Consider the following 55172-nt stretch of genomic DNA (forward strand, 5'->3'; position numbering starts at 1 on the left):
GGCTGCGCGCTTGCGGTCGAGGTCGGCCTTCGAGACGAAGCCGCGGGCGACCAGCGCCTGGGCGCGGTCAAGCTCGTTCTGGGCGAGCGCGGCGTCGGCACGCGCGACCTGGATCTGGGCGGCAAGCTGGGCGGCTTCCTGGCTCTGCACCGAGCGGTCGACGGACGCGAGCACCTGGCCCTGCCGGACCCACGCTCCGGCATCGACCGCGACTCGAGTCACCAGGCCGCCCTCGCCGGCAATGCCGACCGGCTGGTCGCGGCGGGCAGCGAGAGCGCCGCTCGCGGTGATCGTCCGGGCGACCTCGCTGCGGCCGGGAACGACGACGGTGACCGTTGGAATCTGACCGCGGCCGCCTTTGGCTGCCCCGGGCGCCGACTTTTCCTCGCCGCCGCTGAACAGCATGTAGGCGAGGGCCAGGGCAACCAGTGCAATGACCGCGCCGATGATCACCCAGCGCTTGCGGCGCGAGCGGTCGACGACAACCAAGGTGTCCGAAGAACGAAGTGTCGTTTCGCGATTCATGTCCAAATCTCTGCCCTACCCCGCGAGTCCACGGCCCTTTGTGCCTCAGCTGTGTTATCGCAATAACTCACCGACCGCAATAAGGCCCTGCATCGATACCTGCGCGCCCCTGATTGCCCACTGTCATCGCCGCGCGGCATTGCCACGCTTTTTCGACCAACGGCGGCACTTGCTCCGCAAAGGCGCGTTGGCGCATGTGTTGACTCGGCGGTGCCTGTGTGGCCCGGCGGTCAAGAAAGGGGAAGCGGCATGATGGAAAGTTACGGCATTATCGGCTGGATCGTCATCGGACTGTTGGCGGGCGGCGTCGCCAAGCTGTTGATGCCTGGGCGCGACCCGGGCGGCTGCATCGTCACGATCCTGCTCGGAATTGCCGGCGCATTGCTGGCTGGCTTCCTGGGACAGGCGATCGGCTGGTACGGGCCGGGCGAGGGCGCCGGCTTCATCGCCGCGGTCGTCGGAGCGTTCATCATCCTGTTCATCTACCGCTTGGTGCTGCGCCGCCGGGCGCCCTGACTCGAAGCGCTTTGAGCGCCGTTCAGCGACCAGCCATGGCGCTCGGGCGAATTTCCGCGCCTTGTCCGTGCAGATGAGGATGATTGAGATGAAACACGCCTTTTTGGCAGCCGCTGCGCTCGTCGCCTTTGCCGCGCCGGCGGTCGGCCAGTCGCCGTCGCCGGTGCCGCCGTTCGTCCAGACCATTTCCGGAACCCGGCTCGACGTCAGCGCCACCGGAGAGGTCAGCCGGATCCCTGACATCGCGATCATCTCGGCGGGCGTCATGACCCGATCGGCCAGCGCCACCGCGGCGATTTCGGAAAATGCCGCGCGGATGGAGCGGGTGCGCGAGGCGCTGAAGCGCGCTGGCATACCCGACCGCGACATCCAGACCTCGAACATCAGCCTCAACCCCGAATACCGCTACCAGGAGAACCAGCCGCCCCAGCTCGTCGGCTACACCGCGTCAAACACCGTCAACGTCCGTTTTCGCGACATCCGCAACACGGGGCGGATCCTCGATGCGCTGGTTGCGCAAGGCGCCAACCAGATCAACGGTCCGAACCTCACCATCGACAAGCCCGAGACGGCGCTCGACGAGGCTCGCACAAAGGCGGTCGCGGCCGGTCGCGCCCGGGCCGAGCTCTATGCGCGCGCCCTGGGCATGCGGGTCGTTCGGCTGCTATCGGTCAGCGAGGGCGGCGGCTATTCGGTCCCGCCGCCGATGCCGATGATGCGCGCCGAAGCGCGGGGCATGGCCGCCGACACCAAGATCGATCCCGGCGAGCAGCAGCTCCAGGTCACGATCGCCATGAGCTTCGAGCTGCAATAGGCAAAGAAAAAGGCCGCGCGGCAGGTGCCGCGCGGCCTTCAATTCATGTTAACGCGTCGCGACTAGCGGACCGAGCCCCTGCGAACCAGGTTGACGATCGCCAGCAGGATGATTGCACCCAGCAGCGAATACAAGATGTTGGTGAGATCGAGCGGGTCGGAAGAGTTGATGTTGCCGCCGCCGAAGATCAGGCCGGCAATAACCGCGCCGACGATACCGACGACGATGTTCAAGATGATGCCTTGTTGACCGTCAGTGCGCATGACCAGACTTGCCAGCCAGCCGACAATACCCCCGACGATCAGCCAAACGATGAAACCCATGAGCGTTCCCTCCTGTTCGTGGCCACCTAATGGGTACACGGCGGCCTTCCGGCATCAAGACGCGTGATGCTCGCGTCTTGTTCCGGATTTGGCGGGCTATGTCCAGTGCGCAGGTTCAGCGGGAGCGCTGAAAACAGTGGAAAACTGCTGCTCGGTTTATCCCCGTAACGGGAGCAGCGTCAGTAACGCTGCTGGCGCTCGTAAACGTCCCGATAATGCTTGATTCGGGTGACTCGCAGGCCCGGCATGCCGCTTCGGTCCACGGCGCGCTGCCAGCTGGTGAATTCCTCGAGGCTCAGCGAATAACGCTTGCACGCCTCGTCGACCGTCAGCAGCCCGCCCGAGACCGCAGCCACGACCTCCGCCTTGCGGCGAACCACCCAGCGGCTGGTCTGCGGCGGCGGCAGGCTATCGAGGGTCAGCGGCTCGCCGAGCGGACCGATGACCTGGGCTGGCCGGAATTTCTGGTTCTCGAGCATCGAGGTCAAACCTGCTTAATCATTGTCGGTCCCAGCAGGCTTAAGAGCTTGCCATTGAAGATATTCTGAAGCGCGCTGGTTAACATCGTGCTTATCCCGATTAGCAGCGCTTAACCGTACCGCCTGGGCGGCATCGGTCGCGAACGCGCCGCGCAGCGCTTTCATCGCCTCGTCCCAGCCCTCGCTGGCCGAAAGATAGCAGGCGATCGCCTCCTGGCGCTCCCGGCCCTGCAGCGCGGAAAAGGCCGCCAGCAGGTCGGCCAGCTCGCTATTGCTCAGCGGATTGCCGCCGGCGGCAGCGAATTCGCCCTCGAAACGTGACAATGGCAGTCCCTCTCCCGGTCACTCTTCTCGGCGTCTAGCCGCGATGGGTGAACTTCGGGTAAAGAGCGCGCGCTCATGCCGACCAGTTTCGATCTTGGCCGCCCCGCTGCGGATGACGAGACCGCGCCGTCTGCGAACGGCGCTGGGTCCCGTCATCGCGTCGTCGTCGCCATGTCCGGCGGAGTCGACAGTTCGGTCGTGGCCGCGCTCGCCGCGCGAAGCGGCGCCGAGGTGATCGGGGTCACGCTCCAGCTCTACGACCATGGCGAGGCGGTTCGGCGCTCGGGCTCGTGCTGCGCCGGGCAGGACATCTATGACGCCAAGACCGTCACCGACCGGCTCGGGATCGCTCATTATGTGCTCGATTACGAGAGCCGCTTCCGGACCGGCGTGATCGACCGCTTCGCCGACGCGTACGCCCAGGGCCGGACCCCGGTCCCGTGCAGCCTGTGCAACCAGGGGGTCAAGTTCACCGATCTGATCGCCTTCGCCCGCGAGCTCGGCGCCGATTGCCTGGCAACCGGCCATTACGTCCGGCGGATCGTCGAGCGCGGTCGCTCCGAACTCCACCGAGGCGCCGACCTCACCCGCGACCAGAGCTATTTCCTCTCCGGCACGACCCGCGACCAGCTCGATTTCCTGCGCTTCCCGCTCGGCGACCTCGCCAAGAGCGAGGTCCGAGCGCTCGCCGAACAAGCGGGCCTCACGGTCGCCGCGAAGCCCGACAGCCAGGACATCTGCTTCGTGCCCGACGGCGACTATGCCGGACTGGTCAAGCGGCTGCGCCCGGAAACCGCGGCCCCCGGCGAGATCGTCGGCCTGGACGGACGAGTCCTCGGCGAGCACCGCGGCGTCGTCCATTTCACCGTCGGCCAGCGCCGCGGCATCGAGGTCGGCGGCCAGTCCGAGCCGCTTTACGTGGTGCGCATCGAGCCCGGCCAGCGGCGGCTGGTCGTTGGCCCGCGCCGGGCGCTCGCGGTTGAGGCGATGCGCGTCGAGGACTGGAACTGGATCGGCGAGCAGCAGACGTCCGTCAGCGTCAAGGTGCGCTCGCTCGCGCCTCCGGTGCCGGCAAAGATCGACGGCGGCTGGGTTCGCTTCGAGCACTCGGAATATGGAGTCGCGCCCGGTCAGGCAGCGGTGATCTACGACGGATCGCGGCTGCTCGGCGGCGGCTGGATCGCCGAGACTGCTTCGCCCTCGCTCGAAGCGGCGCCCCTTCTGGCGATCGCATAGAGCGCCGCTCCGGCGAGCGCGAGCAGTCCGAGCGTCTGCCACGCCTCCCACTCGACCCGGCTCGACGCCCAGAGGCACAGAGCAATTCCGGCCGCACCCATCGCATACAGCCAGGCCGGCACCGCCCCGCGCTCGGGCGCCCGCGGCAAGGCGGCGATGGTCACCGCGTAGATGATCAGCCGGGCCAGCACGCTGATCACCGCCAGCCAGACATAGGTTCCGACCAGCGCCAGCGCGGCCGCGAAAAATGCGAGGAAGGCGATTGAATTGTGCGGCGTCAGGAAGCGCGGGTGGACCCTCGCGAACCAGCGCGGCAGGTCGCCGCGCTCGCCCAGAGCGCTGGTCACCCGCGAGGTCGAGGTCATGATCCCGTGCAGATTGCCGCTCAGCGAGGCGATCGCGGCCACAGTCAGGATCACCGCCCCGGTCGGTCCGGCGAGCCAGCGTCCGAGGTCGATCAACGGCGCCTTGTCGTCGGACGTCCCGCCCGGAAGCGCGCTGATGAAGGCCAGCTGGACGAGGAAATAGAGCAAGGTGGTCAGCGCGATCGTGGTGAAGATCGCGCGCGGCAGGACGGTTCGGGGACGCTTGGTCTCGCCGGCGGGGACGACGACATTCTCGAAGCCCACGAACGCGTAGAACACCAGCAGCACTCCGGCCTCGAGCTCGCTCAGCGGCGGCATCGGGCCCGGCGTCGGCCACGGGACGGTGAGCGCGAGCACCGCCAGAGCGGCGCCCAGCAGCGGCAGCGCCTTCAACAGCGTCAGCCCGCCCAGCAATGCCAACGCTTTCTTGACCCCGGCGATGTTGACCGCGGCGAGGATCGCGCAGACCGACAGCATCAGCACGGCTCGACCGACGCCCTGGTCGGCACCGGTCCACCAGCGCGCGACATAGGCCGTCAGCACGTTGGCGTTGGCGGCGAAGGCGGCGGTCCGGGCGATGTAATAGATCCAGCCGAGCTCGAACCCGACGAAGCGCCCGAACACGGCGCCGTACGCCGCCGGGCCGCCGCTTTGCGGAAAGGCCCCGGCGCTCCTTGCGAACGGGACGATGATCAGCAGCGACGCAAACGCGACCAGCGGGAACAGCCACGGCGAGAAGCTGCCGAAATCGGCTGCGAGGATCGCGGGCATTGCGAAGATCCCGCCGCCGAGCACACCGTTGAACGACAGCAGGATTGCTCCGCCGAGCCCGATCCGCCGTTCCAGGCGTGCTGCGTTTGGTGGCTCGCTCATAGCTGGAAACTCCCGTTGATCACGGTCGCGCAGTCGCCGCCAAGCACGACCCGGTCCCCGGCCAGTTTGCAGTGCAGCACTCCGCCGCGCCTGCTCGCCTGGAGCGCGACGAAGCTGTCCCGGCCCAGCCGCTCGGCCCACAGGGGCACCAATGCGGCGTGCGCGGCGCCGGTCACCGGGTCCTCATCGATTCCATGGTAGGCGGCGAAGACACGGCTGGCCACGTCGTGCTCGTCGCCCGGAGCGGTAACCATCACCAGCCTGTCGATCCGGCGAAGTTTCGAAAAGTCCGGCCGAACGGCGCGCACCGCCGCTTCGTCGGCGAGCAGCACGGTGGCGCTGCCGTTGCCGCCGCGGGCGAGGAAAGTCTCTCCATCCGTCCCGAGCGCCTCGTGCAGGCCGAGCAGATCGCCGGGCTGCGGCTCGAACGCCGGGAGATCGAGCTCGAACCAATCACCCGCCCGGGAAACCGTCAGGATTCCGGAGCGGGTGGCGAACCGGACTCGCTCTCCGCTCATCAGGACGAACCGGCGGCAAGCGTCGCGTGGCCGCACAGCTCGACTTCGACGGTCGGAGTGAACCAGCGCAGCGCGTATTCCGCGTCGTCGCCGTCGGACCGCACGGCGAAGGCGGTTTCGCTCAGATTGTTCTCGGCCGCGATCGCCTGCATCAGCGAATCGTCCAGCCAGCGGTCGAGCGGCATCACCGCGGCCGGGTTGCCGGTCAGCGGCCGCCCGGCGAGGAAGGCATTGACCTGGAAGAAGGGGATCGTCGTCACGTCGCCCGCTCGGTGAGGTCGGACGAAAGCATCGTCTCGCGGTCGGTGTGGCCCTCCGGGTCGAGGTGAATCAGGATCTCGGTTCCAGGGAAGCGGCGCTGGAGGTCCTCCTCGACCTTGTCCATCCGGTCGTGCGCCTCGCGCACCGTCCAGTCGGCCGGCACCCAGACATGGAACTGGGCGAATTGATGGGTGCCGCTGGTCCGGGTGCGCAAATCGTGAAGCCCGGCGAGCTCGGGATATTCGGCCGCCGCTGCGAGGAAGCGCGCGCGCTCCTCCTCCGGCCATTCGCGATCCATCAGCTGGTTGACCGCCTGGCTCGACGCACGCAGCCCGCCCCACAGCAGCCACGCGGCGATCGCGATCCCGAAGACCGCGTCGGCGCCGCGAATCCGAAGCCACTGGTCGAGCAGGAGCGCGGCGATCACCGCCAAATTCAGCAGCAGGTCCGACTGGTAGTGGACATTGTCCGTCCGGATCGCGACCGAACCGGTGCGCGCGATCACTCGCCGCTGGTACCACAGCAGCAGCAGCGTCGCGGCGATCGCGAACAGCGACACGCCGATTCCCAGCTCCATCTGGGTGGTCGATCCGCCGTTGATCAGCCGGTCGGCGCCGCGCCACGCGATCCACACGGCCGACACGCCGATCAGCGCGACCTGGCCCAGGGCGGCCAGGGCTTCGGCCTTGCCGTGCCCGAAGCGATGCTCGCGGTCGGCGGGCTGGGCCGCGATGCGCACCCCCGCCAGTGTCGCCAGGCTGGCGACGAAGTCGAGCGCCGTGTCGGCGAGCGAGCCGAGCATCGCCGTTGAATTGGTTTCGAACGCTCCCCAGCCCTTGGCGACCAGCAGCAGCACGGCCAGCCCGACGCTGGCCAATGCCGCGCGGGAGGCTAGCGAATTGCGCTCGGCTCCGACCGCCGGTTTGATTGCCGCGGTCATGGGTAAAGCAGCCCTTCGCTCCAGCCGTCGCCGTCCCGGGTGAACAAACGCCGCTCATGCATCCGGTGCGGCCGGTCGAGCCAGAATTCGATGCAGCTGGGAATGACCCGGTAGCCCTCCCAGTGCGGCGGCCGCGGCACCGGCGCACCGTCGAACCGGCTCGCGACTTCGGCGCAGCGGTTCTCGAACCTTGCCCGGCTGTCGAGCGGTCGCGACTGCTCAGACGCCCACGCCCCGATCTGCGAATCGCGCGAGCGCGTCGCGAAATAAGCGTCGGCTTCCTCGGCCGGGACATCCCCGACCTCGCCTTCGACCCGGACCTGGCGCCGCAGCGACTTCCAGTGGAACAGCAGGGCGACGCTGGGATTGGCGGCGAGCTCGGCGCCCTTGCGGCTGCCGAGGTTGGTGTAGAAGGTGAAACCGTCGCGCCCGTGCGCCTTCAGAAGCACCATTCGAAGCGACGGCCGGCCGCTTGAGTCGGCGGTCGCCAGCGCCATCGCTTCGGGATCGTTGGGCTCGGCGGCGCGAGCCTCCGCGAACCATTGATCGAACAGCTCGAAAGGGTCGCTGGTCATGCTGGGCCCGGCTTAGGCTTGGACCGAGCCGCGCCGCAACCCATCTGGAAACATGCGTATCGATACGGCATGGGGCGCAAATGGACCTGTACCAGAGGCTCGGGATCAAGCGCGGCGCGAGCGATGAGGAGGTCAAGAAGGCCTATCGCAGCCTCGCCAAGCAGCTTCATCCCGACCGCAACAAGGACAATCCCAACGCCGCCAAGCGCTTCGGGGAGATCACCCAGGCGTACGATTTGCTATCCGACAAGGACAAGCGCGCCCGCTACGACCGCGGCGAGATCGACGAAGAGGGCAACCCGAAGATGCCGTTCGGCGCCGGCTTCGGCGGCTATTCGCCCCGCCCGGGCGCGGGCGCACGGCCCGGGCAGCCCGGCTTCGAGGGCTTCCCGGGGGGCTTCGAGGCGGGCGGGACGGCCGATCTCAGCGACCTGTTCGAGGGCCTGTTCGGCGCGGCCAGCGCGGCGCGCGGGCGAAAGCAGGGCGCTCCAGGCGGCTTTCGCGCTCGCAGCCGCGGTCCGCAAAAGGGCGCCGACGTCGCCTACCGGCTCACGGTGCCGTTCGTGGACGCCGCGACGCTCGCTGCGCAGCGCATCACCCTGGCCGACGGCAAGACCATTGACCTGAAGCTGCCCAAAGGGCTCGAGGACGGAACCCGAATCCGCTTGTCGGGCAAGGGCCAGCCGGGACCCGGCGGCACCGGCGATGGCATCGTCACCATCCAGGTCGCGCCGCACCCATTCTACACTCGCGAGGGCAACCACATCCGCCTCCACCTGCCGGTCACCTTGAAGGAGGCGGTGCTGGGCGCCAAGGTCAAGGTGCCGACGCCTGACGGGCCGGTGATGCTGACCATCCCCAGAGGTACCAGCTCGGGCAAGGTGCTGCGCCTCAAGGGCCGCGGCTTCACCGACAAGTCCGGCAAGCGCGGCGACCAGCTGGTCACGGTGGAGGTCGACTTGCCGGCCGCCGATTGCGAGCTCGAGGCGTTCGCCGAGCGATGGAAAGGCGGCGGCAACCCCCGCGCGCCGCTCGGGGTTTAATCCGGCCGGACCATGAAAGAGCTCTCGCCCCAGTCACCGGAAGCCCGGCGCAAGCGCCTTGCGAGGATGGAAGCGGCGTTCGGCCACGAAGTGGTCGAGAAGCTGAAGCCGCGCCACCACGCGTGGGAAGTGCTGAAACGCGTTTCGATCGGCGTCTATAACGACGGCTTCATCCACGCCGGCAATCTCGCCTTCCTCGCGCTTCTGGCGCTGTTCCCCTTCTTCATCCTGGCCGCGGCGATCGCCAGCATCCTCGGCCAGACCGAGAGCGGAGCAATGACCGTGGCGACGGTCTTGAGCCAGCTCCCGCCCGAAGTCGCCAGAACCCTTCGAGCGCCGGTCGATGAAGTCCTGACCTCACGCACCGGGCCGCTGCTGTGGCTCGGCGGGATCGTCGGCGCGTGGACCGCGGCGAGCTTCATCGAAACCATCCGCGACATTTTGCGCCGCGCCTACGGAGTCGCTTACTCCGCCCCGTTTTGGGAGTACCGCCTCGGCTCGATCGGCATGATCTTCATCGCGGTGCTGCTGCTGATGTTCACTTTCGCGCTCAGCGTGATGCTCAGTTCGGTCCAGCACGCGATCGATGCCTGGGTGCCCTTCGCCGAGGACGTGGTGTCGACGCTCGCGATCTACCGGGTCGTTCCGGCGATCGCTTTGTTCGGCACCATCTACGCACTGTTCTACGCGTTGACCCCATCGCGTTACCGCAAGAGCGACTGCCGCAAGTGGCCGGGCGCCCTGCTGATCACCATCTGGTGGCTGGTGACCGTCGAGCTTCTGCCCGAGACCATCAGCCTCATCGGCGGCTACAGCCTGACCTACGGCAGCCTCGCCAGCGTGATGATCGTGCTGATGTTCTTTTTCATCATCGGCCTGGGAGTTGTCGCCGGGGCCGAATTGAACGCGGCGCTGGCGGAAGTGCGGCCGACGGCGCTAAAGGGCGAGGTCTACAGCGGCCCGTTCAAGGACGAGCTCGAGGTGGAGGAGCCCGAGCCCGGGGAAGACGTGCCGGCCGAGCTCGAGACAGGGGGGCCACAGCTTTGACCAAGGCTTCAGGCGGAATCATGCAGGGCAAGCGCGGGCTCATCATGGGCCTCGCCAACGACCGATCGCTCGCATGGGGGATCGCCAAGGCGCTTGGCGAGCATGGCGCCGAGCTTGCTTTCTCGTATCAAGGCGAAACGCTCGAGAAGCGGGTGCGGCCGCTCGCCGAGCAGCTGGGCTCCGACCTTTTGATCGACTGCGACGTCAGCAGCATGGAGGCGCTCGACAAGGCTTTCGCGCAGTTGAAGGAGCGCTGGGACCGGCTCGACTTCCTGGTCCACGCGATCGGCTTTTCCGACAAGAACGAGCTGCGCGGCAAGTTCGTCGACACCAGCCTCGACAACTTCCTGATGACCATGAACATCTCGGTCTACAGCTTCGTTGCGGTCGCCCAGCGCGCGCGGGCGATGATGGAGCGCGGCGGATCGATGCTGACTCTCACCTATTATGGCGCCGAGAAGGTCATCCCGCACTACAACGTGATGGGCGTCGCCAAGGCCGCGCTCGAAGCCAGCGTCCGATATATGGCGGAGGACTTCGGGCCTGAAGGTATCCGCGTCAACGCCGTGTCGGCCGGGCCGATCAAGACGCTTGCCGCAAGCGGCATCGGTGACTTCCGCTACATCATGAAGTGGAACGAATATAATTCGCCGCTACGCCGCAACGTGACGATCGAGGACGTCGGCGGCGCCGCGCTCTATCTGCTGTCCGACCTCGCCAGCGGAGTCACCGGCGAAATCCACCACGTCGACGCCGGCTACCATGTCGTCGGGATGAAAGCCGAGGACGCGCCGGATATCGCCACGGTGTGAGCCGCGGTGGCTGAGATCATCGGCCGCAAGGTCCGCGTCTATGGCCGGGTCCAGGGCGTGTTCTTCCGCCAGTGGACGGTCAAGGAGGCGAGTGCGCTGGGCGTCAACGGCTGGGTCCACAACGCGCGCGACGGCTCGGTCGAGGCGCACCTCGCCGGCGAGGAAAGCGCGGTCGCGAAGCTGATCGAGCACATGCGCCGCGGCTCGCCGCAAGCCCGCGTCGATGATCTCACCGTCGAGACTGTCGAGCCCGAAACCGTCGAGGGTTTCTCGGTCCGCCTCTAACCCGCGAACGGGTCGCGCACCAGGATCGTGTCGTCGCGCTCGGGGCTGGTCGAGACCAGCGCCACCGGGCAGCGGATCAGCTCCTCGATCCGGCGCACATATTTGATCGCGCGAGCCGGCAGGTCGGCCCAGCTGCGCGCCCCGCGAGTCGATCCCGGCCAGCCTTCGATCTCCTCGTAGAGCGGTTCGACCCGGTCCTGGTCGAAGGCGTGCGGCGGCAGATAATCATACGCCTGCCCGCCGATCCGGTAGCCAGTGCAGATCCGCACCGTCTCGAACCCGTCGAGCACGTCGAGCTTGGTCAGTGCGACACCGGTCACTCCCGACACCGCGACCGCCTGGCGGACCAGCACCGCGTCGAACCAGCCGCAGCGCCGCCGGCGGCCGGTCACCGTCCCGAACTCGTGGCCGCGCTCGCCCAGCCTTTGCCCGGTCTCGTCGCCGAGCTCGGTCGGGAACGGCCCCGATCCGACCCGCGTCGTGTAGGCCTTGACGATGCCGAGCACGAAGCCGGCCGCCGACGGACCGATGCCGCTGCCCGACCCGGTGGTGCCGGCGACGGTGTTGGACGAGGTGACGAACGGGTAGGTGCCGTGGTCGACGTCGAGCAGTACGCCTTGGGCGCCCTCGAACAAGATCCGCCGGCCGCGGCGCAGCGCCTCGTCGAGGTCGCGCCACACCGGCCGAGCGAAGGGCAGCACGAAATCGGCAATCGCGGACAAGTCGGAGCGCAGCCGCTCGCGGTCGACCGGTGGCTCCTTGAACCCGGCTCGAAGCGCGTCGTGGTGCGCGCAGAGCCGATCGAGCAGCGGATCGAGCTGCGACAAATGCCCGAGATCGCAGACCCTGATCGCACGGCGCCCGACCTTGTCCTCGTAGGCCGGGCCGATCCCGCGCCGGGTGGTGCCGATCTTGCCGGCGCCCGACGCATCCTCGCGAAGCGCGTCGAGATCGCGGTGGATCGGCAGGATCAGCGGGCAGGTTTCGGCGATCATCAGCACGTCCGGGGTCACCGCGACGCCCTGTTCGGCGACGCGCTCGACCTCGGCCTTCAGCGCCCACGGGTCGAGCACCACCCCGTTGCCGATCACCGACGGGGTGCCGCGGACGATTCCGGACGGCAGCAGCGACAATTTGTAGGTCTGGCTGCCGACCACCAGCGTGTGGCCGGCGTTGTGGCCGCCCTGGAATCGCACCACCATGTCGGCGCGGCTGGCCAGCCAGTCGACGATCTTGCCCTTGCCTTCGTCGCCCCACTGCGCGCCGATGACGGTGACGTTGCCCAAGTGAATTCCCCGTTGAGGAGCGGCCCCGCGCGCTCCTACGGGCCGGCCGGCGATGCGTCTAGGCCGCCGCCTTCACCCGCGGGTGCGGGACGCGTTCAGCGACACGGCTTGGCGAACCAGATCCTTCAAGGCGCCCTCGTCGATGGCATCGCCCTCGCGGAGATCGATTGCCCGCCGGGTGTTGCCTTCAAGGCTCGAGTTGAACAGGCCCGACGGATCGTCGAGCGCCGCTCCGTTCGCGAAGGTCAGCTTGACCTTGTCCTTGTAAGTCTCGCCGGTGCAGATGATCCCGCCGTTCGACCACACCGGCACGCCCGATGGATTCGACGGCTTGCGCCATTTCAATTCCTCCACCGCCTCGGGGTCTGCCTGTTTGATCAGCGCGCGCAGCCGCGTCAGCATCGCGCCCCGCCAGCCGCCGACCTGCGCGATCTTTTCGTCGATTATCTCGGACGCGGATTGTTCGGCGTCGGGGCTGCTTGGACTCATGGCGTTTCCTCGTCGGCTAGGCATTAGAAGCTCAGCGGCACCACCTGCAGCACTCCCGGGAGCCGCGCCAGCTCGTCGGCGAGCTTCGGTCCGATCGGATCGTCGACCGCGACCAGTGCCACCGCCTCGCCGCCCGCCGCCCGCCGGCCGAGGTTGAAGGTGGCGATGTTGACTTGGTGCCGGCCGAGGGCGGTGCCGAGCGCGCCGATGAAGCCGGGCGCATCCGAGTTGACGATGTAGATCATCTGCCCGGCAAGCTCGGCCTCGACCTGGATTCCGAAGATATCGACCAGCCGCGGCGCTCGATTGCCGAACAATGTTCCAGCGACCCGCCGCTCGCCATGATCGGTGCCGACCGTGACCGCCAGAAGCGTGTGATAATCGCCTTCGCGGTCGTGGCGGATTTCGCGCACGTCCAGCCCGCGTTCCTTGGCCAAATACGGCGCGTTGACCATGTTCACCGTGTCCGAATAGGTGCCCATCAGTCCGGCCAGGACCGCGCCCGTGATCGGCTTGATGTTGAGCTCCGCGGCCGCGCCTTCGACCTCGACGTCGACCGACCGGACCTCGGTGCCCACCACCTGGCCGACCAGCCGCCCGAGCTTTTCGGCCAGCGCCATGTAGGGCTTCAGGCGCGGCGCTTCCTCGGCCGACAGCGAGGGCATGTTGACCGCGTTGGTGATCCCGCCGAGCAGCAGGTAGTCGCTCATCTGCTCGGCGATCTGGATCGCGACATTGACCTGCGCCTCGCTGGTCGACGCGCCGAGATGGGGCGTGCAGATCAGGCCCGGGGTGCCGAACAGGTCATTGTCTTTGGCCGGCTCCTGCGAAAAGACGTCGAGCGCGGCACCGGCCACATGGCCGCGCTCGAGCGCTTCTTTCAACGCCGCCTCGTCGATCAGCCCGCCGCGCGCGCAATTGACGATCCGCACCCCCGGCTTGGCCTTGGCCAGGGCCCCGCGGCTGAGGATTCCGCGGGTCTGGTCGGTGAGCGGCGTGTGCAGCGAAATGAAGTCGGCGCGCGCCAGCAGCTCGTCCAGCTCGACCTTCTCGACGCCCAGGTCGACCGCCCGTTCGGGACTGAGGAACGGGTCGTAGGCGACGACCTTCATCTTCAGCCCCTGGGCGCGGTCGGCGACGATCGAGCCGATGTTGCCGCAGCCGATCAGGCCGAGTGTCTTGCCGGACAGCTCGATGCCCATGAAGCGGTTCTTTTCCCAGCGCCCGGCCTGGGTCGAGGCATCCGCGGCCGGAATCTCGCGAGCGAGCGCGAACAGCATCGCGATCGCGTGCTCGGCGGTGGTGATCGAGTTTCCGAACGGCGTGTTCATGACGACGATCCCGCGCGCCGAGGCGGCGGGCACGTCGATCGTGTCGACGCCGATCCCGGCCCGCCCGATTACCTTGAGGCGAGGCAAAGCGGCATCGAGGACCGCCGCGGTGACTCGAGTCGAGCTGCGCACCGCCAGGCCATCATAGCCGCCGATGATCGTCGTCAGCTCGTCGGCGGACAGGCCCGGCTTCTCGTCGACCTCGATCCCGCGCTCGCGGAAGATGGCCGCCGCGCGCGGATCCATCGCATCGGCGATCAGGACTCGCACCAGGTCGCTCATCGGCTTTGCTCCCCGCGTTCGGTCTGCGCAAAGGCCCAGTCGAGCCACGGACCGAGGGTCTCGATATCGCCAGTGTCGACCGTCGCCCCGCACCAGATGCGCAGTCCGGCCGGGGCATCGCGGTAGGCGCCGACGTCCAACGCCGCTTGCTCCTCCTCGAGCAGTTTCACCATCGCCTTTTGCCGTGCCGCGTTCGCGCCGGCATTGGAGCGGTCGGCGAACTGCAGGCAAACCGAACTGTTGGAGCGGATGTTCGGCGAAGCGGCGAGATGCTCGATCCAGTCGGTCCGCTGCACCCAGCGGTCGAGCGCCGCGGCGTTGGCGTCGGCGCGGGCGATGAGTCTCGACAGGCCGCCGACGCGCTCGGCCCAGTCGAGCGCGAACAGCCAGTCCTCGACCGCCAGCATCGAGGGCGTGTTGATCGTCTCGCCGCGGAAGATGCCGTCGATCAGTTGGCCGCTTTTGGTCAGCCGGAAGATTTTCGGCAGCGGCCGCGCCGCCGGCTCGCTCTCGAGCCGCTCGACCGCCCGCGGCGACAGGACGAGCATCCCGTGCCCGGCCTCGCCGCCGAGCGCCTTTTGCCAGCTGAACGTGCCGACATCGATCTTCGGCCAGTCGAGATGCTGCGCGAACGCCGCCGAGGTCGCGTCGCAGATCGTCAGGCCGGTGCGGCCGGGCGCGATCCAGTCCGCGTCCGGCACTCGAACGCCGCTGGTCGTGCCGTTCCAGGTGAAGACGATGTCGCTCGTCGGATCGATGCCGCCGAGGTCGGGGAGCTCACCATAATCGGCGGTTCGGACGTCGGCGTCGAGCTTGAGCTGCCTGACCACGTCCGTGACCCATCCGGCGCCGAAGCTTTCCCAGGCGAGCATGGTGACCGGGTGCGTGCCGAGAAGCGACCACAGGGCCAGCTCCATCGCCCCGGTGTCCGACGCGGGAACGATCCCCAGGCGATAATCGGCGGGAAGGCCGAGCAGGGCGTGGGTTCGATCGATCGCCTGCTGCAATCGCGACTTGCCGATGGCCGAGCGGTGCGAGCGGCCGAGCGAGCGAGTATCGAGAAGCGCCGCCGACCAGCCGGGCGGCTTGGCGCAGGGCCCCGAGGAAAAGAAGGGGCGCGCCGGCAAGGCGGCGGGACGGTCAACCAAGACACTCTCCTCACAGAGAGCACGCGCCGCGTTGGGACGGCGTGGCCCGTCGCCCGCCCTAAGGCATGGTTAGCGAATGGCAAGCCGCCGACACGTCCAAAAAGCGTGAAAGATTCGCCGGTCGCTGGTGCCGCGAAGGCCGTTTTTGACCAAGATTCCGTTCATTCGACGAGATTAACAACGGTTCATCGCACGGAGCGGACGGTTCATCCCGGCAAGCGGAACATTCGATTGAATTCGTTAACCCTCTTGGGTCAGGTTCAACCTCGTCATCACGTGGTGGGCAAAACCAGGTGGCGACGGCGGGGCTGGGGAGCTCCTTTTTCGATGGAACAGGCGAACGCGCTTCGGCGCGCTCGCGATGGATTTGGAGCGAACCAAGATGGCGCAAGTTCTGGCTGCGACACTGCCATTCCTCCGGGATCGCGATCTCTTCGTCCACGATGGCACCAAACTTCGCCGCTTCCGCATCTCCGCTTCCATTCAAGCCGTTTTCTTCATCACGCTGATGGCGCTGGTCGCTTGGTCCGGTTACGCCGCCGCTCAGGTGGTGACCTCCGGTCCGCAGGCCCTGTCGCTGAGCGATGCGACCGAAGCCCGTGCCCGCAAGCTCGAGCAGCGCCAGGCGCTGATTGAGGCGATCGTCACCGGCCAGGCGATCGACGAGGCCACGGTGGCGGCGGCGACAGCCGGTGGCCATGCGGCCGACAGCGGCCCTCTGGCTCGTGTCGAGGAAGCGCAGCATGCGCAGGCCGCACTGATCGCTCGTGCTCTCGATGCCCGCTACCAGAATACCGCCGCGGAGCTGAGGAAGCTCGGCGTCGCTCCATCCCGCGTCGCTGGCGTTGGCGGTCCGTTCGAGGCGGTCGGCAAGGCCGACCCCACTTTCAAGCAGTTGTTCACGAGCTGGAAGAAGCTCGACACCCTCCAGGACGGCGCAATTGCCGTTCCGTCCGACAAGCCGGTCAAGACGGCCGCGTTCACCAGCGGCTATGGCGTCCGCTCCGACCCGTTCCAGGGCCGCGCCGCGATGCACGCCGGAATTGATCTCGCCGGTGCGGTCGGCACCCCAATCTACGCCACGGCCGACGGAGTCATCACCGACGCCGGCTACAACAGCGGCGGCTACGGCAACCTCATCAAGATCAATCACGGCCGCGGCATCGAGACCCGCTACGGGCACCTGTCCAAGATGAGCGTTTACCGCGGCCAGCGCGTGCAGCGCGGCGAGATGATCGGCCGAATGGGCTCGACCGGCCGCTCGACCGGCAGCCACCTGCACTATGAAGTGCGCATCGACGGCCGCGCGGTGAACCCGGTGCCGTTCATGAAGTCGACCGACTATCTGGTCGCCATGCGGCGCAACTCCACCGTTGCTCCGATGGACACAGTGGCGCTGGGCGGACCGAGCGGCGGCCGCCGCTAGGGTTGCTGCCGACCCACCCTCTCCCTATCTCGCTCTGGTGAGCGAGCCTGACATCATCTTGACCGAGAGCGCTGCCAAGCGCGTTGCGGCGATTGCCGGGCGCCAGTCCAGGCCGGCGATCCTCCGCCTCGCGGTCGATGGCGGCGGCTGCGCCGGTTTCACCTACAAGTTCGAGCTCGCCGACAATGCGGAAGCCGGCGACACGGTCGCAGAGACCAGCGGCGTGAAGCTGGTCGTGGATCCGACCAGCCTCGACCTGGTGCGGGGCTCGGCCGTCGATTTCGTCGAGGACCTCGGCGGCGCCGCGTTCCGGGTGACCAACCCGAACGCGGCCTCGGGCTGCGGCTGCGGCTCGAGCTTTTCCGTCTGAAGTGCGGCTCGCGACCTTCAACCTCAACGGCATTCGCGCCCGCCTGCCGCGCCTGCTCGAATGGCTCGAGCGCGAGAAACCCGACGTGGTGTGCCTCCAGGAACTCAAGTGCGCCGATGAATCGCTGCCGATCGCGGACGTCGAAGCGGCCGGCTACGGGGCCGTGTGGCACGGGCAGAAGGGCTTCAACGGAGTCGCGATCCTGGCTCGGGGCGACACTCCCGAGCTTCGCCGCACCGGCCTTCCCGGCGATCCGGACGACAGCCACAGCCGCTATATCGAGGCGCAGGTCGGCGATTTCATTGTCGCCTCGCTCTATTTGCCCAATGGCAACCCGGCCGGAACCGAGAAGTTCGACTATAAGATCCGGTGGATGGAGCGGCTCGGCGACCATTCGAGCGAGCTGCTCGGCGACGAGCGCGCGGTGGTGCTCGCCGGCGACTGGAACGTGGTGCCGGAGGACCGCGACGTGTTCTCGGTTCGGGCGACGGCGCACGATGCGGTGATGCAACCGGAAGCGCGCTCGGCCTGGCGGCGGCTCGTCCACCAGGGATGGACCGATTCGCTGCGTGCGCTGCACCCGGACGAGCCGAAGCTTTACACCTTCTGGGACTATACCGCCGGCTGCTGGCAGCGCGACGCGGGCTTCCGGCTCGATCACCTGCTGTGCTCGCCCGAGGCCGCCGACCGGCTGCGCGGCGCCGGCGTCGACAAATGGGCGAGGGCTCAGGAAAAGGCGAGCGACCACGCGCCGACCTGGATCGATCTCGCCTAGCTAGAGCGCCTTTTCAAAAATCCGGTAGACGTGGTTGACCCGCGCGCCCGGTAGCTCGGCGATCGATATCATCCCCTGGTTATCCTCGAGAACCCAGCCGAACTCGCCTTGGGCGGCGCCGTAATTGGCGACCGCAGCGCGGCGCGTGGACTCGATCAGCATGAAGGCGATCTGGGTCGCCAGCCGGCTGTTGTGGAGCTTCGAGGCGACGCCCATCAGCGGCACTCGCACCCGGCTCGTCCTGGGCTTGCGCAGGCGCCACAGCAGCTTCGCCCAGCCAAACGGAAACAGGTGCCCGTCGAGGTCGCGGATCAGCTCGTTGACGTCGGGAAAAGTGACCATGAAGGCAACCGCTTCACCGTCCAGCTCGGCGATCCGCACCAGGTCCTCGAAGACGATCGGCTTCAGTTTCTTGCCGGCATAGGCGATCTCGGCCTCGGTCAGCGGAACGAAGCCCCAATTGGCCGACCAGGCATCGTTGAGGAGGTTGAGGATGATCCGCGCCTCGCTCGCAAAGCGGCTTTTGTCGACCTTGCGGATGTGAAGGCGCGGGTTCTTCTCGCCGGCGGCGACCAGCCGGTCGGCGAGCGGATCGGACCAGCCGGTGATGCCGACTTCGTAGGTCAGCAGGTCCTTGGCCTTGGAATAGCCGGCCGCCTCGATCCACCGGCGATATTCGGGCCGATGATGGCCCATCATCACCGTCGGCGGCTCATCGAAACCCTCGATTTCGAGCCCCGGCTCGTCCCAGATCGACAGGCTGACCGGCCCGAGCGCCCGGCTCATTCCCTGCTCGCGGAGCCAGTCCTCGGCGACGGCGATCAGCGCGGCGGCCGCCTGCTCGTCGAGCGCCTCGAACATGCCCCACTGGCCGGTGCCGGCGCCCATGTGGACCTGGACGAGATCGTCGACCTGGGCGCTGATCCGGCCGACCGTTCGGCCGTCGCGCTCGGCCAGCCACAGCTGCGCGCGGGCATGCCCGAACCACGGGTTCTTCTTCGGGTCGATCAGCGCGTGGACTTCGCCCTTGAGCGGCGGCACCCAGGCTGGATCGTCTTCATAGACCCGCCAGACGAAGTCGACGAAGGCCCGCCGGTCGGCCGCGGAGGCGACCGGCCGAACCTGTACCTCAGCCGGCATGGTTGGTTTCAGCCGACCCGGTCGCGCTTGCGCGGGTGGCCAGTCGCTACTCCGCCCGAAAGTCGAGCGACCCACGGGTAGCGCTCCGCAACCTCGGGAGTGTAGCCGAGGTTGAACACGTTGGGGCTTTTCTCGGGCCGCTCGCGGCGGTCGTAGAAGGTGCCCAGCACCCGGTCCCAGAAATAATTGGTGATTCCGAAATTGCCGGTCTCATCGTGGAAATGATGGGCCATGTGCCGCTTCTTCATCTCGGTGACCAGCGCCCACTTGGGCTTGTAGGCGAGATGCTGGATGCAGTGGACGAACTCATAGACGCAGGTCGTGAGGAGCCCGGCCGCGAACGCCGCCGCGGCGCCGCCGGTGCCGCCGATCGCATAGCCGATCGGAACCGTGACGGCGGCGATCGTCGGAAGCGTCGTGTGCAGCGCTCCGAACAGAACCTCGAGACGATTGGGGTCCTGGTGGTGATCGAAGTGGATGCGCTTCCAGGTGCGAGCCAGCGCCGGCACCTTGAACATCCATGTCGAGTGCAGGACCCAGCGGTGAAGCGCGTACCACACGAGCGGGTAGGCGAGCACGATCGAGCCGGCCGCGGCCAGCGTCTCGAGCGGGGACGCCGGATACAGGGTCCACACGCCCGCCGACACCGCGGCCAGCGCGATGTAGGCGAGGATCGCCGGATACTGGAAATAGGCGATCCACAGCTCCTTGAGCGTCATCCGGTCAAGGTAGTGCGAACGGTTCCAAATACCCTTAGCCATGGTCTCTGCAGTCACGAAATTCCCTTGAATCGATGCCGTCGCCCCCGGCGGCATTGCGGATGTGGGACTGTAATAAGGCATCTTTGCGACAGTGGAAGGGTCGGAAGTGGGCTGCTGGGCTCGCGCGATCCCCCCGGATGGAGCTGTGCGCGTCACTCTTCGCTGCGGATCAGGACCGTTTCGCCGATCAGCAGGAACAGGACGAAGGGCGCCCAGGCGGCGAGCAGGGGCGGGTAGGCGCCGACATTGCCCATCGCCAGGCTGAAATTGTCGGCGACGAAATAAGCAAAGCCGAGCGCCATTCCGACGGTCGCCCGGAGCAGCACCTGGCCGGACCGGGCGAGGCCGAACGCGGCGACCGCGGCGAGCAGCGGCATCAGCAGCGTCGACAGCGGACTTGAAATCTTGTGCCACAGGCCGGCGCGCGCTTCCTCCGTGTGGCGGCCGGCGCGCTCCATCTGCTCGATCCGCTGCTTGAGGGTGAAGAAATCGAGCTGGTCGGGATCGACCTTCGCCAGCGTCAGCCGCTCCGGCTCGACCCCGGGTAGCGCCGTCATTTGGTCGTGGCGGCGCACCAGGTTCATGGTCGCGTCGTAAACCCGCACATTCTCGAGCAGCCACGCGCCGCCCGCCGGCCGCGCGCGCTCCGCATCGATCACTCGGCGAAGAGTGCCGCCCTCGCGATCATAGATGGAGACGCCGGTAGCGCGCAGCTGTTGATGCTGGCCGACCACCTGTCGAGCGCGAACCAAATCATTGCCGACCAAGACCCAGACATTGGACAACAAGTCGCTGTCCGGCGGAATCGGCCGATAATCATTGTCGTTCCACGCGGTGACGGTCCGCGCCGCCTTGACCACCACCGTCTCATTGAAGGCGAAGGCCACCGCCGCGATGCCGAGGCTGGCGACGATCAGCGGGGCGAGGATCTGGTGCGCGGAAATCCCCGCGGCCTTCATCGCGATGACCTCGCTGTGCTGATTGAGCCCGGCGAAGGCGATCAGAGTCCCCAGCAGCACCGAGAAGGGCAGGAACCGCGCGGTCAGCAGGGGCACCCGCAGCGCGACATATTGCCACAGCTCGGCGTCGCCATTGCCGGGCACGGCGAGGATCTTGCCCGATTCCCCGAGCAGGTCGAGCGTCATCAGGATCAGCACCAGCGCCACCAGAACCGCCAGGCTGCGGGTCAGGAACAGCTTGACCGTGTAAAAGGCGATCCGCCGCGACGGGAAGAAATGCAGGTTGATCATGCGGGCGCTCTGGTCATGCCCGCTCCGGTCTCGGCAGGAGCGAGCGCACCGCCCGCCCGACCTTGGCAAACGCGCGCTCGAGCGCGCCGATCGGCTGGCCCCCGGGCTGGTGGGCGAGCACGTGGTACATCCACACGATCAGCGCCGAGAGCAAGACCAGCGGCACCCACAAGGCGACAACCGGTTCGATCCGCCCCTGGGCGCCGGCTTGCTCGGCATATTGATTGACCTTGTGATAGGCGACGACAATGACGATGCCGATGAAGATGCCGAGCGACGACGAGCTTCGCTTCGGCGGCACCGCGAGCGCCAGCGCCAGCAGCGGAAGCATCAGCATCATCAGCACCTCGACAATCCGGAAGTGCAGATTGGCCTGAGCGGCAAGGCGGTCCTCGCCGGTGGCGCCGCCGCCATAGCCTTCGTGAAACAGTTCGTTGAGCGTCAGTTCGTCGTGGTCATGGCCGCGGTTCCGGAAGCGATCGACCTGGGGCAGGTTGATCGGCAGATCGTAGCTTTCGAACGACAGGGTCCGCGGCGCCGCGAATTTTGGCGATTGCTGGATCAGGCGCCCCTCGCGCAGCCGGAACAGGATCGTGTCGGGATCGTCGGTCGACAGGAAGCGGCCGGTTGCAGCGGTTGCCGCGACTGAGGTGCCCGAGCGGTCGTCGACCTGGACGAAAATGCCCCGCAGGCGCGTGCCGCTGTCCTCGCTGCCGTCGATCCGCAGCGTCAGCCGCTTGCCGAGCCGGTTGAACTCGCCGACCCTGATCGATGCGCCGAGCGCTCCGGAGCGCAGGTCGAACCGCAGCCCCTCGTAGCGGTAGCGCGCATAGGGCTCGATGTAGCCGACGATCGCCAGGTTCAGGAGCATCAGCGCGGCCGCGTAGGTGTAGGGCACGCGCAGCAGCCGGCCGAAGCCGATGCCGATTCCGCGCAGTGCATCGAGTTCCGAGGACAAGGCGAGCTTGCGGAAGGCGAGCAGGATGCCGAGCATCAAGCCGATCGGGATTCCAAGCGAGAAATATTCCGGCAACAAATTGGCCAGCATCCGCCAGACGACGCTGACCGGCCCGCCCGCGGTGACGACGAAATCGAACAGCCGCAGCATCTTGTCGAGCACCAGCAGCATCGCCGCCAGGATCAGTGTGCCCAGCAGAGGCACCGCGATGGAACGCGCGAGGTAGCGGTCGATTAGCGAAATGCGGCCCAATTTTTAGTCGTCCAAACACCATGATTTGGCCGCAAAGCGCGCCGAGACAGCTACGCGGGCGGCTCTCCCTTCCCGTGAAGGACCGCGCCCGGTGTGCGTCGAAAACGAACGGTCTGCAATATCATGTCGAATACGCGTCTCCTGCTTGTCGCCCCGCTGCTTGCCGCGATGGCCACGGCCGCGCCGGCGCGCATCGTCGGTTCCGACGCGCAGGCGTGCCTGACGGGCAAGCCATCGATGCTGGTTCGAGTCAGCGGCCTCAAGAAGCCAAGCGGCACGGTCAAGGTCGCGGTCTATGCGGCGCAGGGTTACCTCGCCAAGGGCGGCAAGCTTCGCAAAATCGTGGTGCCGGTGCGCTCGAGCGGTCCGATGGACGTCTGCATCGCGGTTCCGAAGGCCGGCCAATATGCGGTCGCCGTCCATCACGACCTCAACGGCAACGGCGACAAGGATCCCAATGACGGCGGCGGCTATTCGGGAAATCCGAGCCTGTCGATCACCAATCTCAAGCCGCCGTTCGGCAAGACCGCGGTGCGCGTCGGTACGGCCCCCCGCCGGGTGACGGTCCTGCTGCAGTACCGCGAGGGCCTCTCTATCCGACCAGTGAACGGGTGATGACGCGTCCGCGGATCGCACTGCTTTCCAATCCGAAGTCGACCGGGAATCTAGCTCAGCTTCCGCGGATCAGGGCGTTTTGTGCCGATCACCCCGACATTTTCCACTATGAGGTCGAGAAAGCCCACCAGGTCGGCACCGCGCTGCGGACGATCGCCCGAGTGCGGCCCAAGATGCTGGTCATCAACGGCGGCGACGGCACCGTCCAGGCGGCTCTGACCGAACTCTACAACGGCGGCCATTTCGGCAATCAGCCGCCGCCGGTCGCCGTCCTGCCCAGCGGCAAGACCAATCTCATCGCCCTGGATTTGGGAGCGCCCGGCGACCCCATCGCGGCCCTGGAGAAATTGCTCGAGATCGCCCAGGCCGACTTGAGCCTCCACATCGTCGCTCGCGAGCTGATCGCTCTGCGCTGCGGCGCGGGCGAGCAACGGCCGGTGATCGGCATGTTCCTGGGCGGCGCCGGGCTCGCCGACACGATGCTTTACTGCCGCGAGAAGATCTATCCGCTCGGCCTTCCCAACGGGGTCAGCCACGCGCTCACCGGATTGGCCTTGCTCGCGCGGCTGTTCCTCAGGCTCAAAGCCAATTTCCTGCCGCCCCGGCCAAGCCCGTTGGCCGTGTCCTGGCGCAACAGCCAGAGCCTGACCGGCCGCTTCTCGCTGCTGGCGGTGACGACGCTCGACAAGTTGCTGCTGTCCGGCGAGATCAGGGGGCATAATCGCGGCGCGCTCCGGCTGGTCGCGATCGAAGAGCGTCTCGGTTCGGTCGTGGGGGCCTTCTTCGCGACCTTGTTCGGCAAGCTCGGCCATTCCAAGCTGCGCGGGGTCCACTTCGAGGAAAGCGACGAGATCAGCATCGAGGGGGAAAGCTCCAAGGTGATCCTCGACGGCGAAACGTTCCGGGCCGAGATCGGCCGACCGATCCTCCTCAAGCTCGCGCAGCCGCTGTCGTTCGTCCGCATTGCCGCGTAAAGGCCGCGCCGTGGACGAGCTCAAGCAGCTGGTCGCGGAGGAGCTCGCGACTACCGTCGATCCGCGCGTTGCCAAGCTGGCGGCGGCGATTGCCGCCAGGCACGGGGCCGCCTCGCGGGCGGTGCTGTTCTACGGCTCCTGCCTTCGCGAAAAGCAGCTCGAAGGATTGATGCTCGATTTCTACCTGATCGTTTCCGATTATCGGGCGGCCTATGACAAGCGCTGGCTGGCGGCAGCCAACCGGCTGGTACCGCCCAACGTCTTCCTGTTCGAAAAGGATGGGCTCGCCGCCAAATATGCCGTGCTCAGCGAAGCCGATTTTCGGCGCGAATGCAGTTCGCACGCTTTCACCGTTTCAACGGCCGCTCGTTTTGCGCAGCCATCGCGCTTGGTCTGGTTCGCGGACCAGAGCGCAGCAGAGCGCGCCATCGAGGCGATCACACAGGCTGGCCCAACACTTCTGGATTGGACACTTCCGGTGGCAGTGGGTGGTTCACCCGAAGAAGTTTGGCAACGTGCATTCCAGCTCACTTTCGGAGCCGAAATTCGCGCTGAGCGGGCTGGCCGCTCTGAGCTCCTGGTCGCCGCTGATCCGCAGCGCTACTACCAATTCGGCCTTCGCGCGCTTCAAGCCATCGCTGAAAAGCGGGGCGTTGGACCAAATGGCGAGGTTCCGCTGATGATGCGGCCTGATCGGGCAGAGCGTTGGTGGCGCAAGATGCAGCGTCGCGGGAAATGGTATTCGGTCCTCCGGCTCGCCAAGGCGAGCGCGACGTTCACCGGCGGGGTCGACTACATCGCCTGGAAGATCAACCGCCACGCAGGGACGCAAATCCAAATCAAGCCGTGGCAGCGGCGCTGGCCGCTGCTCGCCGCGATCAGCCTTTTGCCGCGACTCCTGAAGTCCGGGGCCGTTCGCTAGCCCGCCGTGCGAGGGCCGAGGAGACTGCATTGGCGAGCGCGCCGACGGTGAACGGCTTGCGCAACAATTCGTAGCCGACGAGCTGGTCGGTCTCGCCCTCGCCGACATAGCCGGTGACGAACAGCACGGCGAAGTCGCGGTGAGTGGCCTTGAGGTAGCGGATCAGCTCGGGACCGGTCATCTCGGGCATGATCACGTCGCTGATGACCAGGTCGAATTCGTGGCTTTCGAACAGCTTGATCGCCTCGGCGCCGCTTGAACAGGCGACCGGCTGGTAATCCAGATCCTCCAGCGCATCGACGGTCGCCGCTCGGACCCGCGGATCGTCCTCGACCAGCAGGATGCTCGCTCCCGGGACGTGCGCCTCGCTTTCCGAGCGCTGCATGGCCGGGTGGAGGCGCACCGCGGCGGGCGCCGATTCCGTCCGCGGCAAGTAGATCGAGACCGCCGTCCCCTTGCCGAGCTCGCTTTCGATTCCGACCTCGCCGCCCGACTGGTGCGCAAAGCCGAAGATCTGGCTGAGCCCGAGGCCGGTGCCCTTGCCGACCGGCTTGGTGGTGAAAAACGGCTCGAACGCGCGCTCGAGGACTTCGGGGGTCATTCCGCAGCCCGTGTCGGTGACGCTGATGCGAATATATTCGCCGGGCCGGACATCCCCGACTTCGTTGGCCTTCAGGGTGACGTTCGAAGTGGTGATCCGCATGATGCCGGTGCCGTCCATCGCATCGCGCGCGTTGACCGCGAGGTTGACGATGGCGTTCTCGAGCTGGTGCGGGTCGACGTAGGTCGGCCAGCTGTCGCGGGCGAGGTCGACCTCGACTTGAATTCGCTCGCCGAGCGTCCGGTCGAGCAAGTCGGACATGCCGGCGACCAGCTCGCTGCTGTCGACCCGCTCGGGGAGCAGCGGCTCGGAGCGGGCAAAAGACAGCAGCCGCCGGGTCAGGGCGGCGGCCCGTGTCGCGCCTTCCATGGCGTTGATGAGATGGGTCATGACTTCGCGCTTGGGACCGTTCAAGCGGCGTCGGGCGAGATCGATTCCACCGACCACCACCGCCAGCATATTGTTGAAGTCGTGGGCGATGCCGCCGGTTAGCTGGCCGACCGCCTCCATTTTCTGGACCTGCCGCAATTGCGCTTCGGCGAGCTGCCGCTCGACCGCTTCGGCGCGCAGCGCTTCGTTGGCGTCCTGCAACTCCTGAGTGCGCTCGGCGACGGCCTGCTCGAGCGCCTCGGCGCGCGCCGACTCGGACTCGGCCTGCCGGCGCGCGGCTGCGTTCTGTCGAACCGCCTGGATCGCCACCAGGCCGAGGAAGATGGCGCCGATGCCGACGATGATTCCCAGCCAACTCAGATAATCCGTCAGCCGGTCGGCCTGGGCTGAGAAGATTTCGCTCTGCTCGATTCGCTCTCGCAGCGACTTGCGCTCGGCATCGGCGATTTCGTCGAGCTTCCGGGTGACGCGGGGACCAGTGTCGACACGGCCGGCCGCGTAATAAAAAGAGGTGCCGCCTTCGCCCTGCTGGGCGGCCGCCGCGCGCGCGGCGGGAAACAGCTCGCCGCTGCGCATCGCGTACAATTGCTCGAGCTCATTGACGCGCTGCCGCTGCTCGGGGCTGGTGCGCACCAGCCGTTCGAGCTGATTGATCTGGTGCCCGGCGAGGCGCCACTGGCTAGAGAAGATGCTGCCGCTGGTCTTGATGTCCTCGTCGAGGACAAAGCGGCCGAGCGCGGCCTCGGCGCGCGACATGCTGGAATCGACGCCGCGAACGAGCAGCGCGACATTGTAGGCGCGGCGCTCGGCCTCGAGCGCCTGCTCGCGGGCGTCGTTGGACAGAGCGACGAGGACCACCATGGCCAGCAGGACCAGGGTCGCAATCAGGCCGCCGGCTGCCGCACCGCCTCGGCGCCAGTCGAAATGCAGCTCGTCCCCCGCCGGCATCATGGCGCTAGTCTAGACCTGTATGCTGCCCCGTGAAAGGCGGCTTGGGGTCAGTTTATGCAGCCTGTCGCACGTCCTGCAGCAGCGAACATGCCGAGAACCTCACCGACCTGCTCGCTGCTGTGCTCCGAGCAGAGCGAGCAGCGCAGCAGCGTCATGCCCGCGGGCGTGGCCGGAGGCCGTGCAAGATTGACGTACAGACCGCGCTCCAAAAGCGCTTCCCACATTGCCGCCCCGGTCTCGAGGTCGGGCATCAGGACGGCGATGATCGCCGACTGCGGCTCGTCGGTCCCGAGGCTGAAGCCCAATTGCCGGAGGCCCGAGTGAAGCCGCTTGCTGTTCTCCCAGAGGTGGGCGCGCTTGTCGGCCGCATCCATCAGCTTGCGGATCGAGGTCGCCGCGGTCGCCACCACGGAAGGGGGCAGCGAGGCGGTGAACACGTACGGCCGGCACACCAGCCTCAGGATTTCGAACTTGGGATGGTTCGAGACGCAAAAGCCGCCGACCGTCCCGACCGACTTGGAGAAGGTGCCGATGATGAAATCGACGTCGTCGATCACGCCCTGGGCTTCGGCGACGCCGCGGCCATTTTCCCCGATGAAGCCCATCGAGTGCGCCTCGTCGACCAGCACCATCGCGCCGTTCTCCTTGGCGACCCGAACCATCTCGGTCAGCGGGGCGACGTCGCCGAGCATCGAATAGACGCCTTCGAGCACGACCAGCTTGCCGGCGCCTTCGGGCACGCGCTTCAGGCGCTTCTCCAGCGCCTCGACGTCGTTGTGGTGGAACGGCACGATCTGGGCGTTGCCGAGCGCGCAGCCGTCGTAGATCGACGCATGGCTGTCGATGTCGAGGACGATATAGTCGTCCTTCCCGGCCAGGGTCGAAATCACGCCGAGGTTCGCCTGGTAGCCGGTGGAAAACACCATCGCGTGGTCCATCGCGTAGAAGTCGCGCAGCGCCTGCTCGACCGCCCGATGGCCGGAATAGGTGCCGTTGAGCACCCGGCTTCCGGTGGTCCCCGAGCCAAAGTCGTCGAGCGCCTTCTTGCCGGCCGCGATCACGTCGGGGTCGAAGGTCATCCCCATGTAATTGTAGGTGCCCAGAAGGATGGTGCGCTTGCCGTTGCAAATCGCGACGGTCGGGCTTTCGACCCGGTCCATCACCAGGTTGAACGGGTCGGTGAGGCCGGTTTCGAGCAGCGTCTCGCGCTGCTCGATCAGCGCGTCGAACTTCGAGAAGAGATCGCTCACCGCTCGCCCTGCAGCTGGCCGACCGCGTCGACGAGCTGGCCGACCGTTTCAATCTCGGCGGCTCGGTTCATGCTGATCAGGATGTCGAACTCGTCCTCGACCGACGCGACGAAGTCCATCACCGTCAAACTGTCCCATTCGAGATCCTGGGCGAACCGCGTGCTTTCGGTCACCGCGATGCCCTTCTTGTTGAAGGGCTCGATCAGCTTGGCGATTTTGGCAGCGGTCTCGTCTCGATCGGTCATGGGCGGCTCGTAGTGGCGGGCATTCGGTTTCGCAACGCAATGGGGCGCAAAAACGGCGGTTCGGAGCCAGCCCTTAAAGCCAGCCCTGGGCCCGGTACCATTGAGCGGTCGCGGTGAGGCCGTCGGGCGTCGCGATCCGCGGTTGCCAGAGATCCGCGGGAGCCGCATGCGCGGCATCGACGACCCAGTCGGGATGGCAGAAATAGGCGGCGCGATCGGTGGTCAGCTTGGCCTTGTCGCCGCGCAACAGCCGGTCGGCCCTGGCGCCCAGCCGGAGCAGTCCCGAAGGGATCGAAAAGCTAAGACCCCGCCGACCGACCGCCGTGCCGAGCGCCTCGGCAAATTCCTTGTGGCTCCAGGCGCCCGTCCGGCCGTCGTCGGGCTCGATCGTCACGCCGCTCGGGGCGCCGGTCGCCGCCAGCGCGAGTAGCAGGCGGACGAGATCGTCGGCGTGGAGCAGCGACAGGCGCCCCTCGGGCGGCAGCAGCACGAACCCGAGCTTCGCCATTTTGAATAGTTCGAGCGTCTCCTTGTCACCAGGCCCATAGACGGCCGGAGGCCGGACGATCGCAAACGGCAGTCCGGAGTTGGCGACGAGTTGCTCCGACTTCGCCTTGGATGCGCCGTAGAGCGACAAGTTCGGTTCCCGCGCCGCGAGCGAGGACACATGGACAAAGCGTTTGACGCCGCTCGCCTTGGCTGCGACGAGCATCGCCTGCGTCCCATCGACGTTGCAGCGGTCGAAATCGGCGGCCGTGCGTCCACTGATCACTCCGGCGACGTGGATCACCGAGTCCGCTCCCGCCACCAGCTTCGCGAGCGCGACTGGCTCCTCGAGCGAGCCGCTTACCCAGTCGACGTTTACGCGCGCCGGCAGGGGGCGTCGGGTGAGCGCGCTCACCTGATGGCCGTCCGCTACCGCGGCGTCGAGCAGACGCGAGCCGACGAAACCCGTGCCGCCGGTGACCGCCAGCTTCATGGCCGCCGAATCACAGCGGCGACCACGGCCGCTCGTTGGGCGCCGCCTCCGCGGATTGCCGCTCGGCCGAACCGAGCTGCTCGACAATCGCGTCGAGCAAGGCGTCGATCCCCTGGCCGATCGGCGCGGAGATCGGAATCGAATCCGCGCCGCTCGCCTCGTCGAGCGCCTTCTTCACCTTCGCCAGTTGCTTGCCATCGACAAGGTCGGCGCGGCTCAGCGCGATGACCTCGGGCTTGTCGGCGAGGTCCGCGCCGTAGGCATCGAGCTCGCCGCGCACCACGCGCCACGCTTCGACCGGGTCGTCGCCGGCCGCGTCGACCAGGTGCAGCAACAGCTGGCAGCGCTCGACATGGCCGAGGAAACGGTCGCCGATCCCGGCCCCTTCCGCGGCTCCTTCAATCAGCCCGGGAATGTCGGCGATGACGAACTCGCGACCCTTGTGCCGGGCGACTCCGAGCTGCGGCCGAAGCGTCGTGAACGGATACTCCCCGACCTTGGCGGCCGCGTTGGTGGTTGAGTTGAGGAACGTCGATTTGCCCGCGTTGGGCAGGCCGACCAGGCCGACGTCGGCGAGCAGCTTCAGCCGCAGCCACACCCACATTTCCTCCCCCGGCCAGCCGGTGCCGTGCTGGCGCGGCGCCCGATTGGTCGAGGTTTTGTAACTGGCGTTGCCGCGGCCGCCGTCGCCGCCCTTGAGCAAAGTCATCCGCTGGCCGACCTCGGTCAGATCGGCGAGCAGGCTACGGTCCTCGTCGTCGGCGAGGATTTGGGTCCCGACCGGGACCTTGATGACCAGGTCTTCGCCGCCCGCCCCGGTTCGGTTGGCCCCGGCTCCGCCCTTGCCGCGCGGGGCCCGGAAATGCTGGGTGTAGCGAAAGTCGATCAGCGTATTGAGGCCGGGCACCGCCTCGAAGATGATGTCGCCGCCCTTGCCGCCGTCGCCGCCGTCGGGCCCGCCGAACTCGATGAACTTTTCGCGCCGGAAGCTGACCGCTCCCGGCCCACCCGTGCCCGACCGAATAAAGATCTTCGCCTGGTCGAGGAAATGCATGGGCCGGCAGTTAGGCGGGGCTGCGGCGAATTGCTACCGCAGCCCCGTCAGGCCGCGAGAGACTCCTTGTCCTGCGTGGCGGCCGCGCAGGTGAGGTCGAGCGCGAGCATTTTCGCCGGTGCCTCCGTGCCGCGCCCACAACTCATCCGCGGAGCCGTGATCCCGAGCGGCTCGAAGCCGAGCTTCTCGAGCACTCGCCCCGAAGCCGGGTTGTCGAGGAAATAAGAAGCCTGGAGCCGCGGCACCCGAAGCGTCCGGGCGATATCGACCAGCGCCGCCGAGGCTTCGGTCGCAAAGCCGCGGCCCCAGAAGGCGCGCGCGATCCAGTAGCCCAGCTCGACCGCGCCCGACGGTCGCCGACCGAGCCCGCAAGAGCCGACGAGGAGCGGATCACCGTCCGTCCGCTCGAAAGCCAGGAACGAGGGCAGCACCGGGTCCCGCGGCTGGGCGAGGAACGCCTCGGCGTCGCGCAGCCGATACGGCCACGGCGCGGTCGCGAGATTGCGGACGATCCGCTCGTCGGCGATCGCGGCGGCAAGCGCCGGCGCATCCTCGGCCCAGCCGGGCCTGAGCAGCAACCGTGCGGTCCTCGTGAACATCGTCCTTCTCCCACCGGGGCCCGTCGGCGGGCCCGAGACTGTTGGGAGAAGACAAAAAGAAAGGGAGCGGAGGGGGCTTCCCTCTTCTCCCTTGTGGCTTCGATCCTGTGGATCTCGTCCGGGCCGCCCCCTTGGGGAACGGCCCTTTATCGACCGTCCCTATTCGCTTGCTTCCGCCGGCATGACGTGGACGTACTTTCGCCCGAGCTTGCCATCGCGGAAGGCGACCGAGCCGTCGGTAAGCGCAAAGAGGGTATGGTCCTTGCCGATGCCGACGTTGTCGCCGGGGTGCCAGCGCGTGCCTCGCTGGCGCACGATAATGTTGCCGGCGCGGGCCGACTGGCCGCCGAACAATTTGACGCCGAGGCGCTTGCTCTCGCTGTCGCGGCCGTTGCGGGAACTGCCGCCTGCTTTCTTATGTGCCATTTGAACTACTTCTTGGGTTTGGCTGGTTTCTTGGCGGCGCCCTTAGCAGGCGCTTCCTTTTTTGTCGACGGGGCCTCGGCCTTGGCCTTGTCGCCGGCAGCCTTTTTCGGCTTGGCCGGCTTGGGCTTCGCCGCAGCCTTGGTCTGCTGATCGGGGTTGGCCGCGGTCTCGCTCTCGGGCGCGGGATTCTCGGTCGGAACGGCCGCAGCCTGTCCCTTGACGTCGGGATCGCCGGCGTTGGCCTGGGCCGCTGCTTCCTTCTTGGCCGCCGCGGCGGGAGCATCCTTGGCGGCCTTCGCGGGCTTGGAGTCCTGCTTCTTCTCGGCCTTGTGGTCGCCGATCGCGACGATCCTCAGGATCGTGTGCTGCTGTCGGTGGCCCTGCTTGCGCCGGTAATTGTGGCGGCGGCGCTTCTTGAACACCGTCACCTTGTCGCCCTTGGCCTGGGCGACGATCTCGGCCGCGACCTTCAGCCCGTCGACGGACTTGAGGTCGGAGCCCTCGCCGGCGAGCAGCACGTCGCTGATGTCGACCCGGTCGCCGGCTTCACCGGCCAGCCTCTCGACGACGATCTTGTCTCCCGGGGCGACGCGATACTGCTTGCCGCCCGTGCGCACGACTGCGAACATTGGCTCTTCTCTTCTCGTCAGAAATGACCGTTCCGCGCACGTTTAGCGCCCAAGCACTGCGGGTCGCGGAAAGGGAGCCGCCTATGGCAGCGGCTATGCCCTGTCAACCGGAGAGGCCGTGGCGAACGCTGTTGCGCCCGGACCACAACCTCGATCAATCTTGGCCCTCTGGCGTTTGGCGCTTGCCTGCCGCGCACATTGCGACAAGCTCGCTTTTCGGCGCGCATTCGCGAGGAATCGGACTCGCGTTGCGCCGTTGTTGGGGGATGTACCATGTCCAAGCACGCCATCCGTTCATTGATGCTCGCTACGCTTTCGCCGCTGGCACTGGCCTCCCCGGCGGCTGCCCAGCAGAACCAGGAAGCTGTCCAGGACGCTCCCGAGGCGCAGAGGCAGGGCGAGCTGCCAGACCAGTCGACGATCGTCGTCACCGGCACCCGCCGGACCGACCGGACGGTTGCCGACAGCCCAGTGCCGGTTGATGTAATTTCTGCCGAGAGCCTCAGCCAGAGCGGCCACACGGAGATCAACCGGGCGCTCACCCAGGAAGTGCCGAGCTTCAACTTCCCGCAGCCGGCGATCACCGACGGCACCGACGTGATTCGCCCGGCGACCCTGCGCGGCCTGTCGCCGGACCAGACGCTGGTGCTGATCAACGGCAAGCGCCGACACACATCGGCGCTGCTCAACATCAACGGCTCGGTCGGGCGGGGTTCGGCTGCGGTCGACATCAACCTCATCCCGACCATCGCCTTGTCGCGGGTCGAGGTGCTGCGCGACGGCGCCGCCGCGCAATATGGCTCCGACGCGATCGCCGGGGTGATCAACTTCCAGCTTCGAAGCGCCCGCTCGGGCGGCAGGGCGAGTGTTACCTACGGGCAATATTTCACGCGCGTCAACGACATCCAGACGTACGACTCGGTGGTGGTCGGCCCCGGCAACACGCCGGTGTTCTCGCCGGACGGCACGCTCCAGCTCGACTACACCGGCGAAGACCGCAGGCGGCGCGACGGCGAGACGCTGACGCTTGCGGGCGTCGTCGGCCTGCCGGTCGGCTCGGCGGGCCACGTCAACATCGCCGCGGAGTTCCAGGACCGCAACGACACCAACCGCACCGGGGCCGACCCGCGGCGGCAATATCCGCTGATCGGTTCGGCGCTCGACCCGCGCGAGCTGGAGTTCAACCGATTCAGCCACCGCTACGGGGACCCGGAGACTCGCGACACGAAGATCTTCGCCAACGCCGAAATGCCGTTCGGCGGCGAAGGCGGCACCGAAGCCTACGCGTTCGCCAGCTACAACGACCGCCAGGGCGAGAGCGCCGGATTCTATCGCCGGGCGCTCGATGCGCGCAACAATCGGGCCATCTACCCCAACGGCTTCCTGCCGCTGATCACCACCGACACCGACGATTATTCGGGTACCGTCGGGGTTCGCGGCGACATGTCCGGCTGGCGCTGGGACCTGTCGGGCCAGTATGGCCGCGACCGCGTCGACTTCCGCATCGTCAACTCGCTCAACCGCTCGCTCGGCCCTGACTCCCCGACCGAGTTCGACTCCGGCGGCCTCAAGTACGGGCAGACTCTGTTCAACCTCGACGTCAGCCGCGACCTCGTGCTCGGCTTTGCCGAAAAGACGACGCTGTCGCTCGGCGCCGAATACCGCCGCGAGGCTTTCGACATCCGCCCGGGCGAGCCCAACAGCTACATCAGCGGCTCGTTCGGCGGCGCCCCCGGAGCCCAGGTGTTCCCCGGCTTCACTCCGACCATCGCCGGCCAGCAGGTCGACCGCGAGCGCAAACGCAACAACAAGTCGCTCTACGCCGAGATCGACAGCGACATCAGCTCCATGTTCAATGTCCAGGCGGCGCTTCGCTACGAGAATTATTCCGACTTCGGGACCGACCTCAACTGGAAGCTGGCGTCGCGAGTCGAGCCGGTCCGCGGCTTTGCACTGCGCGCGTCCGCCTCGACCGGCTTCCGAGCGCCTTCGCTCCAGCAGCAGTTCTACGCCGCTCAAGCGACCAACAATGTCGTCGGCGTGGGCCTGCTCGACACGGTCACCCTGCCGGTCGACAATCCCGCTGCGCTCGCGCTCGGTTCGAGCCCGCTCGATGCCGAGCAGTCGATGAGCTTTTCAGGCGGGTTGGTGGTGAGCGCGGTGCCGCGGCTGAACGTCACCGTGGATGCCTATCAGGTCGACATCGACGACCGCATCCTGGTGACCGAGAATCTCGGAGCGTTCGGCACTTCGGCGCAGCGAGCCGCGGTCCTTGCGATTTTGTCGGCCGCGGGCTTCCCAAGCGTCGCGGCGGCGCGGTTCTTCGTCAACGGAGTCGACACCCGGACCCGCGGGCTCGACCTCGTCGCCACATACCGCGTGGCGATGGCCGACATGGGCCGGCTCAACCTGACCGGCGGCTTCAATCTCAACAAGACCAAGATCACTCGGAATGCCGCGGTGCCGGGGGCGCTCGCGACGATTCCGGGCCTGGCCCTGTTCAGCCGCCTCGAATCGCGCCGGCTCACGCACGGTCAGCCGCGCAACAAGATCAACGCCTCGGCCGACTACGACCACCACTGGTTCGGAGCGACGCTGCGCGCGACCCGCTACGGAAAGGTGCTGGCTGCCGGCAACGACGAGTTCACCGACGTCAACCTGAAGCCCAAGACGATCACCGACCTCGAATTGCGCGTCAAGCCGATGGGCGACCGCTTCACCCTGGCGCTTGGCGGCAACAACATTTTCGATGTCTATCCGACCAACACGCCCCGCGGCCGAGCGGTCGATCCAGCAACCGGCCTGGAGCGCAACTACCCGGACACCAACTACGCGCTCCCCTTCTCGCAATTCTCGCCGTTCGGATTCAACGGCCGATTCCTCTACGGGCGGCTCTCGGCGAACTTCTGAGGGGTCGGGGGAGGGCCTCGGCCCTCCCTGCGCGGCGGCGTCGCGCGGGCTAGTGCCGGTGCTCGCGCCTTAGCAGGTAGCGGCCTTCGTCGAAGCGGTCGAACAGCGAGTCGATCGCCGGATGGTCGATCGGCTCGTCGCTGTCGTCGGGCACCAGATTCTGCTGGCTGACGTAGGCGACGTAGCTCGCTTCGCTGTTCTCGGCGAGCAGATGATAGAAGGGCTGGTCCTTGGACGGCCGCATGGCCTCGGGGATCGCCTCGTACCACTCCTGGCTGTTGGCGAACTCCGGGTCGACGTCGAAGATCACTCCGCGAAAGTCGAGCAGGCGGTGGCGCACGACTTCGCCGATCGCAAAGCGCGCCAGGGGGATTGATGACAAGTCGGCCGACATGCCGCTGAAACGATCAGTTGGGGACATGGCTGCAATCTAGGGACGCTTCAGTTTCAGGCAAGGACCGCGAGGCTAGGCAACTCCGGGAGGCGCTGCTAGAGCGCGCGTCCGACCGAAAGCCGGCTTGCACCGGCCAGCACCCGGGACTGCGGAGAGGTGGCTGAGTGGTCGAAAGCACCGCACTCGAAATGCGGCGTGGGCGCAAGCCTACCGTGGGTTCGAATCCCACCCTCTCCGCCACCCAACAGCCAAACCAGCCTGGTCTTCGAGCGAGCTAGTCCACCGCTCGGAAGCAGGCGGTAATTTGCGACATGACCGCCGATTGCCTGTAGCTGCAGGCACGACATGGACGTGCCGCACTTGAGTACCACGACGCCAATCTCAGCGTGGGCTATGGCGGTCGCATACTTGGCCGACGCCTGTTGCATGTTAGAGTAAGTGCGCAACCCTGGGGGCACTCCGGCAATGCGCGAACCGATGATCGATCCGGCTCGATATCCGCTCTTCGACAAGCTGCTGTTCGCGGTTTTCGTGCTGGCGGTTCCGGCTGTCGTGGGCAGCTCATGGACGATTTTCCGCGACGGCGACGTAAGCTGGCACGTCGCCGCCGGCCGCTGGATCCTGGCCCACGGCAGAGTGCCGGACACCGATCCGTTCTCGCACACGATGGAGGGGCAGCCCTGGGTTGCTTTCGAGTGGCTGTCCGAGGTGATTTATGCGAGCGCCTTCAACGTCGCGAGCTACGCGGGACTGGCCGCTACGGTAACTCTCGCGCTGATTGCGATGTACGCGATCCTCTTCGATTTTCTTCGCCGTCGAGCGGGTCCGATTGCCATCCTGGTCGCGTTCGCAGTGGTCAATATCCTGACTTATCCTTTCCTCTTGGCGCGCCCGCATGTGCTCGCGTGGCCACTGCTTGCCGGCTGGACAGCCGTTCTCCTGAAATGCCGCGACAGTGGTCAGGCACCGCCTTGGGCGCTGGCTCTGCTGATGTTCCTTTGGGCCAACATCCACGGCAGCTTCGCGATGGGCTTCATCATCGCAGGCGCGGTGGCGCTGGACGCCCTGGTCGCGGTGCGTTGGGACCGCAATGTTCTGCTACGGTGGCTGATGTTCGGCCTCGCCAGCCTAGCGGCGGCGCTGCTGAACCTAAACGGCCTGGACGGTTTGCTCCACCCGTTGACTGTTTCGGGCATGAAAACCTTGCCGGCGATCGAAGAGTGGCTGCCCAGCAACCCGCGCACGAGCCCCTTTTTCTACTTTATCCTGCTCGGCACACTTGGAATTCTGCTCTTTCGGCGGGCGAGCTTCACCGTCGGTGAATTGCTGCTCTTACTGTTTTCGCTGGCCTTGGCCTTCTGGCATATCCGTCACCAGGGAGTGCTCGCGATCATCGCCGCGTTGATCGTCACGCCGCGGCTGGCCGGCGAGGCTCGCAGCCAAGCGGCTCCACTATTCAAATCGACGGCGGATTGGCGGATCTGGACCACCGCATGGATTACGGCCCTTCTGCTTATCGTCGGGCTGCGATTCGCAATACCTGCCCAGCCAAGAGAAGGCTTTTCCAACCCCCGAAATCTGATCGCTCATGTTCCTAGCGCCTTGAAGAGAGAGCCCGTGCTAAATGAATACAGCTTCGGCGGGCCGCTAATCCTGGCCGGTATCCGCCCATACATCGACGGTCGCGCCGACATGTACGGAGATGCATTCTTTTCGGACTATTTGAAGATCGTAGACGGCGACCACGCGAGGTTCGATCGCGCGGTCAGGAGATACGGCATCAGTTGGACGATTCTACAAAAGGATGATCGGCTGGTGAAGGTGCTGGACGCGCGGCCGGAGTGGAAGCGACTGTATGGAGACAAGATCGGCGTAATTCACATTCACCAGCCGCGCATGACTGGAGAACTGTCCTCGGCCCGTTAGTGGCGCCGACGCGAGTGATATCTCTCGAGAATTCTCCGGCTAGACGTGTCCTGTGTAGTGGAACCTACGCCGACCTCGGCAACTTTAACGGGTAGTAAAGTCGAGCTGCTTTTACGAGGGATCCCAGTTGAACCTGCCCGCGATCAGTGGGAATCTTCATGGCCGTTCGGTCGATCTGCTGTGGTCCCTCGAGATGCGGCTCAACCGGATTATCCTCGGCTGGCTGTTCGTCGCTGGGTTGGCGGCGGCGGTCCGAATTGAATCGAACCGCCTGGAAACCTCCTTGGGAGCTGACGGCCTGCCTCCCTATCTATTGCTGGTCGTCGCTCCGATCGCGTGCATCCTCCTGGCACTTCGTTGGTTCGCCGACGGGGAGCGCTCGCCGCAGCCCAGCTTCCGAATCGCGCAAGTCGGCCGGTGGCGAACGCTGAGCGCGGATGAAGTGACGACGCACCCGCTTTACGGCACGACCGGCATCATGTTCTCGCTGCTGGTCGGCATGCTGCTGAACATACCCGTTCGCGCCGGCGAGTATCTGCTGGCAATGCCGGCGATATCGGGTCCGGTCCCGCCCTGGCTGTCGGTTCTTCACACGATGATGACAATCGACGTCGTCCTGTTGTCGAGCCTCTACGGAATCGCGTTCGTTGCCGCGCTTCGGAAACTGCCGCTGTTCCCGCGGCTGCTGGTCGCCGTGTGGATGATCGACATCGCCATGCAACTGCTGATCGCCCAGATGGTTGCCGCAACGCCGGGTCTGCCGGGCAGCGTCGCCCAAGCGCTTCAGAGCCTGCTCGCAGGCAACCTCAACAAGGTACTGATCAGCGCCGCGTTGTGGCTACCATATCTGCTGCTTTCGACCCGAGTGAAGGTCACGTACCGACGTCGGATTCCAGCTTGAACTACAACAGCGCGACTGCCTTCCCCCAAAGCTCGTGCGTTCCGGGAGCCGGCGGACCGTTTCTCAGCCTTCGTGCGACTCGTCCGAATCGTCGGCCGAAACGCCCGGATCCGCGCCTAATTGGTCGCTTGGCCCGTTGAAAACAGTGTCCCGAGAGCGACATTTTAGTCCAAAAATGGGACGGGTTGCTGCCGCAGAATATCGCTGACGCGGCTACCACCCCGAATGATATCCGTTGAATTCCAATTACTTGATGCCTTCGTATTGGCAACATGTTGGTAAACAAAAATTGAATCGAAATCGTTGACAATTCGTTAACGCGGGTGCAGCCCGTTTTGCAGCTGAGCGGCTCGGGGGCGGTTCAAGCGTGCACCATTTCCAAGGACTTAATGTGCCGGGGAGTGGGTGCATGGTGACATTCTTTCCTTCCCGACTTTTCGCGAAGCGAATTCCGGCGTGTCCGGGATTTTTGCAGCCTGGAAGGACGTGACATGAGGACCTTCATTAACATGATTAAGGACGAGGCAGGGGCCTCGGCCGCCGAATATGCGCTGATCCTGGCCATTGTCGGTACGGGCATCGCGGTTGCAGCATTCCTGCTTGGAGGCGCAATTTCGAACGCCATGAACAAGGCCACGAACTGCATCGATAGAACGCCCTCTGGGATTGCATGCTAATTCGCTGGGGCCACCCTCGGTGGCTCCACTTTTAGCCGCATTTTCGCAGAGCACTAAACCTTCGGAAGCTGGCGCCTAGCGACACTCTTCGCTTCCGAACTTCGCAAAGCGGGATCCCGGGCGCGGGGCTTGGGAAGTTGCATTAGGGAAAGACGTGACATGAAGACTTTCATCAACATGATTAAGGACGAGGCAGGGGCCTCGGCCGCCGAATATGCGCTGATCTTGGCCATTGTCGGTACGGGCATCGCGGTTGCCGCGTTCCTGCTTGGAGGCGCGATTTCGAACTCCATGAACAAGGCGACGAACTGCATCAGCAGGGCACCGTCTGGGACCGCTTGCTAATCGATCGGGGCCGCCCTCGGGCGGCCCCGCTTTCTTCTTCAGCCAGGATATGGCAGTAATCGCATTCAGCGCTGGGGGGCGCCCAAATGAGACGGCAGACTCTGATCGCTTTGGGTGTTGCGCTCCTTTTGGGGCTTTTCGCCGTCTATCTCGGGAACGTATTTCTAAGCCGCACCGAGCAGAAGGCCGCGGCTGTCCCGGACGGCATGACCAAGGTCGCGGTCGCCGCGGTACCGCTCGACTACGGGGTCGAGATCACCCCGGACAAGATCCGCTTCGCCGACTATCCGGTCAGCAGCGTTCCGCCGGGAAGCTTCCGCAGCATCTCTCAGCTGCTGCCGATGGGGAAACGCCGCGTCGCTCTGCGCCCGATGCTGGTGAATGAGCCGATCCTCGCAAACAAGGTTTCAGGCGAAGGCCAGGGCGCGTCGATCGCCGCCCTGCTGCCCGACGGCAAACGTGCCGCCGCGGTCCGCATCAACGATGTGTCGGGAGTGGCCGGCTTCGTACAGCCAAACGACTCCGTCGACGTGCTGGTGACTCGGCAGGCCGGAGGCTCAGATGCGCAAGTGACCGACCTTTTGCTCCAAAACGTCCGCGTCATCGCCATCGATCAGGACGCGAAGGGCGCGGATGGCGCTCCGACAGTTGGCAAGACGGCGACGTTGGAAGTCGATCCCCTCGACGCTCAGAAACTCGCGCTCGCGCAGCAGGTCGGTCAGCTCAGTCTCGTCCTTCGGAAGCCAGGTGATGTGCAGGACAGCACCGTCGCGACGACCGTCAGTCTGAATGATCTACGCTACTCGCTTTACGGCGGAGCGCGCTACCCGGCGGCGGCCGTGCCATATCGGCCAACCGCGCCGCGCACCACGGTGAGGCGCGTTGGCCCCAGGCCCTCGCCCGTGGTTCGCGCCGCGCCACAGCCGCGAACCAGCAACGTTCAGATCGTTCGTGGCACCGAAGGCAACAGTTACGAGGTTGGGGATTATGGCTCGTAAGTTTTTGCGCGTCGCGCTGGCCGCGGGCGCGGGCCTGACGGCGCTGACAGCGACGGTTCCTGCGGCTGCCCAAAGCGGGATAATCAGCGTCGCCGAGGACGTGCACGCGGGCGAGCTGGTGGTGCCCCTCAATAAGAGCCAGGTCGTGCGCGTCGACCGGCCTTATGCAAAGGCTTTGGTTGGCAACCCGGAAATCGCCGATATCCTGCCGCTGACCAACCAATCCCTCTACGTACTCGGCAAGAAAACGGGCACGACCAGCCTGACGCTTTACGACCGCGGCAATATGTTGATCTCGGTCGTCGACGTGGTCGTCGGGCCGGACGTCCTCACTTTGAAGCGCCAGCTGTCCGAATTGATGCCGACGGATCAGGTTGGCGCGCGAATTTCCAACGACTCCGTTGTGCTGGAAGGCATTGTATCGAGCGCTCCGGCGGCCGACCGCGCAGTTCAGCTCGCCGAGACCTATGCACCCGGCAAGGTCGTCAATTTGCTTTCAATCGGGTCGGCGCAACAGGTGATGCTCGAGGTCCGCTTTTCAGAGATTAAGCGTTCGGCGCTCAAGCAGCTTGGTATCGGTGGTTTCCTTACCGGCGCCGGCCGCGCAGCGATTGGCGGCGGGGCGGGGCTTGTTGGCGCCGGTCCACCGACCCTCGGCGCAATTGTCGACAGCTTCGGCATTTTGCAACGTAGCTTCGGCTTGGGCGGGCTCGACATCGATGCGACACTTGAGGCGCTCGAGCGCAAGGGAATGATCACGACGCTCGCCGAGCCGACGCTGGTTGCTCTGTCGGGTGAGACCGCCAGCTTCCTTGCCGGGGGTGAGTTCCCAGTTCCGGTGATCCAAGGTAGCGGTGGCGGCGATGACGATGATGCAGGTAGCCGCAGCCTGACCGTCGAGTGGAAGCCGTTCGGTGTCAGCCTTGCTTTCACTCCGACCGTGCTCGCCGATGGCGTCATCAACATGATCGTCGCGCCGGAGGTCAGCTCAATCGACCCGACGGCCTCGATCGTCATTAACAATCTGCGGATCCCGGGCCTCCAGACCCGCCGGGCGAAAACCGTCGTCGAGCTGCGCGACGGCGAGAGTTTCGCGATGGCTGGCTTGCTCCGCCGCGACTTCCAGGACACCGTCCGGCAGTTCCCGATCCTCGGCTCGATCCCGATCATCGGCACCCTGTTCCGCTCGACGAATTTCCAGCGCGAGGAAACCGAGCTGGTGATCATCGTCACTCCGCGGCTCGTGCGGCCCGTCCCGGCCGGTACGTTGAAGGCGCCGACCGATCGCGCCGGGCCTCCCGCCGAAGCGGACCTTTTCCTGCTGGGCCGCACGGATACCGGCGTCCCGCCGTCTCCAGGTGCGACGGTGGCTCCGCCGCCGCCGCCGGCGGCCCCGGTGATTGTCGTCCCCCCGCCTGCCGGAGGGTCGGCATCACTCAAGCCGATGGGCTTTGAAAAGGAGTATGGACATGTCCTCTAGGCGATTGCTGATCGCGCCGTTGACACTGGTCCTGCTCGCGGGATGTGACACCGTCTATCCGCAAACCATGTCTCCCGATCCGGGTTTCGGCGAGGCGGTCAAGTACAATGCCGCGGTCCAGACGATTGATCCGGATCCGGTCTATGACGCCAACGACTTCCAACCGGGCGATAGCGGTGCCAAGGGCGCGGCGGCCGTCAAGCGCTACCGGACCGACGCGGTGAAGGACGTGGAGACGATCCAGACTTCAACTGGAACCGGTCCGCAGTGAGGGGAGTGAGGGTGCGTATAAATGAAGCGTTTTGCCCACAGTCTCCTTAGGAACTCGGAAGGCGCGGTTGCGCCCACTATTGCTCTTTCCCTCGTAGGCCTGATCGCCGTCGGCGGCATCGCGTTCGACTATGCGCGCATGGCGTCAATGGACACCGAACTCCAGAATGCGGCGGATCAGGCTGCCTTGGCCGCCGCTAGCCAACTCGACGGCCAGGTGGGCGCCTGCTCGCGGGCAGCCGCCGCGGCTCGAAACATGATCTCCAACCTGACCTACATGGCCAATGACGGCGCCAGCAACGCCGTCGTCGTAGCCGAAGAGCCTGCCTGCGACGCGGCTGGCAATGTCCGCTTCTTCCAGAACATCACCAAGACGACTGCAGCGACCAGCGATGAAAACGCCAAATTCGTCGAACTCGACGTCAATCCGCGTACGGCTTTTTATGCCCTGACGCCTGTGGTCGGCGCTTTCTCTTCGGGAGCGCTGGGTGCGAAGGCGTTTGCCGGACTTGGCGAAGCGATCTGCCGGGTGCCACCGCTGATGTTGTGTAATCCCAACGAATCAGGCGACCCGGATTTCACCATTGCCAATTACGTCGGCAAGGGCCTCCGACTCGTCGCCAACGATGGCGGCGGCAATTACGGGCCTGGACTTTTTGGCTTTCTCGAGGTCGGCCAGGGCAACGGCGCGGCCGATCTGGCGAAGGTGCTCGGTCGCCAGGGCGATCCGGGCAACTGCGCGCAGGGCAGCGGAGTCGAGCCCAACACTGGCAACATGATATCGGTCCGCGATGCCCTGAACACTCGCTTCGACCTGCTTCAGAACGGTCTCAACCAGGCATGCGGGACTAACGGCGACCTCTGCCCGCCTTCGCTGAACAGCCGCAAGGACCTGGTGCGCCAGGGCAATGGCTGTGGCTACCAGACTGGCGGAAACCCGGGCTGGAAGGTGGCTACAAACGCCTATCCGAACCTGTCGTCCAACACGTTGCCGACGCGAGAGCTCAACGATGCGGAAATCCTGAGTGTCGCCCCGATGGGCTACCCGCGTGACATTTGCCATGCGTTCAGCATAGCCGGCAGTTGCACTGGCGGACGGACCGGGAACGGCAACTGGGACCGGCTCGCTTACTTCCGGAGCCGGTCCGTCGACATCGCTGGCATCCTCGCCGAGTGGCCCGAGGCTGCGGGTTTCACGCGGGCAGCTTACCCCGCATTTGAAACATGGATGGCCAACACGTTCGGGTCGAGCGCGCCGACCCGATACGACGTGTACAAATACGAGATGGCCGATGCCGCGGCGCGCCTCAAGTCTCAAAACAGCGGCGGGATGGTCTCGCACGGACAGCCGGTCTGCAATGGACCGGGAATAACTCCGGGCGCCAATCAACCCGACCGCCGGGTCCTCTCGGTCGCCGTCCTCAACTGCACGGCCCAGGCCGTCTCGGCGAGCAGCGCCAACGTCCCGGTTACAAAGTGGATCGACATCTTCCTCACCGAGCCTGTCGCGGCGCGGACCTCGCGCACTGAAAACGGCGATATTTATGTCGAGGTCATCGGCGAAACCGAGAACAGTGGCAACACGTTCCAGGTGGTCAAGAAGGCCGTTCCGTACCTGATCGAATGATGCGCAGCCCGTCCCGCCTCGCCGCCGATCGGGCAGGTTCAGCAGCAGCCGAGCTGGCCTTGGCGTTGCCGCTGCTGCTCATCTTGATGTTCGGTTCATTCGAGGTCGGCTATTATTTTTTGTCTGAACATGTTGTCCAGAAGTCGGTTCGAGATGCGGCTCGTTATGCATCGCGCCTGCCGATGACCAGCTACCCCGGCTGCGCGCCCTCCGCGACCGCACTGACTCAAATCCAGCGGGTCGCAAAGGCCGGCGATCCCGACGGGGATGCCGACGGCGACGGCACGCAGGACAAGCGCCTCGAAGGCTGGACCGCGGACACCATGACGACCGTCAGGGTGACCTGCGACACCAGCGGCACCTACACCGGCATCTACAGCGAATTGGCGCAAGGGGTTCCCGTCGTGACGGTGATCGCCCAAGTGCCTTACAATTCGCTGTTCGGTGCGCTGGGGATCGTCGACCCGTCGCTGGTTCTCAATGCCCAAAGCCAGTCAGCGGTGTTCGGGGCATGAGTCGGATGTCGACTTTCCGGCGCGATGATCGGGGCGCGACGGCGGCCGAGTTCGCGATGGTCCTGCCGCTGTTGCTCCTCCTGCTGCTCGGCATTCTCGACGTCGGCCGGTTGATGTGGGAATATAATCGCGCCGAGAAGGCAACCCAGATGGGGGTTCGCTATGCGGTCGTCACCGACATGGTACCGTCCGGCCTCCTAAATTACAGCTTCGCCCTCAGCGACGGTATTCTCGCAGGCCAACCCGTTCCGACTGCGAACTTCGATCGGACGGAGTGCAATACCAACAACTGCAGCCCCTGCACGGGAAGCGTTTGCGGCTCGATCGGATATAACGCATTGGCGTTTGACCGGATCGTCCAAGTCATGAGAAACATGTATCCAAGTATCACGGACGCCAACGTCATCGTCGAATACCGCAATGTGGGCCTTGGCTATGCCGGGGACCCAAACGGTCCCGATGTGGCACCTTTGGTAACAGTTCGGTTGACTGGCCTCACCTTCAGGCCGATCACGACTATGTTGTTCGGTGCGGACATTGTCATGCCTGACTTCCGGGCTGCTCTCACCCTCGAGGACGGCTCCGGGACCATGGCGAACTGATGAACTGGTAACTGGGATATGTCTGTGATCAATCCGAACGAAACGGGCAAGAGTTGGCGAACGCACCGCCGTGAGGCGACGGTTCAGCTATACCTTAGCGGTGCTCACGGTGATGCGGCTGAACTGGTTGGCACCCGAATCGCCGGCTTCCCGCTCGCGCTCAACCTGCTCGCCGATACCGACTGGATCGATCCCGAAGAGCTGGCCGCCGCAGCAGCGGCTGTTGTTCAGGTCGACCAGGGTTCGCCGACTTCGGTCATGCGCTTCCAGAAGCTCGCCGCCGCGACCAAGACACGCCTGATCGCGGCTGCCTACGAGCCGCCTCTCGCCTTCGTCCGCTCGCTGATCCGAGCCGGTGCCCACGACGTCGTCCCGCTGCCGCTTGAAATCACCGATCTCGAGGCATCGCTTGCCCCCATCCGGGACGAATTTGCGAAACAGGACCAAACCTCCCGCATCGGCACCGCGAAGGTCGTCAGCGTGATCAAGAGCATGGGCGGGGTGGGCGCGACCGCGCTCCTGACCCAGCTGGGGATTCGCTTTGCCCAGAGTGAGGCGAAGATGGGGCGCGAGGCATGCTTGATTGACCTCGACGTTCAGTTCGGCGACGCCGCCTTCCAGCTTGGCCTGAAGCCGTCGCTGTCGCTGGTTGATCTCACCGAGGCCGGCGCACGCCTTGATGGCGAGCTGCTGCGAGCAACCACCGCAGAACACCGGAGCGGCCTCAAGCTGGTTGCTTCACCTCCATCGATGATTCCGCTCGAGTCCCTGACCAGTGAACAAGTGATTGAAATCGTTGAGCTTGCCAAGCGCGAGTTTGGCACGGTTTTCCTCGACCTGCCGAGCAACTGGACCAACTGGTCGCTTTCGCTGCTCGCTCAGTCGGACCTCGTGTTGTTGGTCAGCGAGCTCAGGGTGGCGAGCCTCCACCGGGCCCGCAGGCAGCTGGAGCTGATCCGGTCCCAGGAGCTGGAGGAACTCGACCTTCGCATCGTCATCAACCGGTTCGAGAAGGGGTTGTTGCGGACGGTGCGGCCGAGCGATGTCCGGAGCGCCTTGGGCAAGGATATCTCCTACACGATCGCCAACGATCACCCGCTTATGCGGTCCGCCATCGACCAGGGCCTGTCGATCGCCGAAATTAAGCGGAAGAGCGCGATCGGCAAGGACATCGCCGAGCTGGACGAAGGTGTCGCGGCGGCCCTTGGGTTGAGGCGCTGATCGATGTGGCAGGTTCGTAAGTCTAAGACCGCTTCCACGGAGGCAGACCAGCAGACCAATACGGTCGAGCAGCAGCGGCTGATGACCGTCGGCGACGCGGGCGCTTTCAACAAACGTGACGAGCGCACAGAACTCAAGGTCGAACTCCACCAGCGGCTGCTCAATCTGATCAACCTGTCGGCTCTCGACAGCATGTCGCGCTCGCAGATTGAAGCGGAAACCGGAGCCATCATCCACGAGGAACTGGCCAAGCAGAATCACGCGCTGAACCAGTCGGAACGCAAGCAGCTGGTCGCCGACGTGCTGGATGAGCTGCTGGGTCTTGGACCACTCGAGCCGCTTCTCAAGGACCCGACCATCACCGACATTCTTGTTAATGGCCACAGCAGAGTATTCGTCGAGCGCTACGGCGTGCTCGAGCCGTCTCCAGTCCGCTTCAAGGACGAGAAGCACCTGATCCGGATCATCCAGAAGATCGTCTCGGCGGTCGGCCGCAGGATCGACGAATCGTCGCCGATGGTCGATGCCCGCCTCGCCGACGGAAGCCGCGTCAATGCGGTTGTTCCGCCTCTGGCGCTCGACGGCTCTTTATTGTCCATTCGTAAGTTCGCGCGCGTTCCCATCGGCCTCGACCGACTGATCGAGATTGGCAGCGTCCCCGCGCAGGTCGCCGAAGTCATGAAAGCCGTTGTTGGCTCACGCCGCAACGTCCTGATTTCGGGCGGTACCGGCTCCGGCAAGACCACCATGCTCAACGCGATGTCGGCATTCATCGACGGCCGCGAGCGGATCGTGACGATCGAGGATTCGGCCGAGCTCCAACTGCAGCAGGAACATGTGGTCCGGCTCGAAACCCGGCCCCCCAACATTGAAGGCAAGGGCGAGATTGCCCAACGCGATCTGGTCAAGAACGCACTGCGCATGCGGCCCGACCGGATCATCCTCGGCGAGGTTCGGGCCGGCGAGGCGTTCGACATGCTGCAGGCAATGAACACCGGCCACGACGGCTCGATGACCACGGTTCACGCCAATACTGCGCGGGACGCTCTGTCCCGAGTGGAGCAGATGATCGGAATGAGCGGCGTCGACGTTCCCCCGCGCTCGGCACGGGCACAGATCGCGTCGGCAATCAACGTCGTCATCCAGGTGGGCCGTCTGTCCGACGGTCGCCGCAAGCTGCTCAGCCTGTCCGAGCTCACCGGTATGGAGGGCGACGTCGTCACCATGCAGGAGATCTTCCGCTTCCGTCAGAGCGGAGTGAACAGCGACGGCCAAGTCCAGGGCCGCTTCGAGGCCACAGGCATCCGGCCGCGGTTCATGGACCAGGTGGCCGCGCACGGTATCAGCTTGTCTACCGACCTCTTTCGGCCGGATGCGAAGTTCGACTGATGAACGACACCTGGATCCAGGCACTGTTCCTAGTTTGCATCTTCGGTGCCGTGCTGCTCGGCGTCGAGGCACTCGTCAGCTGGCTCGCGAGCCGGAGGTCGGAAGGCAAAGCAATAAACTTGCGTCTAAAGATGATCGGCCAGGGCCGGTCGAGCGGCGAGACGCTCGACCTGTTGCGCCGGCAGACGAGCGCCATGCCGGTGGGTCTTCCGCCCATACTCAACCGTCTTGGGCAAAAGTTCGAGTTCATGCTGATGGCCGCCCAGGTAACCATCCCAACGGGCAGGCTCATGCTTATGATCCTGTTCGGGCCCGTTGTCCTATTCTTCTTCATCCTCCTGATCATGGTCCTCTTGGGAGTACCGATTGCTTTCGGGCGTTTGATCCTGATCGCGGCCTTCTCGGGTGTGGTCGGGGCCGTATTGCCGCTAATGGTCCTGCAGATGAAGGCCACGCGCACTCGCAAGAGGATGCAGGAGCAGTTCCCGGTCGCCCTCGACGTGTTCGTGCGCGGTCTTCGCGCCGGCCACCCGATCGCTGCCGCGCTTGATCTGCTGACGGTCGAGATGCCGGATCCGATTGGTAGTCAGTTCGGAATCGTCGTCGACGAAGTCACCTACGGCGCGGATCTTCGCGACGCTCTTCAGAACATGGCAGACCGCTGGGGCCTAGCGGACATGCGGATGTTCGTCGTTTCCTTGGCGGTGCAGAATGAGACCGGTGGCAACCTGGCCGAAATTCTCGAGAATCTGTCGACCGTGATCCGCGAGCGCGCGTCGATGATGATGAAGGTCAGAGCCTTGTCGAGCGAGGGCAGGATGACGGCCATCATGCTGACGGCGCTGCCAATTTTCGCTTTCGTCTTTCTTTTCCTGGTTAATCCGCCTTTCTACCTGGAGGTCGCGGACGATCCCGCCTTCGTGCCCGGCTTTCTCGGCCTCATCACGTTGTACGTGGTCGGCTTTGTCAGCATGCGCCGCATGACAAATCTGAAGGTCTGAACGCGTGCTCGAGCTGATCGCCGAAAACGCTTTCATCAGGCTGCTGCTGCTTGTGGCGCTGTTTGGTATCGTTTCGGCCGGGGCGTTTTTCCTGGTGACGGAAGTCACGGCTCGGCAGATGACGCGCCGGCGGCTCGTCAATGAGGGTCATCAGAGCAGTCAAGAGGCGAGCAGCGTCGGTTCGCTTCGCTCGGATCATGCGGCCAGCACTTGGCTCAAGCTCGTCAACGCGATCGAAAAATCCGGTTTGTCGCTCGTCGACACCAAGGACGAGGCCGTCCGCAAGCGGCTGATCGCCGCCGGTTTCACGGCTCCCTATGCGCCGCGCGTCTACACGCTTACGCGGCTGGCGCTGATTATCGCGCTCCCGTTGCTCGTACTGCTTTACTACTGGCTCACCGGCTCGAGCCCGAGCCTCGCCAAACTTTATATCTCGCTGGTCGTCGCCGCAGTACTGGGCCTCTATCTGCCTAACATTTACGTCCGCGCCCGGGCCGATCGCCGCCAAAAGGAAATCATCAACGCCTTCCCTGACGCGCTGGACCTGATGCTGGTCTGCGTCGAGGCCGGCCTCGGCCTCGAAGCCGCATTCGCGCGCGTCGGCCAGGAGATGACGGAATCCCACCCACTTCTTGCCGAACAGCTGGGCGCGGTCGTGCTTGAGCTGCGCGCCGGCAGAAGCCGCGAGGATGCTTTGCGGCGCATGGCCGACCGCTCCGGGGCGGACGAAATTCGGGCTTTTGCGACGCTGCTGATCCAGTCAACCAAGCTGGGTTCGTCAGTCGCCCAAACCATGCGGATTTACGCATCCGACATGCGCGAGCGGCGGCGCATGCGCGCCGAGGAGAAGGCGCATCGCTTGCCGGTGCTGTTGTCGATTCCGTTGGTTGCTTGCATGTTGCCCGTGATGATTGGGGTGCTGATGCTCCCCGCCATCATCCGTGTCATGCGCGAGATTTTGCCACGGCTTGCAGGGGGATGAGATGAACGGGGGGGCCAGGTTTCTCGCAACTGCCGCCGTGCTGGCGCTCGCCGGGTGCGGCGGGTCGGATGCCAAGCTCGAGATCCGGTCAACTCCGACGCCATTGTCGGCGACATCCAAGCCGACTCCACATCGGATTGCCGAAGCGCATGGCCATCTCGCGCTCGGCAACGTCGCGCTGGCGATCGAATCGTTCCGGAAGGCGCTTCGTGAGCAGCCCGACAGCGTCGACGCAATGGTCGGGCTCGCCGCCTCCTATGACCGGATGACCCGCTTCGACTTGTCGCGGCGCTATTACGAGTCGGCGCTGGCGATTGTCCCGGCGGACACCCGCGTGCTCAACGCCTTCGCCCGATCGCTCGATGTCCAGGGCCGGTCGGTGGAAGCGGCCGCCGTCCGCAGCGAAATCCGCACGCGTTCGGCTGCGGCTGATGTGCGGCCGGCACCTGCGATTCAGGCGCCGGCCCGGCAGCAAAAGTTAGCGCAAGCCTTACCGCCCGTGGCGGCACCCTCGGTCACCATCAAGCTTCCGCCGCCAAGAGGGGTGGCCACCGTTGTTGTCCAGCGGCCAGCGGAACCGAAAGTCCGGGCCAGCGCGCCGCCCGCAAAGCTCGAGCCCAAAGTCGCTGCGGTTCCAGCGTCGCCTCCAGCGCCGGTCGCGGTCGCGCGCAAGCCGGTTGAACCGAAAGCGGCTCCTTTGCCGGTCGCCGCGCCGATCATGGCTTCGGCCAAGCCCGAGCCGACGAAAGCGCCAGTTCAAGCAGCCGTTGTCCAAAGGCCGGTCGAAACGAAGCCAATGGCATCGCCGCCGCCCGCAGCGGCCGTCGCCTTCGCCAACAAGACCGCGGCGACAAAAGCGGCCGTGCCGCCGGCGACCGCCGCGCCCGCAGTCGTTGCGATCAAGCCGGTGGAGGTGAAAACCCCTGCACCGGCGCCCGCGGCGCCAGTGCGGGTCGCGCGCAAGCCGGTGATGCGGGAAGCGGCTCCGGCGCTGGCTGCGCCGGCCCCCATCGCGGCCCCTCGGAAGCCCGTCGAGTTGGCGGCCAAGCTGCCGTCAGTGCCCGCAGCGCCGATCGCCACCACGCCCGTGGAGGTAGCGGCCGTGCCGCCGCAGCCGGCCCCGGCGCCGGTCGCTCTGGAGCCGGTTGCTGTGGCGCAAGCGACTCCACCCGCGCGGTCGCGGGAAACGCAAGCTGGTCCGCGGCTCGAGCGATTGTCGCTGGGCGAGGTCGCCCTGATCACCACCGGCCGGCCGCACTGGCGCTCGGAGGTCGTCAGTCGAACCGCGCAAAGCACGACCGTGCGCTTCGTCCCGCTTCGCAAGGCCGACGCGCGGCCGGTGAGGATCCGCCTGCTCAATGCCGCGAGGCACGAGGGCCTGGCGGCGCGGACTCGCCGGCTGCTTGTCCAGCGCGGCTGGCGCCAACTGGCGATCGGCAATGCGCGCCATATCCGGCGGTCGAGCCTGGTGCTCTATCCGGCGAGCCAGCGTACGCTGGCCAAGCGGCTGGCTGCCCAGTTTGGCATTGCGCTTGCCGAGAATGCCGACGGCACCGACCTGATCGTGCTGCTCGGCCGTGACGCCGCCAGGCGAAATCCCGCTCGGGGAGGCTGATGCTCTCGCTCCTGCTGGCTGCCGCGGTCGCGTCGGCCTCGCCGCCAGCCAATCCACTGAGCGAAGCCGCACATGCGATCGACGCCGGCCGCTTGGAGCAGGCGCGCAAGATGATCGCCAACGCCGTGGCCGCCGGCACAACCGGGCCACACGTTGAACGGCTGCTCGCCGATCTCGCGTACAAGTCCGGCCGCAATGCCGAGGCGCTGGCTCGCTATCAGGCGCTGCTGGCGAAGATGCCGAGCGACGCGCTGCTGGCGGAACGCGCCGGAATTGCCGCTTTGAAGAGCGGCGACAAGGCGGCCGCCGGGCTGCTCGCTCGGGCCACGGCATCGCCTGCCGCATCCTGGCGGGCGTGGAACGCGCGTGGCGTCGCCGCCGATCTCAAGCACGACTGGGCGGACGCCGACGCCGCCTATTCCGAAGCCGCCAGCCGTGCGCCCGAACAGGCGGAGGTCCAAAACAATAGGGGCTGGTCGAAGCTGCTCCGTGGCGATTGGTCGCAAGGGCTCAAGCTGTTGAAGAAAGCAGCAAAGCTCGACCCGCGCTCGACCCGGATCGCCAACAATCTGGAACTCGCCCGAACGGCTCTTGCCGAGGATTTGCCCAGGCGCCGCGCCGGTGAGAGCAGCGCGGATTGGGCGGCTCGGCTCAACGACGCCGGCGTCGCTGCTCGCCTTCGCGGTGACAAGGCAAGAGCAATTGCCGCTTTCGCGCGCGCGATCGAGGCTCGCGATATCTGGTACGAGCGCGCGGCCAACAATCTGGCGATCGCCGAGCGGGCGCAGTGAATCTGTTCGCTTCGGCACCGCTGTGGCTCGCCTGGTGTCTGGCGGCACTGCTGATCGCGGCCGCAATCGAGGACGCTGTCCGGATGAAAATCTCCAACGTCGTCAGCCTGGCCGTGTTCGTCGCCGCGATTGTCGCCATGGCGGTTGGCGGCCTCGAGATTGCCCTATGGCAAAACGCCTTGGTCTTCGCGGTCCTGCTGGCCGGGGGGACGTTGCTGTTCGGGGCCGGAAAGATGGGCGGCGGCGACGTCAAGCTCATGGCCGGAGTGGGCCTGTGGTGCAGCCTGACGACGGCGTTCACCCTGTTGCCGATCGTCTTCATCACCGGCGGGCTTCTCGCGCTCATCATTCTCGCCGCGCGGACCATCGCTCCCAAGGGATCGGGTGTGCGAGTGATCGTCTTGAAGCCGGGGAGCGGAATTCCCTACGGCATCGCGATCGCTGCCGGTGCCTTGATCACATTGGCGCTCAGCCGCGGCTGAGCCACTCCTGTCCGCCCCAATGCCGCGCGGCCCTTTGAAAGGTCCGTGTTTTTAACTGCTTAACATCGATCAGACTCATGAACGGCGTGGCCCGACCTGCGTTTGCAGTTCATATACCACACCAGTTTGACAGGAGGAGAAGCATGGCTGGTTCAAAGAGGAGCAGCTCGGGCGGCTCCAAGCGCGGCTTTGCGGCGATGAGCGCCGAAAAGCAGCGGGAAATTGCGAGCAAGGGCGGCAAGGCGAGCCACGGCGGCGGTCGCCCCAGAACGAAGAGCAGTAGCGCCAGTCGCTGAGCCCACTCAGATTCGAAGGTGAGCACCGGACGGATTGATTTGTTCGGCGCATATTCCAGGAGCGTGGCGCGCGAGGGGTCCTTGCGACCCTTTGGGCTCCGGCAGCAACCTTCGCTGGATTAGCCGGTGGTCAGGCGGCGTCCTCGGCGTCGAGCGAATAGCCTTCGGAGCGCACCGTCCGGAGCAAGTCGAGCTGCGAGTCCCTGGCGAGCGCGATGCGCAGGCGGCGGATGTGGACGTCGACGGTCCGCAATTCGATCTCTTCGCTGTGCGGCCAGACCGCTTCGAGCAGCTGCTGGCGCGAGAACAATCGCTGCGGGTTTTCGAGGAAGTGCCGCAGCAGCCGGTATTCGGTCGGGCCAATCGCCACCGGCTTGCCGTCGCGGCGGACCCGGTGAGCGACAAGGTCCATCTCGATCCCGTGATAGCTCAATTTCCTGGCCGACAGGTCGGGCCGGGCGCGGCGAAGCAGAGCATTGGCCCGGGCAATCAGCTCCTTGGGGCTGAACGGCTTGGTGACGAAATCATCGGCACCCGTTTCCAGGCCCCGCACTCGGTCGTCCTCCTCGCCGCGGGCGGTGAGCATCATGATCGGCAGATTCCGGGTCGCCGGACGGCGGCGTAGCCGGCGGCACACTTCGATGCCGCTGATGCCCTCGATCATCCAGTCGAGGATCACCAGGTCCGGCTTGACTTCGTCGACCAGGATCAGTGCCTCGTCGCCGGCGGCCGTGCTGGTCACCGTGAAGCCCTCGCGGCCAAAATGGTATTTGACCATTTCCGCGAGCGCCGGGTCGTCTTCGACCAGCAGCAGCCGCTTGGATCCGGCTTTGCTCACGGTCAGCCGCTACTCTTGTCGCGGCTGACGTCAGCCATGTGCTGCCCGGTCGCCGCATAATAGACCATCTCGGCGATGTTGGTCGCATGGTCGCCGACCCGCTCGAGGTGCTTGGCAACGAACAACAGCTGCGTCGCATGGCCGATGTTGTGCGGGTTTTCCATCATATGCGTGAGCAGGGTGCGGAAGATGGAATCGTAAAAGTCGTCGACCGCATCGTCGCGCTTGCACACCTGGACGGCCATGTCGGCGTCGCGCTGAACGAACGCGTCGAGCACGTCGTGGACCATGCTGGTCGCAATCCGCGCCATCTCGGGAAGCAGCGAAAGTGGCTCGATCTTGGACGCATTCTCGAGCTGTGGGACCCGCTTGGCGATGTTCTTGGCATAGTCACCGATACGCTCGACGACACCCGAGATCTTCAAAGCGGCGACGACGTCGCGAAGGTCGCCGGCCATCGGCGCCCGGAGCGCAATCAGCTGCACCGCCCGCCGCTCGGTTTCGACCTCGAGCGCATCGAGCTTCTTGTCATTCTGGATGACTCGCTGCGCGCCCTCGCTGTCGCGCTCGATCAGGCAGCGCATCGCCTCGCCGATCGCATGCTCCGCAAGGCCGCCCATCTGGCTGATGAGAGCGCGCAGCCGGTCGATATCCTGGTCGAACGCCTTGAGCGTATGTCCGCTGGTCGTCTGTTGCATGCCCGTACTCCGATCAGCCGTAGCGGCCGGTGATGTAATCCTGGGTTCGCTGCTGCCGCGGATTGGTGAAAATCTCGCTGGTCTTGCCGTACTCGATCAGCTCGCCGAGGTGAAAGAAGGCTGTCCGCTGCGATACCCGCGCGGCCTGCTGCATATTATGGGTGACGATGGCGATCGCGTAGCGGCCGCGAAGCTCGTGGATCAGCTCCTCGATCTTGGCCGTTGCGATCGGGTCGAGCGCCGAGCACGGCTCGTCCATCAGGATCACCTCGGGATCGACGGCGATCGCCCGGGCGATGCACAGCCGTTGCTGCTGGCCGCCGGACAAAGCGGTGCCGCTTTCGCCCAGCCGATCCTTGACCTCGTCCCACAGCCCGGCGCGTTTCAACGATTTTTCGACGATCTGCTCGAGCTCGGCCTTCGAGCTGCCGAGCCCGTGGATGCGGGGGCCATAGGCGACATTCTCGAAGATCGACTTGGGGAACGGGTTGGGCTTCTGGAACACCATCCCGACTCGGGCGCGCAGCTGGACGACGTCCATCGCCGAGCTGTTGATGTCCTCGCCGTCGAGCTCGATATTGCCGGTGACTCGGGCGGTCGGGATCGTGTCGTTCATCCGGTTGAGGCAGCGCAGGAAGGTCGACTTGCCGCAGCCCGAAGGTCCGATGAAGGCGGTTACACGGTCGTCGTGGATGTCAATCGACACCTTGTTGAGCGCCTGCTTGTCGCCATAGGACACGCTGACCTCATGGGCGCGCATCTTGGGCGTTTCGCCCGGCTCGGCTTCGGGCACGGTGGCCGGCTCGGCGGACGGCTCTGCGGCACCGGCTTGCGCCTTGGACCGGTCGCCCTTGACCTTGGTTGTCGAAGAGCGCTTGCGGTTGGAATCCGCCGTGATCGCAGCCGATGGCGTCGGAACGGGCGTCGTCGACATGAGGGGCATTTTCTCTTTCATCAGCATCACCAGCGGCGCTCGAAGCGGTTGCGTAGATAGATCGCCAGCCCGTTCATCAACAGCATGAAAACCAGCAATACGATGATCGCCGCGCTGGTTTTCTCGACAAAGCCGCGGTTCACCTCGTCCGACCACAGGAAGATTTGCACGGGCAGAACGGTCGCCGGCTCGGTGACCCCACTCGGCGGAGCGGCGATGAAAGCGCGCATTCCGATCATCA

Annotated in this window: 59 protein-coding genes, 1 tRNA gene and 2 pseudogenes (1 of these 62 running past the window's edge); 33 read left to right on the forward strand and 29 right to left on the reverse strand. The window is 65.7% G+C overall.

The window, feature by feature from the left end; translation table 11 throughout:
• On the reverse strand, positions 1–489 hold a 489-nt coding region (locus H0T81_RS07610; protein ID WP_294011502.1), incomplete at its 3' end, for a biotin/lipoyl-binding protein.
• A 285-nt stretch (positions 490–774) separates the two neighbouring features.
• Between H0T81_RS07610 and H0T81_RS07615 the strand changes: the two genes are divergently transcribed.
• Both H0T81_RS07615 and H0T81_RS07620 read left to right on the forward strand, forming a co-directional pair.
• Entirely contained in the window at positions 775–1041 is a 267-nt protein-coding gene (locus tag H0T81_RS07615; RefSeq protein WP_294011504.1) for a GlsB/YeaQ/YmgE family stress response membrane protein, read from the forward strand.
• 88 nt (positions 1042–1129) lie between these two features.
• A complete protein-coding gene (locus H0T81_RS07620; RefSeq protein ID WP_294011506.1) occupies positions 1130–1855 on the forward strand; it encodes an SIMPL domain-containing protein in 726 nt (241 codons plus the stop codon).
• A gap of 62 nt (positions 1856–1917) precedes the next feature.
• On the opposite strand, the gene H0T81_RS07625 is transcribed toward H0T81_RS07620, so the two are convergent.
• From H0T81_RS07625 to H0T81_RS07635, 3 genes are all read right to left on the reverse strand, one after another.
• Positions 1918–2178 carry a GlsB/YeaQ/YmgE family stress response membrane protein gene (locus H0T81_RS07625; protein WP_294011508.1) on the reverse strand — a complete coding sequence of 87 codons (261 nt, stop codon included), beginning with the start codon at positions 2176–2178 and terminating at the stop codon, positions 1918–1920.
• Positions 2179–2357: 179 nt separating this feature from the next.
• Positions 2358–2657 (reverse strand): DUF1153 domain-containing protein, encoded by a 300-nt coding sequence (locus H0T81_RS07630; protein ID WP_294011510.1) that lies wholly within the window; start codon positions 2655–2657, stop codon positions 2358–2360.
• 15 nt (positions 2658–2672) lie between these two features.
• Positions 2673–2981: a hypothetical protein gene (locus H0T81_RS07635; protein WP_294011512.1), complete on the reverse strand. Its 309-nt coding sequence runs from the start codon at positions 2979–2981 to the stop codon at positions 2673–2675.
• A 75-nt stretch (positions 2982–3056) separates the two neighbouring features.
• On the opposite strand from H0T81_RS07635, the gene mnmA reads away from it, so the two are divergent.
• Positions 3057–4217: a tRNA 2-thiouridine(34) synthase MnmA gene (gene mnmA, locus H0T81_RS07640; protein ID WP_294011514.1), complete on the forward strand. Its 1161-nt coding sequence runs from the start codon at positions 3057–3059 to the stop codon at positions 4215–4217.
• Here mnmA and H0T81_RS07645 read toward each other — a convergent pair.
• The 4 genes and pseudogenes from H0T81_RS07645 to pdxH all read right to left on the reverse strand — a co-directional run bounded on the left by H0T81_RS07645 (position 4127) and on the right by pdxH (position 7749).
• Entirely contained in the window at positions 4127–5455 is a 1329-nt protein-coding gene (locus tag H0T81_RS07645; RefSeq protein ID WP_294011516.1) for an APC family permease, read from the reverse strand. The two genes, mnmA and H0T81_RS07645, sit on opposite strands and share 91 nt — an antisense overlap.
• Positions 5452–6233, reverse strand: a pseudogene (locus H0T81_RS07650) (PhzF family phenazine biosynthesis protein). Before H0T81_RS07650 ends, H0T81_RS07645 begins: the two are co-directional and overlap by 4 nt.
• Complete coding sequence (locus H0T81_RS07655; protein ID WP_294011518.1) at positions 6230–7174, reverse strand: cation diffusion facilitator family transporter; 945 nt, start codon at positions 7172–7174, stop codon at positions 6230–6232. Before H0T81_RS07655 ends, H0T81_RS07650 begins: the two are co-directional and overlap by 4 nt.
• Positions 7171–7749: a pyridoxamine 5'-phosphate oxidase gene (gene pdxH / locus H0T81_RS07660; protein ID WP_294011520.1), complete on the reverse strand. Its 579-nt coding sequence runs from the start codon at positions 7747–7749 to the stop codon at positions 7171–7173. The genes H0T81_RS07655 and pdxH overlap by 4 nt, the downstream gene beginning before the upstream one ends.
• Positions 7750–7829: 80 nt before the next feature.
• Here pdxH and H0T81_RS07665 point away from each other — a divergent pair, with 80 nt between their 5' ends.
• The 4 genes from H0T81_RS07665 to H0T81_RS07680 are packed head-to-tail and all read left to right on the forward strand — an operon-like array spanning position 7830 to position 10936.
• Positions 7830–8792 carry a DnaJ C-terminal domain-containing protein gene (locus tag H0T81_RS07665; protein ID WP_294011522.1) on the forward strand — a complete coding sequence of 321 codons (963 nt, stop codon included), beginning with the start codon at positions 7830–7832 and terminating at the stop codon, positions 8790–8792.
• A 12-nt stretch (positions 8793–8804) separates the two neighbouring features.
• Positions 8805–9839, forward strand: coding sequence for a YihY/virulence factor BrkB family protein (locus H0T81_RS07670; RefSeq protein WP_294011524.1), 1035 nt, complete (start codon positions 8805–8807; stop codon positions 9837–9839).
• 20 nt (positions 9840–9859) lie between these two features.
• Positions 9860–10651 (forward strand): enoyl-ACP reductase FabI, encoded by a 792-nt coding sequence (gene fabI / locus H0T81_RS07675; RefSeq protein ID WP_294011526.1) that lies wholly within the window; start codon positions 9860–9862, stop codon positions 10649–10651.
• Between the two features lie 6 nt (positions 10652–10657).
• On the forward strand, positions 10658–10936 hold the full coding sequence (locus H0T81_RS07680; RefSeq protein ID WP_294011528.1) for an acylphosphatase: 279 nt from the start codon (positions 10658–10660) through the stop codon (positions 10934–10936).
• Here H0T81_RS07680 and H0T81_RS07685 read toward each other — a convergent pair.
• The 4 genes from H0T81_RS07685 to H0T81_RS07700 all read right to left on the reverse strand — a co-directional run bounded on the left by H0T81_RS07685 (position 10933) and on the right by H0T81_RS07700 (position 15472).
• A complete protein-coding gene (locus H0T81_RS07685; RefSeq protein WP_294011530.1) occupies positions 10933–12222 on the reverse strand; it encodes an adenylosuccinate synthase in 1290 nt (429 codons plus the stop codon). The genes H0T81_RS07680 and H0T81_RS07685 overlap by 4 nt on opposite strands.
• 72 nt (positions 12223–12294) lie before the next feature.
• Positions 12295–12711 (reverse strand): DUF1801 domain-containing protein, encoded by a 417-nt coding sequence (locus H0T81_RS07690; protein ID WP_294011532.1) that lies wholly within the window; start codon positions 12709–12711, stop codon positions 12295–12297.
• Positions 12712–12734: 23 nt separating this feature from the next.
• Positions 12735–14315: a phosphoglycerate dehydrogenase gene (serA, locus tag H0T81_RS07695; RefSeq protein ID WP_294011615.1), complete on the reverse strand. Its 1581-nt coding sequence runs from the start codon at positions 14313–14315 to the stop codon at positions 12735–12737.
• A 5-nt stretch (positions 14316–14320) separates the two neighbouring features.
• Positions 14321–15472 (reverse strand): phosphoserine transaminase, encoded by a 1152-nt coding sequence (locus H0T81_RS07700; RefSeq protein ID WP_294011534.1) that lies wholly within the window; start codon positions 15470–15472, stop codon positions 14321–14323.
• Between the two features lie 508 nt (positions 15473–15980).
• Between H0T81_RS07700 and H0T81_RS07705 the strand changes: the two genes are divergently transcribed.
• From H0T81_RS07705 to H0T81_RS07715, 3 genes are read left to right on the forward strand one after another with little or no spacing between them, the layout of a single operon-like run.
• On the forward strand, positions 15981–16898 hold the full coding sequence (locus H0T81_RS07705; RefSeq protein WP_294011536.1) for a M23 family metallopeptidase: 918 nt from the start codon (positions 15981–15983) through the stop codon (positions 16896–16898).
• Between the two features lie 34 nt (positions 16899–16932).
• A complete protein-coding gene (locus H0T81_RS07710; protein WP_294011616.1) occupies positions 16933–17268 on the forward strand; it encodes an iron-sulfur cluster assembly accessory protein in 336 nt (111 codons plus the stop codon).
• Between the two features lies 1 nt (position 17269).
• Positions 17270–18043: an exodeoxyribonuclease III gene (locus tag H0T81_RS07715; protein WP_294011537.1), complete on the forward strand. Its 774-nt coding sequence runs from the start codon at positions 17270–17272 to the stop codon at positions 18041–18043.
• On the opposite strand, the gene H0T81_RS07720 is transcribed toward H0T81_RS07715, so the two are convergent.
• From H0T81_RS07720 to lptF, 4 genes are all read right to left on the reverse strand, one after another.
• Complete coding sequence (locus H0T81_RS07720; protein WP_294011539.1) at positions 18044–19183, reverse strand: N-acetyltransferase; 1140 nt, start codon at positions 19181–19183, stop codon at positions 18044–18046.
• A gap of 8 nt (positions 19184–19191) precedes the next feature.
• A complete protein-coding gene (locus H0T81_RS07725; protein ID WP_294011541.1) occupies positions 19192–19944 on the reverse strand; it encodes a sterol desaturase family protein in 753 nt (250 codons plus the stop codon).
• 152 nt (positions 19945–20096) lie between these two features.
• Entirely contained in the window at positions 20097–21194 is a 1098-nt protein-coding gene (lptG, locus tag H0T81_RS07730) for an LPS export ABC transporter permease LptG (RefSeq protein WP_294011543.1), read from the reverse strand.
• A gap of 13 nt (positions 21195–21207) precedes the next feature.
• Positions 21208–22404 carry an LPS export ABC transporter permease LptF gene (gene lptF, locus H0T81_RS07735; RefSeq protein WP_294011545.1) on the reverse strand — a complete coding sequence of 399 codons (1197 nt, stop codon included), beginning with the start codon at positions 22402–22404 and terminating at the stop codon, positions 21208–21210.
• Between the two features lie 168 nt (positions 22405–22572).
• Here lptF and H0T81_RS07740 point away from each other — a divergent pair, with 168 nt between their 5' ends.
• The 3 genes from H0T81_RS07740 to H0T81_RS07750 all read left to right on the forward strand — a co-directional run bounded on the left by H0T81_RS07740 (position 22573) and on the right by H0T81_RS07750 (position 24915).
• Positions 22573–23019, forward strand: coding sequence for a DUF2141 domain-containing protein (locus H0T81_RS07740; RefSeq protein ID WP_294011547.1), 447 nt, complete (start codon positions 22573–22575; stop codon positions 23017–23019).
• The gene (locus H0T81_RS07745; RefSeq protein WP_294011549.1) at positions 23019–23993 is read left to right on the forward strand and encodes an acylglycerol kinase family protein; all 975 of its coding nucleotides are present in this window, start codon (positions 23019–23021) and stop codon (positions 23991–23993) included. The genes H0T81_RS07740 and H0T81_RS07745 overlap by 1 nt, the downstream gene beginning before the upstream one ends.
• Before the next feature lie 121 nt (positions 23994–24114).
• Positions 24115–24915 carry a hypothetical protein gene (locus H0T81_RS07750; protein WP_294011551.1) on the forward strand — a complete coding sequence of 267 codons (801 nt, stop codon included), beginning with the start codon at positions 24115–24117 and terminating at the stop codon, positions 24913–24915.
• On the opposite strand, the gene H0T81_RS07755 is transcribed toward H0T81_RS07750, so the two are convergent.
• The 8 genes and pseudogenes from H0T81_RS07755 to rplU all read right to left on the reverse strand — a co-directional run.
• Entirely contained in the window at positions 24872–26857 is a 1986-nt protein-coding gene (locus H0T81_RS07755; protein ID WP_294011553.1) for an ATP-binding protein, read from the reverse strand. The genes H0T81_RS07750 and H0T81_RS07755 overlap by 44 nt on opposite strands.
• 47 nt (positions 26858–26904) lie before the next feature.
• Complete coding sequence (locus H0T81_RS07760; protein WP_294011555.1) at positions 26905–28107, reverse strand: aminotransferase class I/II-fold pyridoxal phosphate-dependent enzyme; 1203 nt, start codon at positions 28105–28107, stop codon at positions 26905–26907.
• On the reverse strand, positions 28104–28352 hold the full coding sequence (locus H0T81_RS07765; protein WP_294011557.1) for an acyl carrier protein: 249 nt from the start codon (positions 28350–28352) through the stop codon (positions 28104–28106). The genes H0T81_RS07760 and H0T81_RS07765 overlap by 4 nt, the downstream gene beginning before the upstream one ends.
• Before the next feature lie 73 nt (positions 28353–28425).
• Complete coding sequence (locus H0T81_RS07770; protein WP_294011559.1) at positions 28426–29331, reverse strand: NAD-dependent epimerase/dehydratase family protein; 906 nt, start codon at positions 29329–29331, stop codon at positions 28426–28428.
• Positions 29332–29341: 10 nt separating this feature from the next.
• A complete protein-coding gene (gene obgE / locus H0T81_RS07775) occupies positions 29342–30385 on the reverse strand; it encodes a GTPase ObgE (protein ID WP_294011561.1) in 1044 nt (347 codons plus the stop codon).
• 47 nt (positions 30386–30432) lie between these two features.
• The gene (locus H0T81_RS07780; RefSeq protein ID WP_294011563.1) at positions 30433–30984 is read right to left on the reverse strand and encodes a GNAT family N-acetyltransferase; all 552 of its coding nucleotides are present in this window, start codon (positions 30982–30984) and stop codon (positions 30433–30435) included.
• Between the two features lie 159 nt (positions 30985–31143).
• A complete protein-coding gene (gene rpmA / locus H0T81_RS07785) occupies positions 31144–31410 on the reverse strand; it encodes a 50S ribosomal protein L27 (RefSeq protein ID WP_294011565.1) in 267 nt (88 codons plus the stop codon).
• A gap of 266 nt (positions 31411–31676) precedes the next feature.
• Positions 31677–32039: pseudogene (gene rplU / locus H0T81_RS07790) on the reverse strand (50S ribosomal protein L21); the annotation flags it as partial.
• Positions 32040–32312: 273 nt separating this feature from the next.
• Between rplU and H0T81_RS07795 the strand changes: the two are divergent.
• Positions 32313–34949: a TonB-dependent receptor gene (locus tag H0T81_RS07795; RefSeq protein WP_294011567.1), complete on the forward strand. Its 2637-nt coding sequence runs from the start codon at positions 32313–32315 to the stop codon at positions 34947–34949.
• Between the two features lie 49 nt (positions 34950–34998).
• Here H0T81_RS07795 and hspQ read toward each other — a convergent pair whose 3' ends face one another.
• A complete protein-coding gene (gene hspQ / locus H0T81_RS07800) occupies positions 34999–35343 on the reverse strand; it encodes a heat shock protein HspQ (protein WP_294011569.1) in 345 nt (114 codons plus the stop codon).
• A gap of 150 nt (positions 35344–35493) precedes the next feature.
• Between hspQ and H0T81_RS07805 the strand changes: the two genes are divergently transcribed.
• The 19 genes from H0T81_RS07805 (at position 35494) to H0T81_RS12780 (ending at position 52461) form a co-directional block, all read left to right on the forward strand.
• Positions 35494–35583, forward strand: a tRNA-Ser gene (locus H0T81_RS07805).
• 237 nt (positions 35584–35820) lie between these two features.
• Positions 35821–37269, forward strand: a complete 1449-nt coding sequence (locus tag H0T81_RS07810) for a hypothetical protein (protein ID WP_294011572.1) — start codon at positions 35821–35823, stop codon at positions 37267–37269.
• A 127-nt stretch (positions 37270–37396) separates the two neighbouring features.
• On the forward strand, positions 37397–38170 hold the full coding sequence (locus tag H0T81_RS07815; protein WP_294011573.1) for a DUF2569 family protein: 774 nt from the start codon (positions 37397–37399) through the stop codon (positions 38168–38170).
• A gap of 491 nt (positions 38171–38661) precedes the next feature.
• A complete protein-coding gene (locus H0T81_RS07820; protein WP_294011575.1) occupies positions 38662–38847 on the forward strand; it encodes a Flp family type IVb pilin in 186 nt (61 codons plus the stop codon).
• A 159-nt stretch (positions 38848–39006) separates the two neighbouring features.
• Positions 39007–39192 carry a Flp family type IVb pilin gene (locus H0T81_RS07825; protein ID WP_294011577.1) on the forward strand — a complete coding sequence of 62 codons (186 nt, stop codon included), beginning with the start codon at positions 39007–39009 and terminating at the stop codon, positions 39190–39192.
• An 86-nt stretch (positions 39193–39278) separates the two neighbouring features.
• Complete coding sequence (gene cpaB, locus H0T81_RS07830) at positions 39279–40190, forward strand: Flp pilus assembly protein CpaB (protein WP_294011578.1); 912 nt, start codon at positions 39279–39281, stop codon at positions 40188–40190.
• Positions 40180–41670, forward strand: coding sequence for a type II and III secretion system protein family protein (locus H0T81_RS07835; RefSeq protein WP_294011579.1), 1491 nt, complete (start codon positions 40180–40182; stop codon positions 41668–41670). Before cpaB ends, H0T81_RS07835 begins: the two co-directional genes overlap by 11 nt.
• Positions 41660–41941, forward strand: a complete 282-nt coding sequence (locus H0T81_RS07840; protein WP_294011580.1) for a hypothetical protein — start codon at positions 41660–41662, stop codon at positions 41939–41941. Before H0T81_RS07835 ends, H0T81_RS07840 begins: the two co-directional genes overlap by 11 nt.
• Positions 41942–41962: 21 nt before the next feature.
• Positions 41963–43567 carry a pilus assembly protein TadG-related protein gene (locus tag H0T81_RS07845; protein WP_294011582.1) on the forward strand — a complete coding sequence of 535 codons (1605 nt, stop codon included), beginning with the start codon at positions 41963–41965 and terminating at the stop codon, positions 43565–43567.
• A complete protein-coding gene (locus H0T81_RS07850; RefSeq protein WP_294011584.1) occupies positions 43567–44082 on the forward strand; it encodes a TadE/TadG family type IV pilus assembly protein in 516 nt (171 codons plus the stop codon). The genes H0T81_RS07845 and H0T81_RS07850 overlap by 1 nt, the downstream gene beginning before the upstream one ends.
• A complete protein-coding gene (locus H0T81_RS07855) occupies positions 44079–44684 on the forward strand; it encodes a TadE/TadG family type IV pilus assembly protein (protein ID WP_294011586.1) in 606 nt (201 codons plus the stop codon). The genes H0T81_RS07850 and H0T81_RS07855 overlap by 4 nt, the downstream gene beginning before the upstream one ends.
• 24 nt (positions 44685–44708) lie before the next feature.
• Positions 44709–45905, forward strand: coding sequence for an AAA family ATPase (locus tag H0T81_RS07860; protein ID WP_294011588.1), 1197 nt, complete (start codon positions 44709–44711; stop codon positions 45903–45905).
• 81 nt (positions 45906–45986) lie between these two features.
• Positions 45987–47294, forward strand: coding sequence for a CpaF family protein (locus tag H0T81_RS07865; RefSeq protein WP_366474101.1), 1308 nt, complete (start codon positions 45987–45989; stop codon positions 47292–47294).
• A complete protein-coding gene (locus H0T81_RS07870) occupies positions 47294–48295 on the forward strand; it encodes a type II secretion system F family protein (protein WP_294011592.1) in 1002 nt (333 codons plus the stop codon). Before H0T81_RS07865 ends, H0T81_RS07870 begins: the two co-directional genes overlap by 1 nt.
• Before the next feature lie 4 nt (positions 48296–48299).
• Positions 48300–49277 (forward strand): type II secretion system F family protein, encoded by a 978-nt coding sequence (locus H0T81_RS07875; protein WP_294011594.1) that lies wholly within the window; start codon positions 48300–48302, stop codon positions 49275–49277.
• A 1-nt stretch (position 49278) separates the two neighbouring features.
• Positions 49279–50892: a LytR C-terminal domain-containing protein gene (locus H0T81_RS07880; protein WP_294011596.1), complete on the forward strand. Its 1614-nt coding sequence runs from the start codon at positions 49279–49281 to the stop codon at positions 50890–50892.
• Positions 50892–51683, forward strand: a complete 792-nt coding sequence (locus H0T81_RS07885; protein ID WP_294011598.1) for a tetratricopeptide repeat protein — start codon at positions 50892–50894, stop codon at positions 51681–51683. The genes H0T81_RS07880 and H0T81_RS07885 overlap by 1 nt, the downstream gene beginning before the upstream one ends.
• A complete protein-coding gene (locus tag H0T81_RS07890; protein WP_294011600.1) occupies positions 51680–52165 on the forward strand; it encodes a prepilin peptidase in 486 nt (161 codons plus the stop codon). The genes H0T81_RS07885 and H0T81_RS07890 overlap by 4 nt, the downstream gene beginning before the upstream one ends.
• 143 nt (positions 52166–52308) lie before the next feature.
• Entirely contained in the window at positions 52309–52461 is a 153-nt protein-coding gene (locus H0T81_RS12780; protein ID WP_366474100.1) for a KGG domain-containing protein, read from the forward strand.
• A gap of 130 nt (positions 52462–52591) precedes the next feature.
• Here the strand turns inward: H0T81_RS12780 and phoB are convergent, their stop codons facing one another.
• From phoB to pstA, 4 genes are all read right to left on the reverse strand, one after another.
• Positions 52592–53299, reverse strand: coding sequence for a phosphate regulon transcriptional regulator PhoB (gene phoB / locus H0T81_RS07895; protein WP_294011602.1), 708 nt, complete (start codon positions 53297–53299; stop codon positions 52592–52594).
• A 2-nt stretch (positions 53300–53301) separates the two neighbouring features.
• A complete protein-coding gene (gene phoU, locus H0T81_RS07900; protein ID WP_294011604.1) occupies positions 53302–53997 on the reverse strand; it encodes a phosphate signaling complex protein PhoU in 696 nt (231 codons plus the stop codon).
• A 13-nt stretch (positions 53998–54010) separates the two neighbouring features.
• Complete coding sequence (gene pstB, locus H0T81_RS07905) at positions 54011–54757, reverse strand: phosphate ABC transporter ATP-binding protein PstB (protein ID WP_294011617.1); 747 nt, start codon at positions 54755–54757, stop codon at positions 54011–54013.
• A 200-nt stretch (positions 54758–54957) separates the two neighbouring features.
• Positions 54958–55172: the end of a phosphate ABC transporter permease PstA gene (gene pstA, locus H0T81_RS07910; RefSeq protein ID WP_294011606.1), read on the reverse strand. The gene runs 1036 nt beyond the window's last position; 215 of the gene's 1251 nt are visible here — the last part of the coding sequence; the start codon falls outside the window, past its right edge — the gene reads right to left on this strand; its stop codon occupies positions 54958–54960.

Origin of the sequence: Sphingomonas sp., assembly GCF_013812825.1 — a bacterium.
Lineage (GTDB): Bacteria > Pseudomonadota > Alphaproteobacteria > Sphingomonadales > Sphingomonadaceae > Sphingomicrobium.

Coding starts and splice junctions, on each gene's coding strand:
- H0T81_RS07615 (WP_294011504.1), top strand. CDS start 775: ATGATGGAAAGTTACGGCATTATCGGCTGGATCGTCATCGGACTGTTG.
- H0T81_RS07620 (WP_294011506.1), top strand. CDS start 1,130: ATGAAACACGCCTTTTTGGCAGCCGCTGCGCTCGTCGCCTTTGCCGCG.
- H0T81_RS07625 (WP_294011508.1), bottom strand. CDS start 2,178: ATGGGTTTCATCGTTTGGCTGATCGTCGGGGGTATTGTCGGCTGGCTG.
- H0T81_RS07630 (WP_294011510.1), bottom strand. CDS start 2,657: ATGCTCGAGAACCAGAAATTCCGGCCAGCCCAGGTCATCGGTCCGCTC.
- mnmA (WP_294011514.1), top strand. CDS start 3,057: ATGCCGACCAGTTTCGATCTTGGCCGCCCCGCTGCGGATGACGAGACC.
- H0T81_RS07645 (WP_294011516.1), bottom strand. CDS start 5,455: ATGAGCGAGCCACCAAACGCAGCACGCCTGGAACGGCGGATCGGGCTC.
- H0T81_RS07655 (WP_294011518.1), bottom strand. CDS start 7,174: ATGACCGCGGCAATCAAACCGGCGGTCGGAGCCGAGCGCAATTCGCTA.
- pdxH (WP_294011520.1), bottom strand. CDS start 7,749: ATGACCAGCGACCCTTTCGAGCTGTTCGATCAATGGTTCGCGGAGGCT.
- H0T81_RS07665 (WP_294011522.1), top strand. CDS start 7,830: ATGGACCTGTACCAGAGGCTCGGGATCAAGCGCGGCGCGAGCGATGAG.
- H0T81_RS07670 (WP_294011524.1), top strand. CDS start 8,805: ATGAAAGAGCTCTCGCCCCAGTCACCGGAAGCCCGGCGCAAGCGCCTT.
- fabI (WP_294011526.1), top strand. CDS start 9,860: ATGCAGGGCAAGCGCGGGCTCATCATGGGCCTCGCCAACGACCGATCG.
- H0T81_RS07690 (WP_294011532.1), bottom strand. CDS start 12,711: ATGAGTCCAAGCAGCCCCGACGCCGAACAATCCGCGTCCGAGATAATC.
- H0T81_RS07705 (WP_294011536.1), top strand. CDS start 15,981: ATGGCGCTGGTCGCTTGGTCCGGTTACGCCGCCGCTCAGGTGGTGACC.
- H0T81_RS07720 (WP_294011539.1), bottom strand. CDS start 19,183: ATGCCGGCTGAGGTACAGGTTCGGCCGGTCGCCTCCGCGGCCGACCGG.
- H0T81_RS07725 (WP_294011541.1), bottom strand. CDS start 19,944: ATGGCTAAGGGTATTTGGAACCGTTCGCACTACCTTGACCGGATGACG.
- lptG (WP_294011543.1), bottom strand. CDS start 21,194: ATGATCAACCTGCATTTCTTCCCGTCGCGGCGGATCGCCTTTTACACG.
- H0T81_RS07740 (WP_294011547.1), top strand. CDS start 22,573: ATGGCCACGGCCGCGCCGGCGCGCATCGTCGGTTCCGACGCGCAGGCG.
- H0T81_RS07745 (WP_294011549.1), top strand. CDS start 23,019: ATGACGCGTCCGCGGATCGCACTGCTTTCCAATCCGAAGTCGACCGGG.
- H0T81_RS07755 (WP_294011553.1), bottom strand. CDS start 26,857: ATGATGCCGGCGGGGGACGAGCTGCATTTCGACTGGCGCCGAGGCGGT.
- H0T81_RS07765 (WP_294011557.1), bottom strand. CDS start 28,352: ATGACCGATCGAGACGAGACCGCTGCCAAAATCGCCAAGCTGATCGAG.
- H0T81_RS07770 (WP_294011559.1), bottom strand. CDS start 29,331: ATGAAGCTGGCGGTCACCGGCGGCACGGGTTTCGTCGGCTCGCGTCTG.
- obgE (WP_294011561.1), bottom strand. CDS start 30,385: ATGCATTTCCTCGACCAGGCGAAGATCTTTATTCGGTCGGGCACGGGT.
- H0T81_RS07780 (WP_294011563.1), bottom strand. CDS start 30,984: ATGTTCACGAGGACCGCACGGTTGCTGCTCAGGCCCGGCTGGGCCGAG.
- rpmA (WP_294011565.1), bottom strand. CDS start 31,410: ATGGCACATAAGAAAGCAGGCGGCAGTTCCCGCAACGGCCGCGACAGC.
- H0T81_RS07795 (WP_294011567.1), top strand. CDS start 32,313: ATGTCCAAGCACGCCATCCGTTCATTGATGCTCGCTACGCTTTCGCCG.
- hspQ (WP_294011569.1), bottom strand. CDS start 35,343: ATGTCGGCCGACTTGTCATCAATCCCCCTGGCGCGCTTTGCGATCGGC.
- H0T81_RS07810 (WP_294011572.1), top strand. CDS start 35,821: ATGATCGATCCGGCTCGATATCCGCTCTTCGACAAGCTGCTGTTCGCG.
- H0T81_RS07820 (WP_294011575.1), top strand. CDS start 38,662: ATGAGGACCTTCATTAACATGATTAAGGACGAGGCAGGGGCCTCGGCC.
- H0T81_RS07825 (WP_294011577.1), top strand. CDS start 39,007: ATGAAGACTTTCATCAACATGATTAAGGACGAGGCAGGGGCCTCGGCC.
- cpaB (WP_294011578.1), top strand. CDS start 39,279: ATGAGACGGCAGACTCTGATCGCTTTGGGTGTTGCGCTCCTTTTGGGG.
- H0T81_RS07835 (WP_294011579.1), top strand. CDS start 40,180: ATGGCTCGTAAGTTTTTGCGCGTCGCGCTGGCCGCGGGCGCGGGCCTG.
- H0T81_RS07840 (WP_294011580.1), top strand. CDS start 41,660: ATGTCCTCTAGGCGATTGCTGATCGCGCCGTTGACACTGGTCCTGCTC.
- H0T81_RS07845 (WP_294011582.1), top strand. CDS start 41,963: ATGAAGCGTTTTGCCCACAGTCTCCTTAGGAACTCGGAAGGCGCGGTT.
- H0T81_RS07850 (WP_294011584.1), top strand. CDS start 43,567: ATGCGCAGCCCGTCCCGCCTCGCCGCCGATCGGGCAGGTTCAGCAGCA.
- H0T81_RS07855 (WP_294011586.1), top strand. CDS start 44,079: ATGAGTCGGATGTCGACTTTCCGGCGCGATGATCGGGGCGCGACGGCG.
- H0T81_RS07865 (WP_366474101.1), top strand. CDS start 45,987: ATGACCGTCGGCGACGCGGGCGCTTTCAACAAACGTGACGAGCGCACA.
- H0T81_RS07870 (WP_294011592.1), top strand. CDS start 47,294: ATGAACGACACCTGGATCCAGGCACTGTTCCTAGTTTGCATCTTCGGT.
- H0T81_RS07880 (WP_294011596.1), top strand. CDS start 49,279: ATGAACGGGGGGGCCAGGTTTCTCGCAACTGCCGCCGTGCTGGCGCTC.
- H0T81_RS07885 (WP_294011598.1), top strand. CDS start 50,892: ATGCTCTCGCTCCTGCTGGCTGCCGCGGTCGCGTCGGCCTCGCCGCCA.
- H0T81_RS12780 (WP_366474100.1), top strand. CDS start 52,309: ATGGCTGGTTCAAAGAGGAGCAGCTCGGGCGGCTCCAAGCGCGGCTTT.
- phoU (WP_294011604.1), bottom strand. CDS start 53,997: ATGCAACAGACGACCAGCGGACATACGCTCAAGGCGTTCGACCAGGAT.
- pstB (WP_294011617.1), bottom strand. CDS start 54,757: ATGCGCGCCCATGAGGTCAGCGTGTCCTATGGCGACAAGCAGGCGCTC.